Origin of the sequence: Lysinibacillus sp. FSL W7-1291 (assembly GCF_038593415.1) — a bacterium.
Lineage (GTDB): Bacteria > Bacillota > Bacilli > Bacillales_A > Planococcaceae > Lysinibacillus > Lysinibacillus fusiformis_D.
On sequence record NZ_CP151994.1, the window covers coordinates 57,672 to 115,342 of the forward strand.

Annotated in this window: 55 protein-coding genes, 3 tRNA genes and 2 rRNA genes (2 of these 60 cut by a window edge); 55 read left to right on the forward strand and 5 right to left on the reverse strand. The window is 38.9% G+C overall.

The window, feature by feature from the left end:
- The 10 genes from NST76_RS00270 to rsmI form a co-directional block, all read left to right on the forward strand.
- Nucleotides 1–447, forward strand: partial view of an aminotransferase class I/II-fold pyridoxal phosphate-dependent enzyme gene (locus NST76_RS00270; RefSeq protein ID WP_342535239.1) — the end only. The gene continues 987 nt to the left of window position 1, outside the view; only the last 447 of its 1,434 coding nucleotides appear in the window; its start codon lies off the left edge, out of view; its stop codon occupies nucleotides 445–447.
- A 17-nt stretch (nucleotides 448–464) separates the two neighbouring features.
- Nucleotides 465–1,094, forward strand: coding sequence for a dTMP kinase (gene tmk / locus NST76_RS00275; RefSeq protein ID WP_058844483.1), 630 nt, complete (start codon nucleotides 465–467; stop codon nucleotides 1,092–1,094).
- Nucleotides 1,095–1,321: 227 nt separating this feature from the next.
- Nucleotides 1,322–1,651, forward strand: coding sequence for a cyclic-di-AMP receptor (locus NST76_RS00280; RefSeq protein WP_004229230.1), 330 nt, complete (start codon nucleotides 1,322–1,324; stop codon nucleotides 1,649–1,651).
- A 108-nt stretch (nucleotides 1,652–1,759) separates the two neighbouring features.
- The gene (locus NST76_RS00285; protein ID WP_036122373.1) at nucleotides 1,760–2,200 is read left to right on the forward strand and encodes a YaaR family protein; all 441 of its coding nucleotides are present in this window, start codon (nucleotides 1,760–1,762) and stop codon (nucleotides 2,198–2,200) included.
- A 157-nt stretch (nucleotides 2,201–2,357) separates the two neighbouring features.
- A complete protein-coding gene (gene holB, locus NST76_RS00290; RefSeq protein WP_330494073.1) occupies nucleotides 2,358–3,362 on the forward strand; it encodes a DNA polymerase III subunit delta' in 1,005 nt (334 codons plus the stop codon).
- The gene (locus NST76_RS00295) at nucleotides 3,355–4,170 is read left to right on the forward strand and encodes a stage 0 sporulation family protein (RefSeq protein ID WP_141905706.1); all 816 of its coding nucleotides are present in this window, start codon (nucleotides 3,355–3,357) and stop codon (nucleotides 4,168–4,170) included. The genes holB and NST76_RS00295 overlap by 8 nt, the downstream gene beginning before the upstream one ends.
- A 27-nt stretch (nucleotides 4,171–4,197) precedes the next feature.
- Nucleotides 4,198–4,554: a DNA replication initiation control protein YabA gene (gene yabA, locus NST76_RS00300; RefSeq protein ID WP_004229222.1), complete on the forward strand. Its 357-nt coding sequence runs from the start codon at nucleotides 4,198–4,200 to the stop codon at nucleotides 4,552–4,554.
- Nucleotides 4,555–4,617: 63 nt separating this feature from the next.
- Entirely contained in the window at nucleotides 4,618–5,367 is a 750-nt protein-coding gene (locus NST76_RS00305) for a tRNA1(Val) (adenine(37)-N6)-methyltransferase (protein WP_036122296.1), read from the forward strand.
- Nucleotides 5,351–5,614, forward strand: coding sequence for a GIY-YIG nuclease family protein (locus NST76_RS00310; protein ID WP_036122300.1), 264 nt, complete (start codon nucleotides 5,351–5,353; stop codon nucleotides 5,612–5,614). Before NST76_RS00305 ends, NST76_RS00310 begins: the two co-directional genes overlap by 17 nt.
- Nucleotides 5,611–6,489, forward strand: a complete 879-nt coding sequence (gene rsmI / locus NST76_RS00315) for a 16S rRNA (cytidine(1402)-2'-O)-methyltransferase (protein ID WP_058844484.1) — start codon at nucleotides 5,611–5,613, stop codon at nucleotides 6,487–6,489. Before NST76_RS00310 ends, rsmI begins: the two co-directional genes overlap by 4 nt.
- 185 nt (nucleotides 6,490–6,674) lie before the next feature.
- On the opposite strand, the gene NST76_RS00320 is transcribed toward rsmI, so the two are convergent.
- Nucleotides 6,675–6,953, reverse strand: coding sequence for an AbrB/MazE/SpoVT family DNA-binding domain-containing protein (locus NST76_RS00320; RefSeq protein WP_004229214.1), 279 nt, complete (start codon nucleotides 6,951–6,953; stop codon nucleotides 6,675–6,677).
- Between the two features lie 349 nt (nucleotides 6,954–7,302).
- On the opposite strand from NST76_RS00320, the gene metG reads away from it, so the two are divergent.
- The 25 genes from metG (at nucleotide 7,303) to NST76_RS00445 (ending at nucleotide 31,486) form a co-directional block, all read left to right on the forward strand.
- A complete protein-coding gene (gene metG / locus NST76_RS00325) occupies nucleotides 7,303–9,279 on the forward strand; it encodes a methionine--tRNA ligase (RefSeq protein ID WP_170829913.1) in 1,977 nt (658 codons plus the stop codon).
- A 252-nt stretch (nucleotides 9,280–9,531) separates the two neighbouring features.
- Nucleotides 9,532–10,302: a TatD family hydrolase gene (locus NST76_RS00330; protein WP_271912007.1), complete on the forward strand. Its 771-nt coding sequence runs from the start codon at nucleotides 9,532–9,534 to the stop codon at nucleotides 10,300–10,302.
- Between the two features lie 135 nt (nucleotides 10,303–10,437).
- Nucleotides 10,438–11,649 carry a G5 and 3D domain-containing protein gene (locus NST76_RS00335; protein WP_036122310.1) on the forward strand — a complete coding sequence of 404 codons (1,212 nt, stop codon included), beginning with the start codon at nucleotides 10,438–10,440 and terminating at the stop codon, nucleotides 11,647–11,649.
- A 267-nt stretch (nucleotides 11,650–11,916) separates the two neighbouring features.
- Nucleotides 11,917–12,483 carry a ribonuclease M5 gene (rnmV, locus tag NST76_RS00340; protein ID WP_036122312.1) on the forward strand — a complete coding sequence of 189 codons (567 nt, stop codon included), beginning with the start codon at nucleotides 11,917–11,919 and terminating at the stop codon, nucleotides 12,481–12,483.
- On the forward strand, nucleotides 12,476–13,357 hold the full coding sequence (gene rsmA / locus NST76_RS00345) for a 16S rRNA (adenine(1518)-N(6)/adenine(1519)-N(6))-dimethyltransferase RsmA (protein ID WP_036122314.1): 882 nt from the start codon (nucleotides 12,476–12,478) through the stop codon (nucleotides 13,355–13,357). Before rnmV ends, rsmA begins: the two co-directional genes overlap by 8 nt.
- Before the next feature lie 156 nt (nucleotides 13,358–13,513).
- On the forward strand, nucleotides 13,514–13,774 hold the full coding sequence (locus NST76_RS00350; protein WP_004229199.1) for a Veg family protein: 261 nt from the start codon (nucleotides 13,514–13,516) through the stop codon (nucleotides 13,772–13,774).
- 114 nt (nucleotides 13,775–13,888) lie between these two features.
- Nucleotides 13,889–14,068, forward strand: a complete 180-nt coding sequence (locus NST76_RS00355) for a small, acid-soluble spore protein, alpha/beta type (RefSeq protein WP_036122317.1) — start codon at nucleotides 13,889–13,891, stop codon at nucleotides 14,066–14,068.
- A 221-nt stretch (nucleotides 14,069–14,289) separates the two neighbouring features.
- A complete protein-coding gene (ispE, locus tag NST76_RS00360) occupies nucleotides 14,290–15,156 on the forward strand; it encodes a 4-(cytidine 5'-diphospho)-2-C-methyl-D-erythritol kinase (protein ID WP_036122319.1) in 867 nt (288 codons plus the stop codon).
- 56 nt (nucleotides 15,157–15,212) lie between these two features.
- Nucleotides 15,213–16,046, forward strand: coding sequence for a pur operon repressor (gene purR / locus NST76_RS00365; protein WP_004229190.1), 834 nt, complete (start codon nucleotides 15,213–15,215; stop codon nucleotides 16,044–16,046).
- Nucleotides 16,043–16,417, forward strand: coding sequence for a RidA family protein (locus NST76_RS00370; protein WP_141905713.1), 375 nt, complete (start codon nucleotides 16,043–16,045; stop codon nucleotides 16,415–16,417). The genes purR and NST76_RS00370 overlap by 4 nt, the downstream gene beginning before the upstream one ends.
- Nucleotides 16,418–16,636: 219 nt before the next feature.
- Nucleotides 16,637–16,939, forward strand: a complete 303-nt coding sequence (gene spoVG / locus NST76_RS00375; RefSeq protein WP_036122325.1) for a septation regulator SpoVG — start codon at nucleotides 16,637–16,639, stop codon at nucleotides 16,937–16,939.
- Nucleotides 16,940–17,200: 261 nt separating this feature from the next.
- Entirely contained in the window at nucleotides 17,201–18,571 is a 1,371-nt protein-coding gene (gene glmU / locus NST76_RS00380; RefSeq protein WP_141905714.1) for a bifunctional UDP-N-acetylglucosamine diphosphorylase/glucosamine-1-phosphate N-acetyltransferase GlmU, read from the forward strand.
- A gap of 24 nt (nucleotides 18,572–18,595) precedes the next feature.
- Nucleotides 18,596–19,555: a ribose-phosphate diphosphokinase gene (locus NST76_RS00385; protein WP_036122331.1), complete on the forward strand. Its 960-nt coding sequence runs from the start codon at nucleotides 18,596–18,598 to the stop codon at nucleotides 19,553–19,555.
- Nucleotides 19,556–19,804: 249 nt separating this feature from the next.
- On the forward strand, nucleotides 19,805–20,395 hold the full coding sequence (locus NST76_RS00390; protein ID WP_036122334.1) for a 50S ribosomal protein L25/general stress protein Ctc: 591 nt from the start codon (nucleotides 19,805–19,807) through the stop codon (nucleotides 20,393–20,395).
- Between the two features lie 145 nt (nucleotides 20,396–20,540).
- Entirely contained in the window at nucleotides 20,541–21,107 is a 567-nt protein-coding gene (pth, locus tag NST76_RS00395; RefSeq protein ID WP_036122336.1) for an aminoacyl-tRNA hydrolase, read from the forward strand.
- 245 nt (nucleotides 21,108–21,352) lie between these two features.
- The gene (locus NST76_RS00400) at nucleotides 21,353–21,580 is read left to right on the forward strand and encodes an anti-sigma-F factor Fin (RefSeq protein ID WP_004229176.1); all 228 of its coding nucleotides are present in this window, start codon (nucleotides 21,353–21,355) and stop codon (nucleotides 21,578–21,580) included.
- Between the two features lie 142 nt (nucleotides 21,581–21,722).
- The gene (gene mfd, locus NST76_RS00405; protein WP_342544489.1) at nucleotides 21,723–25,229 is read left to right on the forward strand and encodes a transcription-repair coupling factor; all 3,507 of its coding nucleotides are present in this window, start codon (nucleotides 21,723–21,725) and stop codon (nucleotides 25,227–25,229) included.
- A gap of 254 nt (nucleotides 25,230–25,483) precedes the next feature.
- Complete coding sequence (gene spoVT / locus NST76_RS00410; RefSeq protein ID WP_036122344.1) at nucleotides 25,484–26,020, forward strand: stage V sporulation protein T; 537 nt, start codon at nucleotides 25,484–25,486, stop codon at nucleotides 26,018–26,020.
- Nucleotides 26,021–26,179: 159 nt separating this feature from the next.
- A complete protein-coding gene (locus NST76_RS00415) occupies nucleotides 26,180–27,802 on the forward strand; it encodes an oligosaccharide flippase family protein (RefSeq protein WP_342544491.1) in 1,623 nt (540 codons plus the stop codon).
- A 9-nt stretch (nucleotides 27,803–27,811) separates the two neighbouring features.
- Nucleotides 27,812–29,272 carry a nucleoside triphosphate pyrophosphohydrolase gene (mazG, locus tag NST76_RS00420; protein WP_342535242.1) on the forward strand — a complete coding sequence of 487 codons (1,461 nt, stop codon included), beginning with the start codon at nucleotides 27,812–27,814 and terminating at the stop codon, nucleotides 29,270–29,272.
- 4 nt (nucleotides 29,273–29,276) lie between these two features.
- Nucleotides 29,277–29,567, forward strand: a complete 291-nt coding sequence (locus tag NST76_RS00425; protein WP_036122359.1) for an RNA-binding S4 domain-containing protein — start codon at nucleotides 29,277–29,279, stop codon at nucleotides 29,565–29,567.
- 146 nt (nucleotides 29,568–29,713) lie between these two features.
- Entirely contained in the window at nucleotides 29,714–30,013 is a 300-nt protein-coding gene (gene yabP / locus NST76_RS00430; protein WP_004229167.1) for a sporulation protein YabP, read from the forward strand.
- Nucleotides 30,010–30,501 (forward strand): spore cortex biosynthesis protein YabQ, encoded by a 492-nt coding sequence (gene yabQ / locus NST76_RS00435; RefSeq protein WP_036122364.1) that lies wholly within the window; start codon nucleotides 30,010–30,012, stop codon nucleotides 30,499–30,501. The genes yabP and yabQ overlap by 4 nt, the downstream gene beginning before the upstream one ends.
- A 17-nt stretch (nucleotides 30,502–30,518) precedes the next feature.
- The gene (locus NST76_RS00440; protein ID WP_036122366.1) at nucleotides 30,519–30,923 is read left to right on the forward strand and encodes a septum formation initiator family protein; all 405 of its coding nucleotides are present in this window, start codon (nucleotides 30,519–30,521) and stop codon (nucleotides 30,921–30,923) included.
- A gap of 134 nt (nucleotides 30,924–31,057) precedes the next feature.
- A complete protein-coding gene (locus NST76_RS00445) occupies nucleotides 31,058–31,486 on the forward strand; it encodes a S1 domain-containing RNA-binding protein (protein ID WP_004229154.1) in 429 nt (142 codons plus the stop codon).
- A gap of 88 nt (nucleotides 31,487–31,574) precedes the next feature.
- Here the strand turns inward: NST76_RS00445 and NST76_RS00450 are convergent, their stop codons facing one another.
- The 4 genes from NST76_RS00450 to NST76_RS00465 all read right to left on the reverse strand — a co-directional run bounded on the left by NST76_RS00450 (nucleotide 31,575) and on the right by NST76_RS00465 (nucleotide 32,228).
- Nucleotides 31,575–31,826 carry a hypothetical protein gene (locus tag NST76_RS00450; RefSeq protein ID WP_036122369.1) on the reverse strand — a complete coding sequence of 84 codons (252 nt, stop codon included), beginning with the start codon at nucleotides 31,824–31,826 and terminating at the stop codon, nucleotides 31,575–31,577.
- Between the two features lie 163 nt (nucleotides 31,827–31,989).
- Nucleotides 31,990–32,061, reverse strand: a tRNA-Glu gene (locus tag NST76_RS00455).
- Between the two features lie 5 nt (nucleotides 32,062–32,066).
- Nucleotides 32,067–32,143 (reverse strand) — tRNA-Met (locus NST76_RS00460).
- 10 nt (nucleotides 32,144–32,153) lie between these two features.
- Nucleotides 32,154–32,228, reverse strand: a tRNA-Gly gene (locus tag NST76_RS00465).
- Nucleotides 32,229–32,640: 412 nt separating this feature from the next.
- On the opposite strand from NST76_RS00465, the gene NST76_RS00470 reads away from it, so the two are divergent.
- From NST76_RS00470 to NST76_RS00565, 20 genes are all read left to right on the forward strand, one after another.
- Nucleotides 32,641–35,034 carry a SpoIIE family protein phosphatase gene (locus tag NST76_RS00470; protein WP_271912023.1) on the forward strand — a complete coding sequence of 798 codons (2,394 nt, stop codon included), beginning with the start codon at nucleotides 32,641–32,643 and terminating at the stop codon, nucleotides 35,032–35,034.
- A 29-nt stretch (nucleotides 35,035–35,063) separates the two neighbouring features.
- Nucleotides 35,064–36,470, forward strand: coding sequence for a tRNA lysidine(34) synthetase TilS (gene tilS, locus NST76_RS00475; RefSeq protein ID WP_036120667.1), 1,407 nt, complete (start codon nucleotides 35,064–35,066; stop codon nucleotides 36,468–36,470).
- A 67-nt stretch (nucleotides 36,471–36,537) separates the two neighbouring features.
- On the forward strand, nucleotides 36,538–37,080 hold the full coding sequence (hpt, locus tag NST76_RS00480) for a hypoxanthine phosphoribosyltransferase (protein ID WP_036120670.1): 543 nt from the start codon (nucleotides 36,538–36,540) through the stop codon (nucleotides 37,078–37,080).
- Between the two features lie 278 nt (nucleotides 37,081–37,358).
- Complete coding sequence (gene ftsH, locus NST76_RS00485) at nucleotides 37,359–39,386, forward strand: ATP-dependent zinc metalloprotease FtsH (protein ID WP_036120673.1); 2,028 nt, start codon at nucleotides 37,359–37,361, stop codon at nucleotides 39,384–39,386.
- 195 nt (nucleotides 39,387–39,581) lie between these two features.
- The gene (locus NST76_RS00490; protein ID WP_271913508.1) at nucleotides 39,582–40,382 is read left to right on the forward strand and encodes an aldo/keto reductase; all 801 of its coding nucleotides are present in this window, start codon (nucleotides 39,582–39,584) and stop codon (nucleotides 40,380–40,382) included.
- 245 nt (nucleotides 40,383–40,627) lie between these two features.
- A complete protein-coding gene (locus NST76_RS00495) occupies nucleotides 40,628–41,395 on the forward strand; it encodes a type III pantothenate kinase (protein ID WP_058844489.1) in 768 nt (255 codons plus the stop codon).
- A gap of 21 nt (nucleotides 41,396–41,416) precedes the next feature.
- The gene (gene hslO, locus NST76_RS00500; protein WP_342544494.1) at nucleotides 41,417–42,298 is read left to right on the forward strand and encodes an Hsp33 family molecular chaperone HslO; all 882 of its coding nucleotides are present in this window, start codon (nucleotides 41,417–41,419) and stop codon (nucleotides 42,296–42,298) included.
- Nucleotides 42,282–43,253 carry a peptidyl-prolyl cis-trans isomerase gene (locus NST76_RS00505; protein ID WP_036120685.1) on the forward strand — a complete coding sequence of 324 codons (972 nt, stop codon included), beginning with the start codon at nucleotides 42,282–42,284 and terminating at the stop codon, nucleotides 43,251–43,253. The genes hslO and NST76_RS00505 overlap by 17 nt, the downstream gene beginning before the upstream one ends.
- A 249-nt stretch (nucleotides 43,254–43,502) precedes the next feature.
- Complete coding sequence (gene cysK, locus NST76_RS00510; RefSeq protein WP_036120688.1) at nucleotides 43,503–44,432, forward strand: cysteine synthase A; 930 nt, start codon at nucleotides 43,503–43,505, stop codon at nucleotides 44,430–44,432.
- 127 nt (nucleotides 44,433–44,559) lie between these two features.
- On the forward strand, nucleotides 44,560–45,990 hold the full coding sequence (locus tag NST76_RS00515) for an anthranilate synthase component I family protein (protein ID WP_271912030.1): 1,431 nt from the start codon (nucleotides 44,560–44,562) through the stop codon (nucleotides 45,988–45,990).
- Complete coding sequence (gene pabA, locus NST76_RS00520; RefSeq protein WP_036120693.1) at nucleotides 45,987–46,568, forward strand: aminodeoxychorismate/anthranilate synthase component II; 582 nt, start codon at nucleotides 45,987–45,989, stop codon at nucleotides 46,566–46,568. The genes NST76_RS00515 and pabA overlap by 4 nt, the downstream gene beginning before the upstream one ends.
- Nucleotides 46,569–47,408 carry an aminodeoxychorismate lyase gene (pabC, locus tag NST76_RS00525; protein ID WP_058844492.1) on the forward strand — a complete coding sequence of 280 codons (840 nt, stop codon included), beginning with the start codon at nucleotides 46,569–46,571 and terminating at the stop codon, nucleotides 47,406–47,408.
- Between the two features lie 13 nt (nucleotides 47,409–47,421).
- Entirely contained in the window at nucleotides 47,422–48,276 is an 855-nt protein-coding gene (gene folP / locus NST76_RS00530) for a dihydropteroate synthase (protein ID WP_036120700.1), read from the forward strand.
- Nucleotides 48,276–48,641 (forward strand): dihydroneopterin aldolase, encoded by a 366-nt coding sequence (gene folB / locus NST76_RS00535; RefSeq protein WP_036120703.1) that lies wholly within the window; start codon nucleotides 48,276–48,278, stop codon nucleotides 48,639–48,641. The genes folP and folB overlap by 1 nt, the downstream gene beginning before the upstream one ends.
- The gene (folK, locus tag NST76_RS00540; RefSeq protein ID WP_058844493.1) at nucleotides 48,641–49,153 is read left to right on the forward strand and encodes a 2-amino-4-hydroxy-6-hydroxymethyldihydropteridine diphosphokinase; all 513 of its coding nucleotides are present in this window, start codon (nucleotides 48,641–48,643) and stop codon (nucleotides 49,151–49,153) included. Before folB ends, folK begins: the two co-directional genes overlap by 1 nt.
- Nucleotides 49,154–49,241: 88 nt before the next feature.
- A complete protein-coding gene (dusB, locus tag NST76_RS00545) occupies nucleotides 49,242–50,282 on the forward strand; it encodes a tRNA dihydrouridine synthase DusB (RefSeq protein WP_036120709.1) in 1,041 nt (346 codons plus the stop codon).
- Nucleotides 50,283–50,463: 181 nt separating this feature from the next.
- A complete protein-coding gene (gene lysS / locus NST76_RS00550; RefSeq protein WP_082673746.1) occupies nucleotides 50,464–51,969 on the forward strand; it encodes a lysine--tRNA ligase in 1,506 nt (501 codons plus the stop codon).
- 209 nt (nucleotides 51,970–52,178) lie between these two features.
- Nucleotides 52,179–52,460, forward strand: a complete 282-nt coding sequence (locus tag NST76_RS00555; protein ID WP_036123109.1) for a hypothetical protein — start codon at nucleotides 52,179–52,181, stop codon at nucleotides 52,458–52,460.
- Nucleotides 52,461–53,334: 874 nt separating this feature from the next.
- A 16S ribosomal RNA gene (locus tag NST76_RS00560) occupies nucleotides 53,335–54,886 on the forward strand.
- 182 nt (nucleotides 54,887–55,068) lie between these two features.
- Nucleotides 55,069–57,671, forward strand: a 23S ribosomal RNA gene (locus NST76_RS00565); it runs 322 nt beyond the window's last position.
- Together the 16S and 23S rRNA genes form the textbook arrangement of a ribosomal RNA operon.

A 57,671-nucleotide genomic window follows, 5' to 3' on the forward strand; every position in this document is an offset into this window, starting at 1 on the left:
GTACTGGAGGCCAAGCATGTCTATGGAGAGCTAGCTGATGCGAATCAAGTATTATTTGTGTTACCTTTGCTGAAGCAAGGACATCCTTACCCATTTGCTGAAATAAGAGTCCGCATAAAAGAAGCTATAACAATGCTATTAAACACAACTAAAACGGATAGCATAGCTGCTTCTCAAACGGCCTATCATTTTGTACCTATTACTGAACCTATTTATACCTTTAATGAAATTGCATCATTAAGTAAAGAATGGTTACCATATATGCGTACAATGGGAAGGGTTTCAGCAAGTATGATTATTCCTTATCCGCCTGGTATTCCATTACTTGTTCCAGGAGAAAGAATAACCGTAGCAAAATTAAGTCAACTGGAAGAGCTATTAGCAGCAGGAGCGACATTCCAAGGAAATCATCGATTAGCAGAAAAAATGATTCAGGTCATTAGATAGTTGGAGGCAATAACAGCATGAAAAGCAATATATTTATTACATTCGAAGGCCCAGAGGGAGCAGGGAAAACAACAATCATTCAAATGATAGCTGAGCGACTAGCAGAAAAAAATATTGACGTTCTAGCAACAAGAGAACCAGGCGGCATCGAAATTGCAGAAAAGATAAGAACCATTATTTTAAATCCTGCACATACAGCTATGGACGAGCGAACAGAAGCATTGTTATATGCTGCAGCAAGAAGTCAGCATTATTTTGAAAAAGTACAACCAGCTTTAGATGCTGGTCAGTTGGTAATATGTGATCGTTTTATCGACTCATCTTTAGCTTATCAAGGTTATGCAAGAGGAATAGGTGTTGATGAGGTACTTTCTATTAACGAATTTGCTATCGGTAAGAAATTACCTGACGTAACTATATTATTTGATCTTCCACCAGAGGTTGGATTAGCACGTATTCATGCAACTGACAAGAGAGAAGTAAATCGTTTAGATGTTGAAAGTTTGCCGTTTCATCAGAAGGTACGTGAAGGATATTTACAACTAGTCGATCGGTACCCAGAACGTATACGTGTAGTGAATGCAGACCAACATATTGAGCATGTTGTTGAAGATGTATGGTTATTATTATTGGAAGCAATGCACTAAAAGCATGAAGTTGTCCACAACATTGTGATATAATGATACTATCCATTATTTTATCTAATTCAGCAGATACCTACTGAATTACGAGCAAGCTTGATAAAATATGGACGTAATTATGCCGAGGTGTAATTAATTTCACATGGATAATAGTCGAAGTATTAATGTTTATAAATGCTTAGGAATAGTATGAAAACCTATTTAGGTGAATTTTATAAAAGGGGTGAGTGCGAATGAAGTTAGTCGTAGCTGTAGTGCAAGATCAGGATAGCAGTCGCTTATCAAATGCTTTAACGAAAAATCAGTTTCGCGCAACTAAATTAGCGAGCACAGGAGGATTTTTACGTTCAGGAAATACGACATTTCTTATAGGAACTGAAGATTCTCTCATACCCAAACTTTTAGATATTATTCGGGATAATTGTCGAGCACGGGAGCAAATGGTTGCGCCAGTTTCTCCATTAGGAGGAAATGCCGATTCCTATATACCTTACCCTGTGGAGGTAGAGGTAGGAGGAGCTACTGTATTTGTTTTACCAATTGAACAATTCCATCATTTTTAATAAGTAGCCTCCATTCGTAAGAGGTCACTGATATTAGGCTTATCATATGAGCCTGATATTTATCCCAATGCAGGGAGAAATTGATAAAGATAGTGGGGCGAAACCAGCTTGAAGATTAATCAAGATATACGTGTCGGGTTAAATACAAATCGCAATGAGCCACTACAAAATAATAATCAAAATAACCGATTTGGAGATATGGTCGTTAAGCAAGGTAACAAGCTGCAAACAGAGCAACTAACACGTTTATTAGGAGATATTTCGAGTGCTGGTGATCGTGTTGCAAGATCACGTAATTTACGGGAACTTGCTAAGTTTAAAATGCTTGTAAAACGATTTCTACAAGAGACAGTAGAACATGGAATGGATTTAAAACAATCACATACATGGAATCGTTTTGGCGAAGGCAGACGATTAAAAATCATTGAAACTATTGATACACGTCTTGTCGAACTTGCCCAAGATCTCTTAGATGAGGAAAAAGAAGCGATAGACCTCCTTGATAAAATCGGTGAGATTAAAGGCTTACTAATTAATTTATATATGTAAAACCCGTGTCTCATTCTCATTTAGGCGCGGGCTTTTTTCAAATTTTGATTTGGCAGCTTGCCATTAAACTAGGAAGCACTGTAATGTTTCTTTTCAAAAAGTGAGAATTGGAGACAGTTACGCTTTTTGTTGTAGATACAGGAAGGAATTAAAATGTATGGCCAAGAATGTTGAAGAGCTATTCACGCTACAGCCAGTCGTAATGAAGCAACTTCAAACGATTTTTGACAAAAATAGATTAGCACATGCATATATTTTTGATGGCGAAAAAGGGACAGGCAAGGCAGATATTATGACCTTTTTTGTCAAATTAATGCTATGTGAGCAACCAAGTGGAAATGTTCCATGTGAAACATGTCGAAATTGCAGACGTGTGGATTCGGGAAATCACCCAAATATTCATCAAATTTATCCAGATGGTCAATTTATAAAAATTGATCAAATGCGAGAACTTATTGGCGAGATGAAAATGATGGGTGTAGAAGAAGGGCGTAAAATCTATGTGCTTCATCATGCAGACCGTCTGAATACAGCATCAGCCAATATGATACTTAAATTTTTAGAGGAGCCGGATGGAGAAGTAACTGCCATATTATTAACAGAGCAAATGCAGTCAATACTTCCAACAATCCGTTCTCGTTGCCAACATATCAAATTTCAAAAAATGCCACGTCATGTTTTGTTGAAGCACTTACAGGACAATAATATTTCGGATTCGATGGCTTCAACAGTAAGCATGATGACAAACGAGCTCGAAATGGCTATATTTTTGGCAAATGATGAGCAGTTTGCACTCGCTCGAAAAACAGTGTTAAAATTAGTGGAGGCCATTCGGCAAAATGTACACGAGGCAATGCTTATTGCACATGAAGAGTGGTTACCACATTTTAAAGAAAAAGGCGAGATGGAGCAAGCATTGGATTTACTACTATTTGCTTACCGTGATATAGTGTCAATAAAAGCTAATCCCGAGGCAGCTTGTACTTATCCAGACATGTTACCACTATTTAAAGAAGTTGCGTTACATTCCACTTATGAGCGACTATCAAGTCAGATGGAATCTATTTTACAAGCGCGCGCCTCTTTACAACGTAACATGAATAGGACGTTATTGATTGAGCAGTTAATGCTAAATCTGCAGGAGGGATATACATTTGTATAATGTAGTAGGAGTCCGCTTTAAAAAGGCGGGTAAAATATATTATTTTGATCCGGCATCATTTCTACTAGAAGATAGTCAATATGTTATTGTAGAGACAGCTCGCGGGGTAGAGTATGGAAAAGTAGTTGTCCCTCAAAAAGTAGTAGGTGATAATGATGTTGTATTACCACTAAAACAAGTACTTAGACCAGCAGATGATCGTGATCGTATACAAGTAGAGGAAAATGCAGCTGAGTCGAAACGTGCATTTGAACTCGCTAGTACTAAAATTATAGAGCATAATTTAGAAATGAAACTTGTAGATGTTGAATATACATTTGATCGTAATAAAATTATTTTTTATTTTACAGCTGAAGGACGTGTTGACTTCAGGGATCTTGTAAAAGATTTAGCTTCGGTTTTTAGAACACGTATCGAACTTCGCCAAATTGGTGTGCGTGATGAAGCAAAATTATTAGGTGGTATCGGCCCATGTGGAAGAATGCTTTGTTGCTCCACATTTTTAGGTGATTTTGAGCCAGTTTCTATTAAAATGGCTAAAGATCAAAACTTATCTTTAAATCCTTCAAAAATATCAGGTCTTTGCGGACGTTTAATGTGCTGCTTAAAGTATGAAAATGATGAATATGAAGAGGCAAAAGAGGGCATGCCAGATATAGGTGAGGTAGCGATGACACCAGATGGTCGCGGGAAAGTTGTAGGGTTAAATGTGCTGGAAAGACTTATTCAAGTATATTTACATGAGCAGGAACGCACAGTTGAGTATACACTAGAAGAACTGCTAGCATGCGAAAAAAATCTTATTTAAGATAGAGAATTTAACGAGGTGGCTTGGGTGAAGGACCGTAATTTCTTGGATACCGTTATGGAGTTCGAACAACAGCTCGAAGCAATGCAGGAGCAATTTGGTGCATTGAAACAATTTGTAGCGTTAATGATGGAAGAGCATAAGGCGCTTGAAACAGAAAATCATCATCTTCGTACACGTCTGGAAGAACTACTTTCTAATACAAACTCCGTACAAGCTGCTGAAGTAAAGAAAGAGAGTCCTCTAGATATAGGTGAAGGTTATGATAACCTAGCTCGCTTATACCAGGAAGGCTTCCACGTTTGTCATGTTCATTTTGGAAGTTCACGTAAAGGTGAAGATTGTCTGTTTTGTCTATCATTTTTAAATAAACAAAATGTGTAATAGAAGGCTGATTCCCACTACGGTGGTATCAGTCTTTTGTTTTGTAGCGTAGGAGGAATAAGCATGGAAAAATGGTTAAAGGATGATGAGCGATTAGACTATTTATTGGCGGAGAATTTGCGTATTATTCAAAGTCCCTCCGTCTTTTCGTTTTCGTTAGACGCAGTGTTGCTTTCAAAGTTTGTCAATATTCCCTATCATAAGGGAAAAATTGTTGATTTATGCTCAGGAAATGGCGTAATTCCTCTCTTTTTAAGTGCACGTACAAAAGGGGAAATTACGGGAGTTGAGATTCAGCCCCGTTTATTTGATATGGCAGAGAGAAGCATCCATTACAATCAACTGGAAAACCAAATTCAAATGATTCTTGGTGATGTAAAAGAAATACCAAAACACTTAGGCATAGAACAGTATGATGTTGTTACCTGCAATCCTCCCTATTTTTTAGCACATGAAGCAAGTGATAAAAATCTCAGTGAACATCATGCCATTGCACGACATGAATTATATTTAACATTAGAAGAAGCCATCCAATCTGCAAGTAAATTATTAAAGCAAGGTGGCAAGGCGGCATTTGTCCATCGTCCAGGTCGATTATTAGATATTGTTACAGCTATGCGAGCAAATCGCTTAGAGCCCAAACGGATGCAACTCATTTATCCGAAAGAAGGCAAAGAAGCCAATACATTATTAATAGAAGGAATAAAAGATGGAAAACCAGATTTAAAAATCTTGCCACCCTTGTATGTCTATGATGGCAATAACGAATATACAGCAGAAGTGAGAGACATTCTTTATGGAAAAGAGCAGTAATCACTACTTTTATGTGCTAGAGTGTGCGGATCAAACCCTTTATGCAGGGTATACAAATAATATAGAAAAGCGTGTTGCTGTACATAACGCTGGTAAAGGGGCAAAATATACAAGAGCTAGAGGCCCAGTGAAATGTATTTATAAAGAAATGTTTGAGACAAAGCAAGAAGCAATGCGTGCTGAATATGCTTTTAAGCAATTAACAAGAATGCAGAAAATAAACTATATAAGGAGGGGTGAATCGTGAAATCACAAAAAAGTACAATACACGATCTGACAGGTTGTTTATATCTGGTAGGAACGCCTATTGGAAATCTAGAGGATATGAGTGTACGTGCACTTCGCATTTTAAAAGAAGCCGATATTATTGCGGCAGAAGATACTAGAAATACAAAGAAGCTATGTAATTACTTTGATATCGAAACACCATTAATCAGTTACCATGAACATAATTTAGCAGTAGGTGGCGAAAAATTATTATCTATGCTTCACGAAGGGAAAACAATTGCATTAGTAAGTGATGCAGGTTTACCTTGTATTTCTGATCCAGGTGCGGACATAGTTGAAAAAGCAATTGCTCAAAACTTTCCAGTTGTACCAGTGCCAGGTCCCAATGCTGCGATTTCAGCATTAATTGCCTCTGGATTAACACCACAGCCATTTTTCTTTTATGGGTTTTTGAATCGTGGAAAAAAAGATCGACGCCAGCAGTTAGAGCAATTAAAAAGACGTCAAGAAACTATCTTATTATATGAGGCACCTCATCGCTTAAAAGATACATTAAAGGATATGGAAGCAATACTCGGAAACCGTCGCGTTGTCCTCGCGCGTGAGCTGACAAAGAAATTTGAAGAATTTTTACGCGGCACATTGGCTGAAGCTGTAGAATGGTCGCAAACCCAGGAGATTCGTGGAGAGTTTTGTATTGTTCTTGAAGGCAATAGCTCTGCCGAAGAGGAAGATGAACATGCAAAAGCCTATTGGGAGACAATGTCCATTATTGAACATGTTGATTTCATCATGGATCAATCGAATATAACATCAAAAGAAGCCATTAAGGAAGTAGCCAAGTTGAGACAAGTAGCTAAAAGAGATGTTTATAATGAATATCATAGTCAATAATAGTAAAGAGTTACCTTACTAAGGTAGCTCTTTATTTGATTTTAAATTGATAATAACTGTAAATAATAGTACCCTTAAATAGAAAGGTCTGACATGGACATTATAAGGGGTTTAGAAATTGGGTATAGTAAATTATATAAATAGAAACACCTAAATCATTGTATTTGATTTAGGTGAGCAATCAATTATTTTTTTAAATTAGATTGGATTTCTTTTACTAACATTTCAGCGCCTTCTGGACTTAAAATTAATTTGCCTCCAACTAGACGGAAGTTATCATCGGAAACTTCACCAGTAACAGCACATGTCATATTAGGCATATATTTTTTTAAGATGATTTTATCGTCATCCACATAGATTTCTAAAGCGTCCTTTTCAGCAATACCTAGCGTACGGCGTAACTCGATAGGAATTACTACACGACCTAACTCATCGACTTTACGAACAATCCCTGTTGATTTCATAATAGATTTCCTCCTAATTATTAAAAGTTATATTGGTATTTCGTCAAATTTCGACATAATTTCCTTGTCTGATAGTTATCATACCAAGTAATGCCATAAACGTCAATTAATTAATACACTAATATTATGCTTTCTAAAAAATTTTTTTGAGAAGAATGCAGTTATTTTATTCATTTTAAAAGGTTTTTAATAAATATTTTCAACAATAGTAAAAAAGATTCTTATTTAAGTCATTTAATGGATTCAATATATTATTCGACAATTTTCGCATATGATAAACTTTCATTGAAACGAATTTGGTACTTCGTTAGAATAGAAAGTATATTGTAAAACAATGGAGGCAGTTCTTGTGAGTGAAAAACAAAAAACATTCTATATAACAACACCCATTTACTATCCAAGTGGGAAATTTCATATTGGTACGGCATATACAACCGTTGCATCTGATACTATTGCACGCTATAAACGTTTACGTGGTTATGATGTTCGTTTTTTAACAGGAATGGACGAACATGGGCAAAAAATACAAGAAAAAGCAGCTGAAGCGGGGAAACACCCTCAAGATTATGTAAATGAAATTGCAGATGCTGCGAAAAAGCTTTGGTCTTTAATGGATATTTCTTATGATGATTTTATACAGACGACGCAAGAGCGACATACGAAAGCTGTCGAAAAGATTTTCCAAAAGTTTTTAGATAATGGTGATATTTATAAAGGCGAATATGAAGGCTGGTATTGTACACCATGTGAGTCATTCTTTACAGAAACTCAATTAGTTGATGGGAACTGTCCAGACTGTGGTCGACCAGTACACAAAGTAAAAGAAGAATCGTACTTCTTTAATATGAAGAAATACGCAGATCGTTTATTAACTTATTATGAAGAAAACCTAGAATTCATTGAGCCAGAATCACGAAAAAATGAAATGATTAATAACTTCATTAAACCAGGGCTAGAAGATTTATCAGTATCAAGAACGTCCTTCGATTGGGGGATTAAAGTACCTGGGGATCCAAAGCATGTCATTTATGTATGGGTGGATGCATTAACGAATTATATTACAGCTCTAGGGTACCTGTCTGACGATGAAACACTATTCAACAAGTACTGGCCAGCAGACGTACATGTAGTAGGGAAAGATATTGTGCGCTTCCATACAATTTATTGGCCAATTTTCTTAATGGCGTTAGATTTACCATTACCGAAAAAAGTATTTGCACATGGTTTTATTATGATGAAAGACGGTAAAATGTCTAAATCAAAAGGCAATGTCATTTATCCAGAAATGTTAATCGAACGTTATGGCCTAGATGCGACACGTTACTTCCTTTTACGTGAATTACCATTCGGCTCTGATGGTGTATTTTCGCCAGAATCATTTATTGAACGTACAAACTTTGATTTGGCGAACGATTTAGGAAATTTACTAAATCGAACTATTTCAATGATTAATAAATATTTTGATGGTATTATTCCTACAGAAAATCTTCAATCGACAGAATTTGATGCAGCATTAAAAGAGCAAGCTGAGTCGGTGCGTATTAAATATGAAGAAAGTATGGAAAAAATGCAATTTAGTGTTGTTCTTGCTGACTTATGGACACTGGTGTCGCGTACTAATAAATATATAGATGAGACACAGCCTTGGGTGTTAGCAAAAGAAGAGTCAGATAAGCCAAAATTAGGAGCCGTTATGCGAAATTTGGCAGAGAGCTTACACCAAATTGCTGTCATGTTACAACCATTTATGACAACAACACCGAAACGTATGATCGATCAGTTAGGTTTAGATGACAAATTCTTAGCATGGGATACAATTGAAACATTCGGCAATACTATTCCAACAAACATTAAAGTGGTAGAAAAAGGGATACCAATTTTCCCACGCTTGGAAAATGAAGTTGAAATTGCTTATATTCGTGAGGAAATGCGTGGCTCTGTGAAAACACCACAAGAAGAAGAGACTAAAAAGACTCCAGAGACTGACGAAAACCCAGAAATTCCTGAAATTACCATTGATGATTTTATGAAAATTGATTTGCGTGTGGCGACTGTTACGGCATGTGAAACTGTTCCAAAAGCAGATAAATTATTAAAGCTTCAAGTGGATCTTGGATATGAGCAACGCCAAGTAGTTTCAGGTATTGCAAAATTCTATACACCTGATGAATTAATCGGTCAAAAAGTGATTGTCGTAGCAAACTTGAAGCCAGTTAAACTACGTGGTGAATTATCACAAGGAATGATTCTAGCTGGTGAAAAAGATGGAATTTTAAAATTAGCATCAGTTGATCCAAAACTAGAAAATGGTGCAAAAGTAAAGTAACAATCTAAGAAAGGCCTGCTGAATACATATTATTCAGCAGGCTTTTCAAATCTGTTAGAGAAATTAGGTTATTGTTATTTTGAAATAATTTATATGGTGTGAAAAATGTGATTTTATGGGTATATAGAATTATTGCAAGTATTGTCGATTAAGTGGAATGTCACAATACCGAATGGTTTGTAACAAAATTGTAATGCTTACGAAAAATATGAAATAATAAATTTTAATAAAATCGATGTTAGGAGAATGAAGATGTTTATTGATACACATGTACATTTGAATGCAGATCAGTATGAGGAAGACCTTCAAGAGGTAATTGATAGAGCCCTTGAAGCTAGAGTAGAGAAAATGGTTGTTATTGGTTTTGACCGTAAAACCATTAATAGAACAATGCAATTAATAGAGCAATATGATTTTGTTTATGGTGTCATTGGCTGGCATCCAGTAGACGCTATTGATTGTACGCAACAAGATTTAGATTGGATTGAGGAATTAGCTGCACATCCAAAAATAGTTGGCATTGGTGAAACAGGTTTGGACTATTATTGGGATAAGTCACCAAAAGAAGTTCAACAAGCACTTTTCCGCAAACAAATTCAATTAGCGCAAAAGTTAGGTTTGCCAATCATTATTCATAACAGGGATGCAACAGGGGATGTTGTACAAATTTTGCGTGAAGAAAACGCAGCATCCGTAGGGGGTGTTATGCACTGCTTTAGTGGGAGTGTAGAAACAGCACGTGAATGTATAGCTATGAATTTTATGATTAGTCTTGGTGGACCAGTGACATTCAAAAATGCACGTCTGCCAAAGGAAGTGGCTACGGAAATACCTCTAGAGCACTTGATGATTGAAACAGATGCACCATATTTGGCGCCACATCCACATCGAGGTAAGCGTAATGAACCAAGCTTTGTGCCCTTAGTTGCGGAGGAAATTGCGCGATTGAAGGGGTTAACAATTGAGGAAATTGCACAAGCAACTACCGCCAATGCGAAAATTTTTTTTGGGATTGACAATTAACTAGCTTAGATGCCTCCAATACAGGGTTTGTGGTTGGCAAAAACATAGAAGTCAATTTTCAGAGAAATACTTTCGGGTTGACAGTGCCAAAACTAGTCCGTATAATCCAACCTTGTATTAAGGAGGCGTTTTTTCATGTCAAATAATTCCATGAAAAACTTGTTCTTAGGATCATTGAGGAGTAAGCAAGCAGTGATAAGAATTATTTCACTTGTCCTGTTTGTATCTGTAATCTCTTTCGTACTTTATCAAGGTACGAAAAAAGCCGTAACGCTTGAAGCAAACGGAGAAACAATCGAAGTTTCAACACATGCCAAAACTGTAGAACAATTATTACAAGATCGAAATATAGATGTAGCAGCGCATGATAAAATATCACCCTCTCTGAACACCAAAATTGTTAATGGATTAGCAATTCAATGGGAACAGGCAAAAGAAGTAACTATTTCAGTTGATGGAAATCAGTCAAAAGTTTGGACAACTGAAACACTAGTGAAAGACATTTTGAAGGAAGCAAATATTGAAGTATCTGAACACGACTCTTTAGCACAAGGTCTAGATACTGAACTAGGAGCAGAGAACAAAATCGATATTCAAAAAGCGTTTCAAGTAGCGCTTGTCGATGGCGTAAACAAAAGACAAGTATGGTCCACTTCGACTACGGTCGCTAACTTTTTAAAACAACAAGGAATTCAGTTAAATGAATTCGATCGTGTCGAAAATAACCTGGAGGACGTTATTACTCCACAGAGTAAAATCGCAGTAGTTCGCGTAGAAAAGGTTATCGATGTAGTGGAAGACTCTTTAGATTTCGCAGTTGAAAAGAAGCAGGATGCTTCATTGCAAAAGGGGAAACAAAAGGTAGTGGCAACGGGCGAGAAGGGCTCAATTTCTCGTACGTATGAAGTTGTCAAAGAAAATGGCAAGGTTGTAGCTAAAAACCTACAAGCAGAGGCAGTTTTAAAAGAGCCAAAAAAACAAGTCGTTGCAGTTGGCACAAAAACAGTCGTTGCAAGTGCAGCAACTGTGTCACGTGGTTCAGCAGAGCCAGCTAGTGGTAAAGAATTCTATGTAACGGCAACAGCTTATACACCATATTGCAACGGTTGTACTGGTACATCAGCAACTGGTATAAACTTGCGTTCAAATTCTGGTATGAAGGTAATCGCAGTTGACCCTTCTGTTATTAAATTAGGCTCAAAAGTATGGGTTGAAGGCTATGGTACAGCTATCGCTGGAGATACTGGTGGCTCAATTAAGGGTAATAAGATCGATATACTTGTACAAACAGATGCTCAGGCACGTAACTGGGGACGTAAGAAAGTGCGTATTAAAGTATTAAATTAAAAAAATTGTAAAATTAATCAAAATGTTATTTCACTAATGGAGCTTTCCTGTTTTGACTGGCAGGGAGGCTTTTTTTTGTTTTAACAACTGTTTAAACAGTAAGTACAACAAACGCCCCTTGAAAGAAGGCGTTGGAATGCTAATTATTAGCAATGTTTGACGGTACGTTCGCTAGAAGGCTCGTTCAAACCCTGTATTTCTGTACAAACGGTATCTTGCAGTTGTAAAATGGTCAGAAGATAAGGTAGATAGAAAAGAGGAGTCTTTTTGCAAATAAAAGAAATCATTGTCGTTGAAGGAAAAGATGATACGACAGCTATTAAGCGTGCCGTACAAGCAGATACTATAGAAACAAATGGATCTGCTATCTCTGAAGAAACATTGAAGCGAATCCAACATGCTCAAGAAAAGCGTGGTGTTATTGTATTTACGGATCCTGACTACCCAGGACGTCGAATACGTGCCATTATTGAAGAGCGTGTTCAAGGAGTGAAACATGCCTTTTTACCAAAAGCCAAAACAATTGCGAAGAATGGTAAAGGCTTGGGGATTGAGCATGCAGCTGACGATGATATACGTGAAGCATTACGACATGTCTATACCCCTAAACAAGATGTGCCAAACGAAGATGATATTACACTGGAAGATTTAATGACAGCGCGTTTGATTGGCTATCCACAATCAAAACAGCGACGTGATCGACTGGGAGAAATTTTAAATATCGGTGCTACAAACGGTAAACAGCTTCATAAAAGGTTAAAAATGTTTCAGATTACAGAACAGCAATTTGGTGCGGCGGTCGCACAGTTAGATCAGGAGGAAAATGATGCATAAGGATATTGCAACACCAATTCGTACACAGGAAATTTTAAAAAAGTATGGATTTTCATTTAAAAAAAGCTTAGGACAAAACTTTTTAATTGATCCTAATATTTTACGAAATATTGTAAGTCACGCAAATTTAACAGAAAATAGTGGCGCAATTGAAGTTGGTCCTGGTATTGGTGCCCTAACAGAGCATTTGGCGAGAAGTGCCAAAAAGGTTGTTTCCTTTGAAATTGATCAACGTTTATTACCTGTGCTAGAAGACACACTTAGTCCATATAATAATGTGTCTATTATCCACTCTGACATTCTTAAGGCAGATGTTGCAAAGATTATTGCGGAGGAAATGCCAGGTATTGAAGATATTATGGTCGTTGCCAATCTACCGTATTATGTTACTACCCCAATCTTAATGAAATTGCTAAATGACCGATTACCAATCCGAGGTTTTGTTGTCATGATGCAAAAAGAGGTGGCTGATCGTATAACGGCTAAGCCTGGAACGAAGGAATATGGTTCATTATCTATTGCGATTCAGTATTATGTTAAGGCTGATATTGCTATGACTGTACCAAAAACAGTGTTTATGCCACAACCAAATGTCGATTCAGCGGTTATTCGGCTCATCAAGCATGACGAGCCACCAGTAAAAGTAATAGATGAGGATTTTTTATTTGTTGTGACTCGAGCATCTTTTGTTCAAAGAAGAAAAACAATCTACAATAATCTGCAAGCTGGTTTACCAAATGGGAAGGCACAAAAGGAACAAATTTTACAGGCATTAGAGGCAGCTACAATTGAGCCAACTCGTCGAGGAGAAACACTTACTATTCAAGAGTTTGGAAAATTAGCCGATGCACTATATCCTGTGTTTGCAAAGTAAGAATTTTTGTTAACATTTTTTCGTGGATGTAAAAAAATATATGCTTTTTATAAAAAATAAGTTGACAAGATTTATAACGGGCTGATAAAATATTATATTTTGTTGACATTTTTGGGCGATTCGCTTATACTAGTTAGTAGTGAGGTGTAAGCGAAAATGCCAAAAACTTTAGCGGACATTAAAAAGTCGTTGGATTGTCATTTGGGTAAACGTTTGCAATTAAAAGCAAATGGTGGTCGCAAGAAAACGGTTGAGTGTGCAGGGATATTACGTGAGACATATCGCGCTATCTTTGTAGTAGAGCTCGATCAAGAAGACAATACGTGCAAGCGCGTATCGTATAGCTACACAGATATTTTAACTGAAGCAGTAGAGATTACATTTTTAGACGAAGCAAAAGCTGCTGTCGCAAAATAGTTTCTAGTACTTATTTCTATATTTTAGAAACACTCATGTATGTTAAAAACTACATGAGTGTTTTGCGTTTTCACGGGCATACTAAATTCGTCAGTTGTTAAAGGAGGAGTTTATATGCCTAGAAAAGGTATCATGTCACCTCGATTAAAAGAAGAGATCGCAAAAGAGCTTGGATTTTATGATGTTGTGCAAAAGGAAGGCTGGGGCGGCATAAAAGCTCGAGATGCTGGTAATATGGTCAAACGTGCCATAGAAATGGCTGAACGGGCAAGTAATGAGCAAGAGCATAAGTAGGCTATTTTTATTAAAGTAGTCATCTTATAAAGTTTCATTCAGCAAGGATGAAAATCCTTACTGACACAACAAATACAACTGACGAGAGAGAGCCGTTACTCCGAACAGGGTAAACGGTTCTTTTTTTCCATTTTCGCATTCTCATTATGGTAAAATAAAATGAATAATCTTGCGCGAAAAAAAGAACTGTTTATACGTGTAGCTATAAGGGAGGAAGAAAGATGCTTTATGTAAAGGCGCCTGCAAAAATCAATTTAACATTAGATGTACTTTATAAAAGGCCAGATAATTTTCACGAAGTAGAGATGGTTATGACAACTGTCGATTTAGCTGATCGTATCAGTCTTGAATCTCGAGAAGACGGTGTTATTCAAATTATTTCAACAGATAATTTTGTACCAAATGATCATCGTAATTTTGCGTATCAGGCAGCGCGTCTCATTAAAGATACATACGGCATTAGGCAAGGTGTATCCATTACTATTGAAAAGGAAATACCCATTGCGGCTGGACTTGCAGGTGGCAGTAGTGATGCAGCAGCTACATTAAAGGGACTAAATGAGCTTTGGGATTTAGGGTTATCGATAGATGAATTAGCGGAGCTGGGTGCTAAAATTGGCTCGGATGTTTCGTTTTGTGTCTATGGTGGCACAGCACTCGCTACAGGCCGTGGAGAAAAAATAGCTGAATTACCAGCCCCTCCAAACTGTTGGGTTGTATTAGCAAAGCCTAAAATTGGCGTGTCAACGGCTGAGGTATATGGGGGTCTTAAGGTTGAAGGGTTGAAACATCCAAATACCAAGCAAATGATACAAGCGATAGAAACAAAAGATTATGAGCTATTATGTTCTTCATTAGGAAATGTTTTGGAAACTGTAACATTTAACTTACATCCAGAAGTTGTGATGTTAAAAGAACAAATGAAACGCTTTGGTGCAGATGCTACGTTAATGAGTGGAAGCGGCCCGACTGTGTTTGGACTAGTTGATAGTGAAGCTCGTGTTAGTCGCATTTATAATGGTTTACGTGGTTTTTGTGAGGAAGTTTATGCAGTGCGAATTTTAGGTGAGCGGAATACGCTTGCTTAGAAACGCAAATTTGTGTTAATTTTACCTATAAATATTCGTGTTTAGGAGAGGGTCGCATGAAATGGAAGCGTAGTGAACGACTAGTTGATATGACGTACTACTTACTAGAACATCCACATCAGCTGATCCCGCTAACTTATTTTTCAGAACTATATCAATCTGCGAAGTCATCCATTAGTGAGGATTTAACGATTGTAAAGGAAACATTCGAAGAAAAAGGAATCGGGTTATTGATGACAGTGCCAGGTGCTGCTGGAGGAGTAAAGTATATTCCGAAGATGTCCGAGGCAGAAGTACGTTTAGTCATTCAGGATTTAAAGGCAGAGCTTGAACATTCAGATCGATTGTTACCAGGCGGTTACTTATTTATGACAGATTTGCTAGGAAACCCAGATTTAATAAATCGTGTAGGGAAGGTCTTTGCTTCTGCCTTTGCAGATCAACAAATTGATGTCATAATGACTGTAGCAACTAAGGGGATATCCATTGCCCATGCCATTGCAAGACATTTAAATGTACCAGTAGTAGTTGTGAGAAGAGACAGTAAAGTAACTGAGGGCTCTACAGTTAGCATTAACTATGTGTCTGGTTCTTCCAGAAGAATTCAGACAATGGTATTATCAAAAAGAAGCATGAAGAGTGGACAACGTGTGTTAATTACTGACGACTTTATGAAGGTCGGTGGTACTATGAACGGCATGAAAAATCTATTAGAGGAATTTGACTGTCAGCTAGCAGGCATCGCGGTGCTTGTGGAGGCTGAGCATGCCGACGAAACTTTAGTAGATGATTATTATTCACTTGTAAAGCTTCATGAAGTGAACGAAAAAGATCGTACAATTGCATTAAGTGAAGGTAACTATTTTTCTAAAAGGGGACATGACAAATGAAAGTAGTAGCAACAACAAATGCGCCAGCAGCCATCGGACCATATTCACAGGGGATTATTGTTAACGGTATGTTTTATAGCTCTGGTCAAATTCCATTAACAGCTACAGGTGAATTAGTGGAAGGCGATATTACTGCTCAAACAAATCAAGTGTTCGCTAATTTAAAAGCAGTTTTAGCGGAAGCTGGAACTTCTTTAGATCATGTTGTAAAAACAACGGTCTTTATGAAGGATATGAACGACTTTGTCGCAATGAATGAGGTTTATGCAGGCCATTTTGGTGACCATAAACCAGCACGTTCAGCTGTAGAGGTAGCTCGTCTTCCGAAAGATGTAAAAGTAGAAATCGAAGTTATCGCAATCGTAAAATAAAATAATTCGTTAAGTTCCCTAAAGAGAAACGCTCTTCTTTTTAGGGAATTTTTTTAAGCTGACAAACAATTGTCAAAAATTCCGTATATAAGAAAAAATATTATTCTAATAAGTATTCAAATTTTTTAGAAAATTTGATAGACTATTAAAAGGAAAATATTCGGTAATTGAGGATATGATATTTTCATGAAGGCATCTAAGAAGAGAGGTGGTGAGAAAATGGAAGTTACTGATGTGAGATTACGTCGAGTACAGACGGATGGTCGCATGCGTGCGATTGCTTCCATTACACTTGACAATGAGTTTGTTGTTCATGATATTCGTGTAATTGATGGAAATACTGGTTTATTCGTAGCTATGCCAAGTAAACGAACACCGGATGGGGAGTTTAGAGATATTGCCCATCCAATTAATTCTGACACTCGAAATAAAATTCAAGAGATCATTTTAAACGCCTATCATAACTCTAGCGAAATAGAGGAAACGGGCAAAGAGGAAGAATTAGAGGGTATTGGTGTGTAATAAAAAGGGAATAAATACCTATTAAAGGATTTGCTACAAATTAATGTGTAGAAAATGAGGAAGAACTCTTCTAGTAGGAAGGGTTCTTTTTATTTTGATAAAAAGAGAATATGAGTAATTTTAGGATATACTTCATGACAATCGAGCATAAGGTGCAATGGATTTTGTAATTCATCTTTTTGTCAACTCTACATGCCTTGAAAATAGATGAATTTTGCTATATAGTCATAAGAGAAAATGAGCGTATTGGAGGACTTACAGATGAGCAATATTTTTGCTGTCATTTTGGCTGCAGGTCAAGGTACACGTATGAAGTCCAAATTATATAAAGTGCTCCATCCAGTATGTGGGAAACCAATGGTGCAACATGTGGTGGATCATATTCAAACGTTAGATGTAAATCGCATTGTAACGGTTGTTGGACATGGTGCAGAGAAAGTGCAACAACAGCTTGGAGATAAAAGCGAGTATGTTCTGCAGGCCGAACAGCTAGGTACAGCTCATGCTGTTCAACAAGCTGAGGCTATTTTAGGTAACGAAGAAGGAACTACATTAGTTGTATGTGGGGATACACCACTAATTCGTCCTGAAACAATGCAGGCTTTATTCGAACATCACCAAGCAAAGAATGCTAAAGCAACTATTTTAACAGCGATTGCGGAAAATCCAACTGGCTATGGTCGTATTTTACGTGGCGATAACGGACAGGTTGAGCAAATTGTTGAGCAAAAGGACGCTTCAGCAGAACAGCAATTAGTAAAAGAAATAAACACGGGCACATACTGCTTTGATAACAAATTGTTATTTGAAACATTGAAGCTTGTGAAAAATGACAATGCACAAGGTGAATATTATTTACCGGATGTCATTGAAATTTTACAAAAGCAAGGTGATATTGTTGAAGCTTATGTCACTGATGATTTTGAAGAAACATTAGGTGTCAATGATCGTGTAGCTTTGTCACAAGCTGAGACATTAATGCGTACGAGAATCAATGAAAAACATATGCGTAATGGTGTCACAATTATACATCCTGAAACAACGCATATTAGCGCAGACGCAGTTATTGGGCGCGATACGGTTATTCAACCAGGCTCAATGATTGAAGGTGCCACTGTTATCGGTGAAGATTGCATAATTGGACCAAATACTCAAATTGTAGATAGTCGTATTGGTGACCGCACAACTGTACATTCTTCTGTTGTACGTGAAAGCGCTATTGCGGATGATACAGCTATTGGGCCATTTGCTCATATTCGACCACTTTCAGACATCGGTAGCCATGTGAAAATTGGTAACTTTGTAGAAGTGAAGAAAAGCAAGCTAGATAATGACACGAAAGTATCACATTTAAGCTATATTGGTGATGCAGAAATAGGCAGTAACGTCAATATTGGCTGTGGTTCCATTACAGTAAATTATGATGGAAAAAACAAGTTCAAAACAATTATTGAAGATGATGTATTTGTAGGATGTAATACTAACTTAGTAGCACCAGTGAAAGTTGGAAAAGGTTCATTTATTGCAGCAGGTTCTACAATTACTAAAGAAGTTCCTGAAGACGCACTAGCAATAGCTCGTGCACGACAAGAAAACAAACCGAATTATGTAAGCAAATTAAATTCAAAATAATTATCAACTAAACAGGAGGCCATCATGCCGTATCATTATGCAAACTCACAATTAAAAATATTTTCACTTAATTCCAATAATCCATTAGCTCAAGAAATTGCGCAGGAAATGGGCGTTGAATTAGGTAAATCTTCTGTTAAGCACTTCAGCGATGGAGAAGTTCAAATTAGCATTGAAGAAAGTATTCGTGGTTGTGATGTGTTTATCGTGCAGTCTACTTCTGCACCAGTAAACGAACATTTAATGGAGCTTTTAATTATGGTAGATGCAGTTAAACGTGCGTCTGCTCGTACAGTAAACGTTGTAATGCCTTATTATGGTTATGCACGCCAAGACCGTAAAGCAAAGGCGCGTGAGCCAATTACAGCTAAATTAGTGGCTAACCTACTTGAGACTGCTGGTGCAACACGTGTTATCGTATTAGATTTACACGCACCTCAAATCCAAGGTTTCTTCGATATCTTAATTGACCACTTAATGGCGGTACCATTACTATCTGATTACTTCAAATCTAAAGGTATTCCAGATGATGAAATCGTGATTGTTTCACCAGACCATGGTGGGGTAACACGTGCTCGTAAAATGGCTGAACGATTAAAAGCACCGATTGCAATTATTGACAAACGTCGTCCGAAACCAAATGTTGCGGAAGTTATGAACATTGTTGGTAATGTTGATGGTAAAGTGGCAATCTTGATTGATGATATTATTGATACAGCAGGTACAATTACAATTGGTGCCGATGCTTTACGTGCTGCTGGCGCTAAAGAAGTTTATGCTTGCTGCTCACACCCTGTATTATCTGGCCCAGCGATTGAACGTATTGAAAACTCTTCTATTAAAGAATTAGTTGTGACAAATACAATTCAGTTGCCAGCAGAGAAAAAATCGCCTAAAATTACGGAGCTTTCTGTAGCTAAATTAATGGCTGATGCTATTTCTCGTGTTTATGAAAACAAATCTGTAAGTACTCTATTTGATTAATAAATATGGCGAGTTAAAGACAAATCTACCTTTTTGGGTGGATTTGTCTTTTTTATATTCATTTTTGTGAAGATGACGTAATAGATGAGTGCTTTTGGTGTGAATCATCTCACAAAGGGGTATAATAGATAATGTGTCTTAATAATATTTACTCTAAGTTAAAAAATAGAGCTAAATATTATCATAGCCTTCAACAAATACATTGTTGATAAGGCGTAAATAATTTTCTTGGAAGGGGAATAAAGAGGTATGAGTACAGTATTAAGTGTTACAAGGCGCGAAACTGGGCATCGTTCGACATTAACCCAACTTAGAAAAGGGGGAGCCATTCCTGCAGTTATTTACGGCTATAAGTTAGATTCAACCCCAATTTCTATTGCTGCAAAAGATTTTAAAAAATCCATTCAAAAAAATGGGCAAAATAGTGTGTTTTCACTAGAGTTAGAGGGGAAAAAAGTGAATGCTGTTGTGTCAGAGGTACAGCAATGTTCATTGAAAGATGAAGTAAATCATGTCGACTTTTTAGCTATTAATATGGCTGAAGAGTTAGAAGCTGATGTTCCGATTAAATTACTTGGTCAGTCAGTTGGAGTAAGTGAGGGCGGTATTTTAATGCAGCCTAACTTAGAATTGAAAGTGAAAGTAAAACCTGCGGCGTTACCTGAATCAATTGATGTTGATATTTCAGCATTGAAAATCGGGGAAACCCTAACGGTAGCAGATATTCGTGAAAAAATACCTGTTGAAATCATCAGTGAAGATGACTATATATTAGTAACCGTTGTGGCGCCTCCTTCTGTAGGGGAAGAGACTACAGAAAGTGTGGAAGAGCAAGTATAAAAGTAAATAATAGGTAAGGCTAATAAGGAGGCTACGGCTTTCTTATTAGCCTTTTTTTATGTCAGTAGGATTGTACAAAATGCTTTCTAGGTGTGCTATATGGTAAAATAATGACTATTAGATTGGAAAGAAGAGAGAGGTACTTATGAAAATTATCGTTGGATTAGGAAATCCAGGTAAACCTTATGAACATACAAGACATAATATTGGCTTTGATGTTATTGATGCATTAGCAGAAAAATGGGGGACACCTTTAACAAACTCGAAATTTAATGGGATGTATACAACTGTACATCGACCTGAGGGAAAGGTTCTACTTGTTAAACCTTTAACATATATGAATTTATCAGGGGAATGTGTCGGTCCCCTTATGGATTATTTTGATATTGATGTAGAAGATTTGATTGTTATTTATGATGACTTAGATTTAGAAACAGGTAAATTACGTCTGCGACAAAAAGGAAGTGCAGGTGGTCATAACGGCATTAAATCCTTAATTCAGCATCTTGGTACTCAGGAATTTAATCGTATCCGAGTAGGGATTAGCCGCCCACCAGCTGGTATGAAGGTAGCAGACTATGTATTAGCAAGATTTTCAAAGGACGATCAAGGTCTTATTGAAGAAGCCATTGAAAATTCTGTAAATGCTGTTGAAGCATCCCTTTCAAAGCCATTTCTTGATGTGATGAATCACTTTAACGCTAGCAAATAGATGGAATGCCACTAATAAATTTCCGTTAAAGTCTTTGGATAATTGGACTGGTTTAAGGTGAATGACTACAGACCTTTTACTATCATGACAGCTGATGTTTGTAGTGATTAGTCTTCACTACAAGCAAAAATCAATTCTCTAATTTTCAAGTTATTGCAATGCGGATGACATTGGAAAGTGCATAATCCGTTTTATAAATGTCTATACTTTAAGTAGAAAGCTGCTTAAAGGAGGATGATTTGGAGATGTCAGTTCGCTACCGATGTCGGCATTGTGAAGTAGAAATAGGGACACTACCATTTGATGCAGATGATACAATTCGAAAATTGCATATTTTTGAATTGGGAGAAGCAGATGATTATGTTGAGAAAGATCAACATGGACAAACGACTGTGCACTGTATTTGTGAGCAATGTGAGGATTCGCTGAAACAATATCCAGATTATCACGCACTCAATAAATGGATTCAATAATTGGAAGGATGCTTTGACGCACTTCATGTGTGTTCAAGGCTTTTTCCATTTTATAAAATAGCTGATAAGAAAGATAAATAAAATAGTACTAGAATAATAGCATTGAAAATTTAGAATTTTATGCTGAAAGGAGCTTTTGACTGTGGAGGTTTTACGACAGCTTGTGTCGCAGGATAAACATATTACATCATTTTTACAGGAGATTCAGAGCGGTCAAACTGCATCACAGCTTATTACTGGTTTAACAGGAAGCGCACGCCCCGTAATGGTCGATGCGTTATTTGAGCATGTGAAGAAGCCAATCTACATTGTTTCTCCTAATCTACTGCAGGCACAAAAGATGGTTGATGAGCTTGCTGGATTATTAGGTGAAGAGCATGTTCATTATTATCCAGCGGATGAATTCATTGCAGCAGACCTTTCTGTTGCTTCACCAGAACTACGTGCGGAGCGAATTGCAACACTCGATTGCTTAGCTAGAGGTGAGAAGGCTGTCTACGTCATACCAGTGGCAGGTTTACGGAAAATAATGCAGCCTAAGGAACATTGGCTACAATATTTTTTACAAACAGCTGTAGGCGATGAGATTGAAATAGATACTTGGTTACAAACATTAGTTGAAATGGGCTATGTGCGTAATTCAATGGTAACGACACCTGGAGAATTTGCGTTGCGTGGAGGCATACTAGATATTTATCCACCTTATTTGGAAGCACCTATTCGAATTGAATTATTTGATACTGAGGTTGATTCCATACGAACATTTTCAGCAGATGATCAACGTTCGATTGATAAATTACAAAAGATTCGTATTCTTCCTGCTTCAGAGGTCATTCTAACTAAGTTAGAAAGGCAGGCATTAGCAGGCCGTTTAGAAGCGGCATTGGCTGCAAGCCTAAAGAAGGTAAAAAAGCAGGAGACAAAAGAACTTCTGTATCAATATATTCAATATGATATTGAATTGTTACAGCAAGGGAATTTACCCGACTACGTAAATAAATACGGCTCATTATTATACGATAAAACAGCTTATTTAGGAGATTATTTTGCACAAGATGGTATTGTGCTCTTTGACGAGCTTGGACGCATTCAGGAAGTGATGGATGCATGGGAACGTGAAGAGGATGAATGGTTTTTATCTTTAATTGAAGAAGGAAAAATGGTTCATGATGTCAAACCTGCCTTTACATTAAAAGAAATACAAGCAATGTTGTCACAACAGAAGCTATCATTTTCATTATTTTCAAGAACATTTGCTGGAATAACGTTTAATAAGACAACTAATTTCTCTTGTAAGCCAATGCAGCAATTTCACGGACAAATGTCATTGCTTCAAACTGAAGTCGAACGCTGGTTACTTGGTAAATTTACCGTACTGATTGTTGCAAGAGATAAAGAACGTGTTAAACGAGTTCAGCACATGCTTGGAGAATACGATATTCATACGGCTATTGGTGAACCAACAGAACCTGGTATTTATATAGTAGATGGTGGCTTGTCGAGTGGCTTTGAATTGCCACTGCAACGTCTAGCAATTGTGACAGAAGACGAGCTTTTTAAACAGCAGGCAAAGAAAAAAGCACGTACACAAAAAATGACTAATGCTGAACGTATTAAAAGCTATACGGAAATTAAACCAGGTGATTATGTTGTACATGTTCATCATGGGATTGGTAAATATATTGGTGTAGAAACATTAGAGGTCAATGGTACACATAAGGATTATTTGCATATTCGCTATCGTGCAGACGATAAACTATACGTACCTGTAGAACAAATAGACTTAATCCAAAAATATGTGGCGTCAGAGGATCGTGAACCGAAGCTACATAAATTAGGTGGCGCTGAATGGAAAAAGGCTAAAGCGAAGGTATCTTCTGCTGTACAGGATATTGCCGACGATTTAATTAAGCTATATGCGAAGCGTGAAGCTGAGAAGGGGCATGCTTTTACACCTGATAATGATGACCAGCGTAATTTCGAGTCATTGTTCCCTTATGAGGAAACAGAGGATCAGCTACGTTCTATTGTAGAAGTGAAACGAGATATGGAGCGAGAACGCCCTATGGACCGTTTAGTGTGCGGTGATGTAGGCTATGGTAAAACCGAGGTAGCCATTCGTGCAGCATTTAAAGCTATTCAAGATGGTAAACAGGTTGCATTCCTCGTTCCTACAACGATTTTAGCCCAGCAGCATTATGAAACCATCCGTGAGCGCTTTCAGGATTTTGCCATTAATGTTGGCCTGTTATCTCGTTTCCGAACGAAAAAGGAGCAGTCTGCCACATTAAAAGGCTTAAAAGAGGGGCGCGTTGATATAGTTATAGGAACACATCGAATTTTATCTAAAGATTTAATTTTCCAAGATCTTGGTTTGTTAATTGTTGACGAAGAACAACGCTTTGGTGTGACACATAAGGAAAAAATTAAACAGCTAAAGACAAATGTTGATGTTTTAACTTTAACGGCAACTCCAATCCCGAGGACACTTCACATGTCAATGGTAGGAGTCCGAGATTTATCTGTTATTGAAACGCCTCCTGCTAACCGATTCCCGGTTCAAACGTATGTGATGGAGCACAGTGGCGCATTAGTGCGAGAAGCTATTGAGCGGGAAATGGCGCGTGGCGGACAAGTGTTTTATTTATATAACCGAGTAGAAGATATGGCTCGAAAGGTTGAGGAGATTCAAGTGCTTGTCCCTGAAGCACGTATAGGCTTTGCGCATGGAAAAATGACAGAGTCAGAGCTGGAATCTGTGATTTTATCCTTTTTAGAGGGTGACTATGATGTGCTTGTTACAACAACCATTATTGAGACAGGCGTCGATATACCAAATGTGAATACATTAATTGTTCATGATGCTGATCGCATGGGCTTAGCGCAGCTCTATCAATTACGTGGACGTGTTGGTCGCTCTAACAGGGTAGCCTATGCGTACTTTATGTACCAACGTGACAAAGTATTGACAGATGTAGCAGAACAACGATTGCAGGCAATTAAAGAATTCACTGAGCTAGGCTCCGGCTTTAAAATTGCTATGCGTGATTTATCTATTCGGGGAGCAGGTAACTTACTTGGTGCGCAGCAGCATGGCTTTATCGATTCAGTCGGCTTTGATTTATACTCACAAATGCTTCAGGATGCCATTGCTGAACGTCAAACAGGTGTGAAAAAAGAAGAAAAGCCAGATATAGAAATATTGCTAAGTGTTGATGCTTATATCCCTGATGCCTATATTCCAGATGGGTATCAAAAAATCCAAATGTATAAACGTATTAAGGCAATGGATCAGGTGGAGGAGTACGAAGAAATCATGGAGGAATTGGAGGATCGATTTGGCGATCTTCCAATAGAAACAGAGCGTCTACTACGAATAGCAAGAATGAAGGTTTGGGGCTTAGGTGCTGGAGTAGTATCTGTAAAGGAAAAGCAAAAAATTATTACTATCCTATTATCCGAACAGGGGACAGCCAATGTCGATGGCAGTAAGATTATTGAAGCGTCAATGAAGTTTGAGCGTGCTGTTGGCTTTGGTATGGATGGCATGCAGTTGAAATTAACAATCGATGAGCGTAAGAGCGGAAAATATCAACCCTTTGATATTTTGGAAGAGCTAATGCAAATTATCGATAAGGCAAAAAAATAGCAAAAGGCTAATCTTATCTTTTTATGGAAGAGATAAGATAGCCTTTTTATTTTTCCAGTTTTTTTATGAATTGATTATAGAAATTTGTTCCTTGGGTAATCTAATAAGGAGTTGATTGATGTAAGTAATACAGTTTTTTGAAAAAATTTGATGGTTGTGAAATCCTTTTTCTTCAGTTTTTGCATAGATTGTTTAAAAAAAAACCATACTATAGTTGAATAAAAATTTCATTGTAGCGAAAGCGAGGCATTAGAATGAAGGCAACAGGAATTGTTCGTCGTATTGATGATTTAGGGCGTGTGGTTATTCCGAAAGAAATTCGTAGGACGCTACGTATTCGTGAAGGCGACCCGCTTGAAATTTATACGGACCGTGAAGGTGAAGTCATATTAAAAAAATATTCGCCCATCAATGATTTGGGTGAATTTGCAAGAGAATATGTTGAAACACTTTATGAAACATTAGGAACACCAGCATTTGTCACTGACCGCGATGAGGTAATCGCAGTTGCAGGGATTGGTAAAAAGGAATATATTAACCGTCGCATTACATCCTTTGCGGAGAGCTTCATGGAAGAGCGCTCAACAAAAATAGAAAAAATGGAGACAACGATTGAAATTGTCCCTGGGCAATATGAGCAAGTGAAATCGTATTGTGCGACACCTATTATGGTGAACGGTGATCCGATAGGTTGCATTATTGCCTTATCTAAAGTGCATTTTGTCGGTGAAGTAGAGGTAAAAGTAGTGGAAACAGCTGCAAACTTCTTAGCTAAACAAATGAATAGTTGATGCATGGAAAAGTTATTGCGATGACCTTTAAGGCTGAACAATAACTTTTTTTGCGTACATAAAGATTGGTCAATATAGGAACAGTATAGCTCCTTAGCGCGTCAAACTTTTGAGATATGCTATACTATTGGCATTGTTAAGAAGGAAAGAGGGCAATTTATGTCGCAACGTTTTGGCATGAAAAGCTACATGAAGGGTGCCGCCTTATTGACAATAGCGGCTCTTATTGTAAAGGTTCTTAGTGCAATTTATCGTGTACCTTTTCAAAATCTAGTTGGAGATGAAGGCTTTTATATCTATCAACAGGTATATCCAGTTATATCGATTTTCGTTGTTTGGACATCTAGTGGCTTTGCTATAGCCATTTCTAAAATGCTTGCAGATAATGATTGCATTGTTGATACAATAGAACGTAATGAAAGACGAAGCACTATTATGCGTGTGGTTTTCCGGTATTTGACGGTGTTATCGCTACTGTTTTTTGCTGTTTTATTTGGAGGAGCTGAAAAAATTGCCCAATTGATGGGAGATGCTCAATTAGCACCATTGATTCGCTCAGGCTCATTTGTAGTATTGGTTATGCCAGCATTGGCTATTTTAAAAGGTGGCTTCCAATCTAGAGGCATTATGGAGCCGATTGCTTATGCCCAAGTCCTCGAACAAGCGGTAAGAGTTACTGTTATTTTAGCAGGAACATTTATCATTATGACGACTACTAAATCCCTTTATGGTGCAGGTGAAATGGCTGTTATTGGTACTGTAATTGGTGAAATTACGGCCTTGTTATTACTTGCCTATATCTCATATAAACGTTTTGGGCTAAAGCTAACTAAACTACAACTACATCCTATTTCAAGTTTGCACATTGTTAAAGAGGTGACATGGCTAAGCTTAAGTGTCAGTATGAGCGGTCTTCTACTACTTGGATATCAGCTTGTCGATTCGTTTACGATATATTCAGCATTAATTGATAATGGCATGAATCCTACAATGGCGAAGGAAACAAAAGGTATTTATGATCGTGGACAACCTTTAGTTCAACTAGGTGTTGTCATTGCATCCTCATTGTCGCTTGCTATTGTTCCGCTTGTTGCTCATTTATCTAAAAAACAAGAGGGGCGCAGTGCAGTTCCATTTATACAATTAACGTACAAAGCGTCCATACTATTCGGCTGGTCTGCAGCCTTGGGTTTAATGCTAGTTATGCCGTATTTAAATGAAATGCTTTTCAAAACGAATACTTTATCCGAAGTATTAATCATCTATGTATTCCAAATTGTACCATTATCGATTATTCTTACATTTACAGCGATCTTACAAGGCTATGGAAAATTAAAAAAGCCAGCTCTATTTTTAATGCTAGGTTTTCTGCTAAAAATGATACTGAATGTACGATTAATCGGTTGGTTAGGTGTATTAGGAGCGGCTATCGTAAATGATATAGGATTATTATTAACAGCGATTTTACTAATTATTTATTTAAAAACATTGACTGGCATTCAGCTAGCATCTGTCGATTTTTATAAAAAAGTTGGGACAGCATCTTTCAGTATGGCAGTCGTTGTACTTGTCTGGTTACAGTTTGTATCGGCAATCTTAAGCCATTCACTGTCTTCACGTATGGTAGCTATGGTGACGGGTTTAACAGCTGTATCCATAGGGGCATTTGTTATGCTGACTGTCATTGCGAAGAAACGAGTATTAATGGAGAAAGAGTGGTATTTATTGCCGTTTGGACGTAGAATGGCTGTTTACCAACTTTGGCTCAATTCAAAGAAGTAGGTGTGAATATTGAAAACTTTAACAATTATTGGCTTAGGTGCAGGGGATTTTAATCAGCTGCAAATGGGTGTTTATAGAAAATTAAAGGCTGCTAAAAAATTATATGTACGTACGATAGATCACCCAGTATTAGAGGAATTAGCAGCAGAGGGTGTGAAATTCGAAAGCTTTGATAAAGTATATGAAAAACATGATGCATTCCAGCCTGTCTATGCGGAAATAGCAAATGCACTTATTGAAGCTGCTGCTGTTGAGGATATTATGTATGCTGTGCCAGGCCATCCATTAGTTGCAGAACAGACAGTGCAACTGCTTATTGCAGCAGCGGATGAAGGCAAAATTAAGTTAGTTATTGAGGGTGGTCAGAGTTTCTTAGATCCTATTTTTGGTGCATTAAAAATTGATCCAATAGAAGGTTTTCAATTGCTTGATGGTACCAGTTTTTCAATGCATGACATCAACATGCGTCAACATATTTTGATCGCGCAAGTATACGATACATTTAGTGCCTCGGAAGTAAAGCTAACGTTGATGGAGAAATATGATGACGAGTACCCTGTGACGGTTGTGACGGCTGCAGGGTCTGCACAAGAACAGATTGTTACGGTACCTCTCTATGAACTCGATCAAAGTGTAGAAGTTAATAATTTAACAACAGTCTATGTACCACCTGTCAAATCGCAAGAAGAGGCATTAAAAGATTGGACAACATTCCGTCAGATTATTGCAACGCTAAGAGGTCCGAATGGCTGTCCTTGGGATCAAAAACAAACACATGAGTCGTTAAAAAAATACTTACTTGAAGAAGCACATGAATATTTGGCTGCTATAGATGCTGAGGACGATTTTGCAATGATCGAGGAACTTGGTGATGTGCTATTACAAGTATTTTTACATGCACAAATTGGAGAAGATGAAGGTTACTTTACGCTTGAAGATGTGTTAGCTTCCATTAGTGAAAAAATGATTCGCCGCCACCCACATGTTTTTGGTGATGTTGCAGTGGAAGATGCGGACGATGTTGTGGCCAATTGGGAGGCTATTAAGGCTGAAGAAAAGGGTACTAGCGATAAACCACTATTAGACGAGGAGTATAGAGCCTCTTCTGCATTACAAACAGCATATAATTACCAAAAAAGAGCTGCAAAAGTGGGCTTTGACTGGCCAGATGTGGATGGGGCATGGGATAAATTTGTTGAGGAGTGGCAGGAATTTCGCCAGGAAGTAACGAAAGGCTCTAATGCATCCCGTTTGGATGAATTTGGTGACGTGTTGTTTACACTAGTAAATTTAGCGCGTTTCTACAAACTGTCACCAGAAGAGGCTATGCTACATGCAAATGAAAAATTTGCACGACGTTTCGGTTATGTAGAGGAACAGGTAAAGATCAGTGGAAAGTCTTTTTCCGATTTTACATTAGAGCAATTAGATGCATTTTGGAATGAAGCAAAGCGACTAGAAAAGGAGTAAAAAGATGAGACTAGATAAATTTTTAAAAGTATCCCGTTTAATAAAACGCCGCACTTTAGCGAAAGAGGTGGCAGATCAAGGTCGTATCACAATCAATGATAAGGTAGCGAAAGCTAGTAGTACAGTAAAAGCAGGAGATGAGCTAGCTATTCGTTTTGGTCAAAAAATAGTGACTGCACGTGTAGAAGAATTACGTGATACGGTGAAAAAAGAAGATGCCGCAAAAATGTTTACCATTTTGAAGGAAGAAAGACTAGAAAAGGTTGAACCTGAATTTATTGATGATGAGGATTAAAGTTAAATTTATTTTTTAAACCTCCTAATGTTGTCCCACCTTTCTTTTGTGGATGAAAGTATTACACAACTTAAATAAAGTTGTCATGCTTTGAAGGTTGTCCGCATAAAGTGAACAGAAGCTAGGACGACTAAAGGAGGAAAAAAATGACGCTACATCAAGAAAGTAATCGTTACACAATTCCATCTGGAGAGCATATTTTAACGATTCGTAATCGTAAAAGAATGGACATGACTTCTGTAAAATCAATTGAACGCTTTGATCAGGAAGAGTTTTTCATTAAGACGTCCCAAGGGCACTTGTTAATTCGCGGAGAAGAACTGCATATCGTTCATTTAGATGTTGATAAAGGATTATTGACGCTTGAAGGAACTGTAAAAACCTTACAGTACGACGAGGAGGAAAGTGGCTTCTCGAAAGGTTTCCTTCATAAGTTATTTGGATGATTGTTAGTGAACAATTATATCAATTAATTGTCATGGTTTTGAGCGGTATAGCAGTTGGTTTCATTATTGATAGTGTAAGGCTCGTAGTTTTTTCAACTCCAAAAAGGTCAAGCCTTCGAAAGTGGATGATGATTGTTGAATTAATAACATGGATTCTACTTGGGGGAGCGACATACTATTTATTATTTTGGCTAAAAGACGGCGCTTGGCGGGCTTATGACCCGCTAGCGCAAATAGCCGGAATTTTTTTGTATCAATCGTTATTTCAAAATTTTTTACGTTTCATTGCTAGAATTGTGGTGAATATAACTTGGAGACCCTTCTGGTTCATTGTACGCTTCATAGTCGCTGTTATTCGACAAATTTTGCAGCTATTCATAAATATAGTAATGTTTGTTATAAGACCTTTTGTCAAAATTTATTCCTATTTGTCCTACACTTTTTTTAAAAAATTACGATATTTGAAGTATAATAGAAAGCAACAATAATTTTCGGAGGTGCGGGCATGACTAGACGTCATTCATCAGATGATGAACAACAAAATTTCACGAAGCTTGATAATGACTATGTCCGTAACACGGATAGAGCTATAAATCGCAAACAGCAGGCTCGTAAACGTAAATTGCGTCGTATTGTCTTTTTTGCGATTGTACCAGTCATTATTATCGCTCTTCTCTTAAATGTGCTATCACATCAAAATGAAACTTTAGCAGCAAAAGAGAAATTAAAGAAAGAAGCGAATCAGCATCTCACTGAATTGAAAGAAGAACAAGATACATTAAATCTTAAAATCAAACAATTACAGGATGATGAATATATCGCAAAGCTATTAAGAAAAGAGTATTACTTATCTGATGAAGGTGAGATTATTTTTATCATTCCAGATAAGGAAGATAAAAAAGACGACTGAAAAGCTGTGTATTGTTGACACTCTTTTATTGTTATATATAATGAAAAGAGAAGCTTAATGCAATAAAAGGTTTGATTAAATTGATTACATGGCTCAAATGAGTCGCTTAATTTTTAAGGAGGAGCATTTTTTTTATGTCAATTGAAGTAGGCAGCAAGGTACAAGGTAAAGTAACAGGAATCACAAATTTTGGAGCATTCGTTGAGCTGCCAGATGGCAAAACAGGCTTAGTTCACATTAGTGAAGTTGCTGACAATTATGTAAAAGATATCAATGAGCATCTAAAAGTTGGAGATGAAGTTGAAGTAAAAGTGATGAATGTTGAAGCGGACGGGAAGATCGGTCTTTCAATCCGTAAAGCAAAGCCTCAAGCTGAGAGACCAGAACGTCCAGCACGTCCACGTCGTGATAATCGTTCTAATGATCGTAACGAACGCCACCAGCCAAAAGAAAATTTTGAGCAAAAAATGGCACGCTTCTTAAAAGATAGTGATGAACGTCTAGCAACACTTAAACGTGCTACAGAATCAAAACGCGGAGGTCGCGGAGCTAGAAGAGGGTAGTTTGCTGACTGTTTTAATCGTAGAAAAAGTGTATGAAATAGAGTTGGGATTAGCTTTTTAATAAAGCTAATCCCTTTTTTTCATTTACCTACAAAGTAGAAGAAGGTCTCTTTTTCTTTTTTGTGGGGTTTATTGTTTTTTCATCGGCAGAAGCTATGGATGTTTTCTCCACTGGATGAGTAACCATTTTGACAAGTAAGAAAACACCATATACACTCACGGCAAGTCCACAAAGTAATAGGATTATTTGAACAAAAAAAGGTAAATTAATAAGAATTGAAATAAGAATAATCATCGAGCCACTTCCGCAAATTAACGCGGCTTTTGTTAATGCACTCAAGGGAATTTAACCTCCTAAAAAACACTCTTTTCTTTAGTATGCCATATTTTTATACGCAGTCACATAGCTATAAATGAACAGACGGATAGATGGGAATAGTGACAAAATAGATTACAATAAAAATAGGCGCCTCAGAATTTAGTTCTGAGGCGCCTATTTGAAATGACCCGTACGGGATTCGAACCCGTGTTACCGCCGTGAAAGGGCGGTGTCTTAACCACTTGACCAACGGGCCTACTATGGTGGCGGCCGAGGGGATTGAACCCCCGACCTTACGGGTATGAACCGTACGCTCTAGCCAGCTGAGCTAGGCCGCCAATTACTATATGGAGCGGAAGACGAGGTTCGAACTCGCGACCCCCACCTTGGCAAGGTGGTGTTCTACCACTGAACTACTTCCGCACAGTCGTTTAAGCAACAAGTTAAATAATACAAGCCAAACGTGCTAGTGTCAAGTAGGTTTTTTAAAAAAATATATTTCGTAAAAACTAGCATAGAAGAGTATTTTAGCGGATTTTTTGTTCTTACGTAGAAATGTATCGTGGTAACAGTTGAATAAAGTGATTGATAGCTCATAGAATGCCCTCGCACTAAGCTTTAAGATGAATAGCAAGTCATTACAATTTTGTTTTTATAAGTGGATTTTTCAACGTTTTTCATGAATGTTAGGCTGTTGCGAAAGAAATTGTTGCCAATTCTCGTATTTATGAATAGCTATTAGTCGAAATATTTATATTTTTTTCTGTCAACGTCAGACAATCTTTCCGCACATAATTTTTTATAATAACCAAAAGTGCGGAAAGGGGATAATTAAATGACAAGTATTGAATGGTATAATACAACGAATGTAGATGACCAAAAGATCGGTATGAAAAAGAAGCAGATCCTAATAGGTTCTCTCTTTTTTTTAACCGCCTTTTTCTTAGCTCAATCTGTTGTATTTGAAGCAGCTGTACCGTTCTCAGTTCCTTTTTGGGCCATTATTCGAACAAAGTATAGGGAGTATGCCAAATTCGTTTTATTCGGTAGTTTAGCAGGTTGTTTTTTCCTTGGTTTTGGACAAGTCTTCATTCTAGCGTTACAAATTGTTATGTATGAATGTATCATGCGTTTCCGTTACTGGCAGTTGCCCCAAAGTATTGCGGTGTCTTTAGCTGTATTACTGGTACAAATAATGTGGCAAGGGGTGATGTATCAAGGCTTACCACCAGTGCTTGTACAATTTTATGTAGGCTGTGAGGCAGCTCTAGCTCTTATTATGACGCTGTTTATGCAAGTGCTATTTGTTAACTCGTATGAATGGTTTACGAGTCATTGGACATATGAGAAGCTAGGCTCTGGATTAGTCGTGTTTGCTGCCATGCTTACTGGGATGCAAGCAGTTGTGATTAGCTATTTCTCACTCCCCATTTTTTTATTGCAGCTTTTTATCTGTTTTGGTGCATTGGTTGGCAGTGTCCCATTAGCAACAGTAATCGGAGCAGTGCTGGGAACTCTTATCGGTATTGCTAAGCTTTCATTTACCGGGATGCTTTCAGTTGCGACCTTAACGGGGCTGTGTGCAGGAATGGGAGCTAAAGGTGGTAGATTTGGTGTTGCGATCGGTAGTATTTTGCCAAGTGTCTTTTTTTTATTTTATGACGCCACACTGCCTTTAGATAGCGTGTATTTTACCTCCATTGCCATCGGGAGCATTCTTTTTCTAACGATCCCAAAGAAATATTCAGATAGGGTGAGGGACAAGCTTTTCCCACAACGTGAGGAGATTTTACTGGCACGACAGAATTGGTTAACCGAACATGTAACGTATAAATTAGAGCATTTTCAGCATTTTGTACAATTCATGAAGGAGCTTGTATTTGATCGCTTTATGACGGCTCCAGTTGAAGCTGCGAAGGAAGTATCTCCAATGAACACTTGTTTAAGCTGTTTCCGCTATGAACATTGCTGGGGTGCTAAAAATAACGGTATGGACAAGCTTGTGACAGACTGGTTTCATATGAAAGGAGTAGGCAAGGAATCAGCTATTCATCGTGTAGAAGAACAAATACGGTATAAATGCGTAAAATCGACGAAGATTTTCGAGGAATTAGATACAGAGCTTTATAGGGAACGCATTAATGGGCAGTACTTTCATGGTAAAAAAATGATTGCCCTGCAACTTCGTGATATGAGTAACCATTTAAACCAGTTAATCGCTGAGATGAAGGAGGATACAATTTCGTTTGTTAGTGTAGAAAAGGAAATTGCTGAACGCTTAAAGGATGCCAATATTGAATGTTTTCAACTAGATGTGCTTAGCAATAAGCCAGGTGCAAGAAAGATTGTTTGTGCTTTAGCACCAGCACGTGTCAACTGGGAGGAAGATACAACATTAGCTGAACGCATGATTCTGCCAATTCTTTATGAGATTTTCGATGAACCTTTTGAAATAGAAAAAGTAATAGCCTGTGAAATACCGTTTCGTCATGTTCAAATATGCTTTAGATCAGCTATTAGCTTTGAAGTAGAGTATGATATATATAGCATGTCGAAAGATGCAACACTATATTCTGGAGACTCTCATGCCCTCTTCCAATTGCATCCAGGACTATTTGCCATTTTGCTGTCTGATGGTATGGGGCAAAATAAAGAAGCACAACATGAAAGTAGAAAATTGATCCACTTGATGCGAGAGTGTCTTAATTACAATATGAATCCGGAAACGGCGATGCATACATTGCATTATGTTATGTCATTAAAGCAACAGGATGATATGTATGCAACACTTGATTTTGCACTTGTTGATTTACAGCATGGTGATTTGTGGTCGTGGAAGGCTGGAGGTATGTCGACCTATATTTTACGTGGAAAAGAGGTGCTGAAAGTTGAAAGTAATGCAGCACCTGTAGGATTTTTATCTATTTCAACAGTAGAAGCTGAAAAAAGAAAACTGAAGGCAGGAGACGTTATTTTAATGCACTCAGATGGCCTGTTTTCAAGTGTAGATGATTGGGATGAGCAAGAGGAAACATTTTTAGCTTTTGCACAGCAGGTTGCCAGTACAAATAAAACCATTCAAGAAAAGCTAACAACGATCATGCAATCATTCCAAGGGTATTTCGAAATAGAAGATGACTGTACAGTATTAATGTTAGAGGTGACGCATGTTGTACCGACATGGGCTGTCTTTAGACCAGCTCAGTATTCTATGAGTAATTCATCTTAAAATAACAACGAAAAGGGGAGGAGAAGCGTTTGTCATTTGAATTAAAGGTCAAAACATTTATTGAAGAAGAGCAATTATTACAGCAAGGCGATCATCTTCTCATCGCCGTTTCGGGTGGGGTAGACTCTATGGCGTTACTCCATTACTTTATCCAAACACAGGCGCAGTGGAACATTCAGGTGGAAGCAGTACATGTCGATCATATGTTGAGAGGGCAAAACTCTGCTGCAGATAGAGCATTTGTCCAAAAGTATTGTGACGACAATGGTGTTTACTTACATGCTACAGATATTCCAATACCTGCAATTATGGCACAGGAAAATGGTAATACACAGTTAATTTGTCGTAGGGAGAGGTATCGATATTTCAAAGAAATCTTGAGAAAAACAAATGCCAATAAGCTTGTAACTGCACATCATGCGGATGACCAACTGGAGTCAGTATTAATGGCCCTTACAAAAAATGCAACAATGAACAGTATGCAAGGCATACGTCCTCAACGATGTTTTGAAGGCAAATCATTAATTCGTCCGTTTTTAACGGTTACAAAGTCTGAAATAAGGGAATATTTACTTAGAAAAGGTTTGGATTATCGAGAAGATGCTAGCAATTCCAAAGACACCTATGTACGCAATCGCTTTAGACATCATGTGGTGCCTTTACTGGAGGCAGAAAATCCGAGAGTGACTGAGCAGGTGGCCCATTTCACAAAGCAATTGCAAGAAGACGATACCTTTTTAATGACATTAGCCCAAGATGTATTTTCTCAAACCATCATAAGAAGTAACGAAAATACATATAGCATGGAAATTGAGGCTTTTCAATTGGTACCACTTGCTTTACAAAGGAGGCTCATTTTAATACTATTAAACTATCTTTACAAAGATTCAAATACGATACAAAGTTATGCTTTATTGACTTCAATTTTAAAGCTTTGTGATACAACAGCAGGGTATGCTGAAATTCACTTGCCTGAAGATTTTCTAGCAGTTCGCCTTTACGGGAAATTAACGATTCAGAAGAATAAGCCATTAGAAGGCCAAACATCTCCTGAGAAACAAATGATTACGGCTGCTGATGGATGGACAACACTGACAAATGGTGAACGCTTATGCGTAGTCAATTTGCATGATTTATCGTCTGAATTGCTGACGGATACTGCACAGCTTTTTTATTTTAACGCTAGCAAACTCCAACTACCGCTCTATATTCGAGCACGCAAGGACGGAGACAGAATGCTGTTAAAAGGAATGGATCAGCCAAAACGCTTATCTCGCCTTTTTATAGATGAAAAGATTCCTTTAAATGAGCGAAATAGCTGGCCGTTACTGATTTCTCAATCTGATGAGGTGGTAGCGGTAATTGGTGTGCGTATGGGAATATTTTTTTCAACCACTCCGCAACCAAACGATGATACAGTGCTCATCGTAGACTAAGGTCTTTGTAAAATATTTCACCGTAATTGGTTGAAAATTTTTTGATACATCACGAGGAGGAATCGATATGTTACAAAACGACATCGAAAAAATTATGATTACAGAAGAACAACTGCAAGAAAGAATTGCACATTTAGGTGCACAATTAACAGAGGAATACAAAGATGCATTCCCATTAGCTGTTGGTGTGCTTAAAGGAGCAATGCCATTTATGACAGACCTAATGAAACGCTTCGATTCTTTCATCGAATTGGATTTTATGGATGTTTCTAGTTATGGTAATGCTACTGTGTCATCGGGTGAAGTGAAAATTTTAAAAGATTTAAACACAAGCGTTGAGGGACGTGACGTATTAATTATCGAGGATATTATCGATAGTGGTTTAACGTTAAGCTATTTAGTAGATTTATTTAAATACCGCAAAGCAAAGTCCATCAAAATTGTTACATTATTAGATAAACCATCAGGCCGTAAAGTGGACTTATCTGCTGACTATGTTGGTTTTGAAGTGCCGGATGGCTTTGTTGTAGGGTATGGCTTAGATTACGCAGAAAAATATCGTAATTTACCTTATATTGGTATACTGAAGCCTGAAGTTTATTCTTTCTAAGTTACAAAAACCAGCTATAAATGCAAAGGCCTCCAGCGCAAGTCATGTATTTTTCGTTATGTTTAACATAATTCAAAATCTTGACACAATGTTCAGCTATATCGAGTCCAAGGAACAGGTACAATTACGCTGGGACATATAAAGATGGCCTAAAACTGTTTTGATAACGGCAAAAGTGAACGAAACATTTTTTAAGTAGGGCTTTTCGTTGTATGATGAAATCATGATATGTTAAGATTTTACTTATAATTTTTCTGTTTGTAATGAGGAGGCTGGAGATGAATCGAATATTTCGATATACCATATTTTATTTACTGATTTTCCTAGTGATTATCGGTATTTTTGGTACTTTCAATAGTGGAAATTCACCAACGAAAGAGTTATCTTATCATGAGTTTCAACAAGCTCTAGATAAGAAAGAAATAACAAGTGCTACAATTCAACCTGATAAATCAGTTTACATCGTTGAAGGTACACTGAAAGGTTATGAGAAGGGTCAAAGCTTTACAGTGAATATCCCTCGTGAAAACCAATCTTTAATGGACCGTATCGATGAGGCTGCTAAGGATAAAGATAGTAATATTAGTTTTTTAGCAGCACCAGAAACAAGTGGATGGATTCAATTCTTTACAGGAATTATTCCTTTCATCATCATCATTTTCTTATTCTTCTTCCTAATGAGCCAATCTCAGGGTGGCGGTAATAAAGTGATGAGCTTTGGTAAAAGTAAAGCTAAACTTTATGATGACCAAAAGAAAAAAGTTCGTTTTACAGATGTAGCAGGTGCTGATGAAGAGAAAGCAGAGCTTGTAGAGGTTGTAGATTTTTTAAAAGACCATCGCAAGTTCACTGAAATCGGTGCACGCATTCCAAAAGGTATCTTACTTGTCGGTCCTCCAGGTACAGGTAAAACATTACTTGCACGTGCAGTGGCAGGCGAAGCAGGCGTTCCTTTCTTCTCAATTTCAGGTTCTGACTTCGTAGAAATGTTTGTCGGCGTCGGTGCATCACGTGTTCGAGATTTATTTGAAAACGCGAAGAAAAACGCACCATGTATCATCTTTATCGATGAGATTGATGCGGTTGGTCGTCAACGTGGCGCTGGTCTTGGCGGTGGTCATGACGAACGTGAACAAACACTGAACCAATTATTGGTTGAAATGGATGGTTTCGGAGCAAATGAAGGTATTATTATCATTGCTGCAACAAACCGCCCAGATATTTTAGATAAAGCGTTATTACGTCCAGGTCGATTTGACCGCCAAATTACTGTAGGTCATCCTGATGTAAAAGGGCGCGAAGCAATTCTTAAAGTACATGCACGTAATAAACCTTTAGCAGATACAGTTGATTTAGCTGCAGTTGCTCAACGTACTCCAGGTTTCTCCGGTGCAGATTTAGAAAACTTACTAAACGAAGCAGCACTTGTAGCAGCTCGTAAAAGTAAACGTACGATTAGTATGGCGGATATCGATGAAGCCTCTGACCGAGTAATTGCGGGTCCAGCTAAAGCAAGTCGAGTATACTCAGCCAAAGAGAAAAAACTGGTATCCTTCCATGAGGCTGGTCACGTAGTAGTAGGTCTTGAGCTTGATGAAGCGGATACAGTGCACAAAGTAACAATTGTTCCTCGTGGTCAAGCGGGTGGATATGCGATTATGTTACCGAAGGAAGAACGTTTCTTTACAACAAAGCAAGAGCTCTTAGATCGTATTGCAGGCCTTCTTGGTGGTCGTGTAGCTGAAGAAATTGTTCTTGGTGAAGTTTCTACTGGGGCACATAACGATTTCCAAAAAGTTACAAGCATTGCTCGTGCTATGGTTACCGAATACGGAATGAGTGAAAACCTTGGTGCTATGCAATTTGGTTCAAGTCAGGGTGGCAATGTATTCCTTGGTCGCGACTTTAATTCAGATCAAAATTATTCTGACTCAGTAGCCTATGAAATTGATAAAGAAATGCAAAAAATTATTGATACACAATATGAGCGTACAAAACGCATCCTAACGGAGAAACGTGATTTGCTTGATTTAATTGCCAATACTTTAATGGAGAAAGAAACATTAAATGCACAGGAAATCGAACATTTACGTGATCATGGTATTTTACCAGAGCCAGAGGTCGTAGAAAGTATTGAGGAGAGCACTCCGAAAATTGAAGCGAAGCCAACATTAGATACTATTGGTGAACCAACTGTTGAAAAAGAGCTACTTAGCAAAGAGCCTAACCCAACAACTTTAAATCTGGCAAAAGAAAGTAAAGAACCAAATGATGCTCCTAAAGGTATCGATGAGAAACGTGATTAAAGTAGAAAAGACTGTTTACTAAAATTAGGTAAACAGTCTTTTTCTTTGCCTTTTCTTGCTAATAAGCATTAGGATATATTTATGTAAGACAGTTACATATAACTCTGCTCTTAGGGTGGAGAGAAGATGTAATGTTAGTGAAAACAGATTGGAGTGTTTAACGTGGGAAATGTAACATTGAATAATGGACTTAAGATGCCTTTGGTTGGTTATGGTGTTTTTCGAGTACCTGAAGGAGATGACCTAGCAGAAGCCGTAAAAACAGCTATTGCTAAAGGTTATCGTAGCATTGATACAGCACAAGTATATCGCAATGAAGAAAGTGTTGGTCGTGGAATACAAGCCGCAATTGAAGAAGGTTTAGTAACTCGTGAAGAACTATTTATCACATCCAAAGTTTGGAACGATGGTCTTTCCTATGAAAAAACACTTGCCGCATATGATAGCAGTTTAGAGAAAATGGGATTAGACTATTTAGATTTGTATTTAGTGCACTGGCCAGGAATTGATCAAAATTATATTGAGGTTTACAAAGCACTAGAAAAAATTTATCAAGATGGTCGAGTACGCTCAATTGGTGTTAGTAATTTCCATGTGCATCATTTAGAAAGCCTTTTGAAGGAAACGACTGTTATTCCTGTTATTAATCAAATTGAATTTCACCCACATTTAACACAAGAGGAAGTACGTGCCTATTGTGAGGATAAGGGTATACAGGTGGAGGCGTGGTCTCCATTGATGAATGGCTCTCTACTTGAAGAAGCGTTGATTCAAGAATTAGCCTCTAAATACAGCAAGACACCTGCACAGATTGTGTTACGCTATGATGTACAGCATCATGTTGTCACAATTCCAAAGACGATGACACCGGCACGTATGTCTGAAAACCTTGATGTTTTTGACTTTGCGTTATCTGAGCAAGAAATGACACAGTTGGATGCATTGAATGATGGTCTACGTTGTGGTCCAGATCCAGAAAAATTTAATTTTAAATGATTTTCAAAGGGGCTGCCTAGTTTAGGGAGCTCCTTTTTAAAGAAGCTTTCATCGTTATAGATGAACATCCACTGAAAAAATAAAGTAAGCATTCCGCTCACGCCTTTAGAGGAAGGAGATGAATGCTGAATCAAGGTAAAAAGTATGGTATCATTTTCTAAAGTATTTTATCTTCATTTCAATTAGATTGTAGCTGTCATGTTAGGTTTATGAAAGGTGCAATGATGATAGGGGAGGTGTCAGCCTTGATTTTAGTTTTAGATGCAGGGAATTCTAATATTGTATTAGGTGTCTATGATGACAACGAACAATTAGCTTTCCATTGGCGTATGGTGACGGACCTTCATAAAACAGAGGATGAATATGCTATGCAAGTTCTTTCATTTTTTAATCATGCAGGCATTTCATTTGAACAAATTACAGGTATTATTATATCCTCAGTTGTGCCACCAATTATGTTTTCATTAGACGCGATGTGTCAGAAATATTTTCGAAGAAAGCCTTTGGTAGTTGGCCCGGGTGTGAAAACGGGTTTAAATATTAAATACGAAAATCCGCGTGAGGTTGGGTCAGATCGCATTGTGAATGCCATAGCAGCTCTAGATTTATATAAAGCCCCTTGTATCATAGTTGATTTTGGTACAGCGACAACCTATTGTTATTTGAATGAGAAGGGCGATTACATGGGTGGTGCTATCGCGCCGGGTATAACGATTTCTACAGAGGCTCTTTATACACAGGCTGCAAGATTGCCGCGTATTGAAATAGTACGGCCTTCACATATTGTCGGGAAAACGACCGTTTCTGCCATGCAGGCAGGTATTTTTTATGGCTTTGTAGGACAAGTAGAGGGCATTGTTAACCGGATGAAAGCACAAAGTAAAGAGGAGCCATTAGTTATTGCTACAGGTGGGCTAGCAAATTTAATCGCAGGGGAGACACAAATCATTGATGTTGTGGATCCGTTTTTAACTTTGAAGGGTTTATATAAGCTATATAAACGTAACCAATAGGAAATGAGGGACATTCCATTTATGAATGATTATTTAGTAAGAGGGTTAGGATTTAATGGGCAAGTTCGTGTGTTTGCAGCTCGTACAACTGCTACAGTAGGTGAAGCGCAACGTCGTCATGATACTTGGCCAGTTGTGTCAGCAGCTTTAGGTCGTTCAATGACAGCAGCTGTCATGATGGGAGCTATGTTAAAAGGTGAAGAGAAAATCACGATTAAAATTGAGGGTGACGGTCCAATTGGCCCTATGGTAATTGATAGTAATGCACATGGGGAAGTACGCGGATTTGTTACAAACCCCCATGTTCACTTTGATTTAAATGAGCAAGGGAAGTTAGATGTTCGAGCAGGCGTTGGTACAGAAGGATTTCTTACAATTGTTAAAGATCTTGGATTGAGAGATATGTTCTCTGGACAAACACCAATTGTTTCGGGTGAAATCGCTGAAGACTTTACTTATTATTTCGCAACATCTGAGCAAGTACCATCATCAGTTGGATTAGGTGTATTAGTCAATCCAGACAACACTATTCTTGCAGCAGGCGGATTTATTCTTCAATTAATGCCGGGCTGTGAGGAAGAAACAATCAATGAAATTGAACAACATCTTGCTACAATAGAGCCTGTTTCAAAAATGATTGAAAAAGGCTTTACACCAGAGCAAATTTTAGAAGCTGTTTTAGGAAATGGACATCTACAAATTTTAGATTCCATGCCAGTTGAATTTAAATGTCAATGTACAAAAGAGCGGTTTGGTGCAGCAATTTTAGGTTTAGGAGCAGCGGAAATTAGAGAAATGATTGAAGAGGATGGCGGAGCGGAAGCAGAGTGTCACTTCTGCCTAGAGACATACAGTTTTTCTAAGGATGATCTAGAAGGGTTTATTGATGAGCTCAACGCGTAATCGACGACCTTCAACCACTGTAACACCAAACCAAACGCCTTTACTGCAACGTCGTTTAAAGACAAAGCCTGCTTTAGCTGTCATAGCGATTCTGTTATTAGGAAATATTTTATGGTTCATCAGCTGGTTAATCCCAAACAAAGGTCAGGAAATTGGTAGCGACGAACAAGTCGCTGCCATTGATGGGGATGTGATCACGCGCCAAGAGTGGATGATTGCCATGGAAGAACGATATGGTAAAGAAACACTACAAAATTTAGTAAATGAATCGGTAATGGAAAAGGCAGCAAAAACATATAAAATTAAAGTTACCGATAAAGAAATAGATCTTGAACTTGCGTTAATGCGTTCTGCTCAAGATAAGTTTGATACAGCCATGCAAAATCTATCAGTAGAGCAACTACGCCAAAAAATTCGTTCACAGCTTATATTGGATAAAGTACTCACGAAGGACGTAGTGATAGAGGAAGAAAGTGTTGAAAAGTATTATGAGGAAAATCAGGGGTTATATAATACAAAAACAAGCTATCGTACGAATTTTATTGAAGTCGATTCAAAAAAAGCTGCTGATGAGGCACTAGGTGAATTGAAAAATGGTTCTGATTTTACAGTGCTGGCACGAGAAATATCTGTTGATAGTGCTTCAGCCAGTCTAGGAGGAGATATTGGTTTCCTCACAGAGAATCAGGAGAATGTGGACCCTACCATTATTAATACTGTGAAATCTCTTAAGGCAAATGAGGTAAGTAAAGCCTTTAAGTTAGATAATGGTCATTATGGAATTGTTCAAGTGCAAGAGGTATTAGAAGGACAATCCTTTACATATGACGATGTGAAAGAACATATTGAGCGTGAATTGGCTTTAGAGCAATTGACGCAATCTGTTACACCGGAAGCATTTTGGTCTGAATTTAATGCTACTTGGTATTATGGAGAGTCTAAAAAAGAAAAATAATACATGAAAAGAGTCTGCAGGTTTTGCGGGGTAAAATGAGTCTGATCAAACTTGCAGGCATTCGTAGTGACATACCCAATGGATGCAGATTCTTTTTTTGTAGACAGATGATAAGGCTTTTCCGTTTTAAGTAATGATAAATATTCTGAAAATATAAGTTTTATTTATTGACAATCGAATGGAAAAATTGATAAAATACAAAATAAGTAAAACCTATAAAAATAGTAGGGATTGGGAGTGGATTAGTAAATGAGTAGATTAGCGAATTCAGTGGCTGAATTAGTTGGTAAAACACCAATTGTAAAATTAAATCATGCAACAAATGAAAATGAAGGCACTGTGTATGTAAAATTAGAATATTTTAATCCAGGAAGCTCAGTAAAAGACCGTCTAGCTCTAGCAATGATTGAAGCTGCAGAAAAAGACGGGACATTAAAGCCGGGTGGTACAATCATTGAGCCGACTTCTGGTAATACAGGTATCGGTCTTGCGATGATTGCTGCTGCTAAAGGATACAAAGCGATTTTAGTTATGCCAGAAACAATGAGTTTAGAGCGTCGTAACTTATTACGAGCTTATGGTGCAGAGCTTGTGTTAACACCTGGTCCAGCAGGCATGAAGGGTGCAATTGCTAAAGCAGAAGAACTATCTGCTGAGCATGGCTACTTCCTCCCACAACAATTTACAAATCCAGCGAACGCTGTTATTCACCGTCTGACAACAGGTCCTGAAATTGTAGAAGCATTTGATGGCCTAACACTTGATGCATTTGTAGCTGGCGTTGGTACAGGTGGTACCATTACAGGTGCAGGTGCTGTATTAAAAGAAAAGTATCCAAACATTGAAATCATTGCTGTTGAACCAAAAGATTCACCGGTTCTTTCTGGTGGTCAACCAGGGCCACATAAAATTCAAGGTATTGGAGCTGGATTTGTACCAGAAGTACTAGATACAGATGTTTATTCTGCTGTATTCCCTGTTGAAAATGAGGTTGCTTTTGAAGTAGCACGTAAAGTAGCACGTGAAGAAGGTATCCTATGTGGTATTTCATCTGGTGCTGCCATCTATGCTGCGATTGAAGCGGCAAAACGTTTAGGTAAAGGTTCGAATGTTCTTGCCATTGTACCTTCTAACGGAGAGCGTTACCTTTCAACACCTTTATACCAATTTGAAGACTAAATAAAGATTTTTATGTAAGGGCTCCTTTTTAAAAGGAGTCCTTTTTAGTGCATAAAAACGGACACTATTAAAATTATAAAAATATTCGCTTCTATGTAATATTCAAGTTAAGATGGAATCACACCACATGTTTAAAGGGGAAAATAACTTGAAAACAATACTTACAAAAACATTAACAATGGATGCAGATTCATTTTTTTATAGCTATAAGAAGCAAACAGAGACACAGCAAGCGCATGTGTTTTTAGAGAGTGGACGCGGAGGGCATTTTACGATAGCTGCTTGGAATCCGTTAGCTACTGCACAATCAGTAGAGGAGGGGCTTTTAGTAAACTGGAGAAATGATAGACAAGAAATTTTACAAGGTGAATCTCTAGCTTTACTGGAAGAGCTTGTAGCGGAATATCGAATTTCTTATAATGTGGACCTTCCTGTTTTTCAAGGAGGGGCTATTGGATTTGTTGCATATGATTATGCACGTAAAATTGAAGTACTTCCTAATATGGCAAAGGATGACTTGCAAATACCAGATATCTATTTTTATATTTTTGATAGTTGGGCAGTACATGATGTGAAAACGAATACAGTTACTCTTATGAAGCTAGAAGATAGTGACGTTAACTTGGAAGAATGGGCTAACAACTGGCAGGTTGCAGCACAGTCTGGTTTAGAGGCGCGTAAATTTGAAAAAACAAATGCTGTAGAAGTTGCTAATGATGAGCATGAATTGCTTGTCTCATTTGCAGGAACTGATTTTGAAGCAGCTGTAAAGAAAATTCAAACCTATATAGCACAGGGTGATGTGTTTCAGGTAAACTTATCTGTTCGTCAGTCCAAGAACTTAAATGCGACTGCGATGGATGTCTACGAGGCTTTACGAGCGTTTAATCCGTCGCCATACATGGCTTATATTGAGGCACCTGATTTTGCTGTAGTTTCTGGGTCACCCGAGTTATTAGTAAAACGTCATGGCAATGAATTATCGACAAGACCCATTGCAGGTACTCGACCAAGAGGGAAATCCGAAGCGGAAGATTTAGCATTGGCACAAGAGTTGATTGATAATGAGAAAGAACGTGCTGAGCATGTGATGTTAGTGGATTTAGAGCGCAATGATTTAGGACGAGTATCAGCCTATGGAACAGTGGAAGTGGACGAATTTATGGTCATTGAGCGCTATTCACATGTCATGCACATTGTTTCAAATGTACGAGGAGAAATAGCGGAAGATAAAACGAATGCAGATGTTATCCGTGCAATGTTCCCAGGTGGGACGATTACAGGTGCGCCAAAGATCCGCACCATGGAAATTATTGAAGAACTGGAGCCTGTACGACGAGGTTTATACACTGGTTCTATCGGTTGGCTCGGCTATACAGGTGATATGGAGTTTAATATTGTGATCCGTACAGCATTTATAAAAGATGGGGTTGCACATATTCAAGCTGGAGCAGGTATTGTCATTGACTCTGTGCCAGAAAGGGAGTATCAGGAATCCTTAAATAAGGCGAAGGCAATGTGGCAGGCAAAGGCAATGGCAGAGGAGCGAGCAAAATGATTTTAATGATTGATAATTATGATTCATTTATCTACAACATCGTACAATATTTAGGTGAATTTGGTCATGAGATAGTAGTGAAACGAAATGATGATATAACAGTAAAGGAGATTGAGCAACTTGCACCTGATATGATTGTTATTTCTCCAGGACCATGTAGTCCAAATGAGGCAGGTGAAAGCCTGAACATTATTAAATATTTCGCGGGAAATATTCCGATTTTAGGGGTCTGCCTGGGTCATCAGGCACTTGCACAGGTGTTTGGTGGCAATGTCATACGAGCTGAGCATCTTATGCATGGTAAGACATCACCTGTGCTACATGCTGAAGTGGGTTTGCATAAAGGTATGCCAAATCCCTTCCAGGCCACACGTTACCACTCTCTTATTGTAGAAAAAGAGACGTTACCAGCATGTCTAGAAGTAACCGCTTGGACAGAAGAGGGAGAAATTATGGGGCTTCGTCACACGGAATATTCGATAGAGGGTGTACAATATCATCCAGAATCTATTATGACAGAGCAAGGCAAAAAACTATTGCGTCAATTTATAGAGAAGTATGTAGAAGGAGTGGAATAGATGCAGTGCTGGATGAATGGAAACTATATGGCCGCACAGGATTTGCGGATTTCTCCATTTGATCATGGCTTTTTATATGGATTGGGCTTTTTTGAAACATTCCGCACATATAGAGGTCAGGTATTTCGCTGGGAAGAGCATATGGATAGATTACAGCTTGCTTTATCTCAGTATCACATTCATTTAACCTATCCTGAAAAATTTTTACTTGAAGTTGTGCAACAGTTAAACAAGCTGGCTGGCGGTCAGGATGGCTACTTCCGTTTAAATGTATCAGCTGGAGAACATCATATTGGATTACAGCCAACAGAATATAAACAACCCAATGTCATTATCTTTCGAAAAGAACTTCAGAATACAAAACGTGGGACGGAGAAAATTGCGCAATGGCTTTCAACGCCACGCAATACACCTGAACAAGGATTGCGAGTTAAATCACATCATTATGGTAACAACGTGCTTGGCCGCTTTGAAATGCTATCACTGGCACAACAAGAAGGGTTCTTTTTAACAGAACAGGGCTATGTGGCTGAAGGTGTGACATCAAACGTTTTTTGGGTAAATAATGATATACTATATACGCCTTCCTTAGAGACAGGTATTTTACCGGGTATTATTCGAGCGTGGGTTATAGAGAAGGCCTCTGCACTCGATTTAGAAGTTAAAGAAGGTTTTTATACAAAAGAAGACTTACTACAAAGTACGGAATGCTTCATTACCAATTCAGTACAAGAGCTTGTGCCGATTAGTAGCTTAGAGAATGTGCAATTTTTAGGTAATAATGGGCCGATTTATTCGTGTTTACATGAGGCATTTGTTCAAGAAGTGGAGCAAGGATAGAGGGAGCGTTTACATGCTAGAAAAATATAAGAAACCATTAACGCTTAATGGTATTACATTAGACTATACAAAAGAAACATTTGTTATGGGGATTCTCAATGTTACACCAGATTCCTTCTCAGATGGTGGAAAATACAACAATGTAGAAGCTGCTGTTGCTCAAGCGAAAAAAATGGTGGCTGAAGGGGCTAAAATAATTGATGTAGGTGGGGAATCTACACGCCCTGGGTATGAACGAATTTCAGATGAAGATGAAATTGCCCGCATTGTGCCCGTTATTCAAGCATTAGCGAAAGAAGTAAGGGCCGTTATTTCCGTTGATACGTATAAAGCAAATGTAGCCCGTGCTGCTATTGAAGCAGGGGCACATATGATTAATGATATTTGGGGTGCGAAGGCTGAGCCAGAAATTGCTCAGGTTGCTGCGGATTTACATGTGCCTATTATTTTAATGCATAATCGCGAAAATATGGATTATGGTGTTGATTTTTGGGCGACAGCAAAAATGGACTTAGAGAAAAGTATTGCCATCGCTCAGCAAGCGGGGGTTCCTGAACATCATATCATCTTAGATCCAGGTATCGGCTTTGCTAAAAATACTGGCCAAAATATAGTTATGATGCAACACTTAAAGGATTTAGTAGCTATGGGTTACCCTGTATTATTAGCAACGTCACGTAAATCAATGATTGGCAATGTCTTAAAACTACCTGTTGAAGAGCGTCTTGAAGGGACAAGTGCGACAGTGGTTTATGGAATTGAAAAGGGCTGTCATATGATACGTGTTCATGATGTAAAGGAAATGACGCGTGCTACGTATATGGCTGATGTCTTAGTGGGAAAACGTTTGTTTAAGGAGGAAGCGTGATGGATTACATTCATTTAAAGGACATGCAGTTTTATGGCTACCATGGTGTATTAGCAGCAGAAACAACTCTAGGTCAACGCTTTCGAGCAAATGTTTCCCTTGCTGTAGATATGACCAAGGCTGGAGAAACAGATGATCTCTCTTATACAGTGAACTATGCAGAGGTCTATGCATTATGCCGTGATATTGTGGAGGGGGAACCGTTTAAGCTAATTGAGGCTCTGGTCGTGAGAGTAGCGGATGCAATATTAACAACCTACCCTGATAAAGTAAAAGGAGTTCGTGTAGAACTAATTAAACCAGACCCACCAATTCATGGCTATTACAAAGAGGTGTCTGTTGAGGTAACGAGAGGTGATTTCTGATGAAGGATGTCTATTTATCTATCGGAACGAATATGGGAGAGAGATATGAAAATCTTCAGCATGCAGTTGCCCTTTTAAAGGAAACGGAAGGTATTAAACTTGTTCGTGTATCGTCCGTTTATGAAACTGCTGCAGTGGGTTATACAGATCAGGCAGATTTTTTAAATATTGCTGTTCATCTAAAAACAGATGTTTCTTCTGCTGATATGTTGAAGATCTGCCAATCCATAGAACAGGAATTAGGGCGTGTTCGAGAATTTCGCTGGGGCCCACGAATCATTGACCTTGACATTTTACTTTACAATCAAGAGAATATTGAAACGGAGAGTTTAACAGTTCCCCATCCAAGAATGTACGAAAGAGCATTCGTCTTAGTACCATTAGTAGAGATTGCAGCATCACCCTTTGATGTACAGCTACAACAAGCGCACGATCTGTTGCAGCAAATGGATTGCGAAAATGAAGGTATCACCCTATGGAGTCCGTTTGAAGAGTTTTCAACGGTGCATTAAGTAATAGTATGTGGATGAAAGATTAATGCATAGCATTAACAATAGATAGCAAATAATAGGTAAAAGCTTTTAGAGGAGGAAGACAACGTTGAGTCTTACAACAGAGAAGCCGTTTCAAATTGGCGATATCGTCATGGACAATCGAGTGGTTTTAGCGCCAATGGCTGGGATCTGTAACTCTGCTTTCCGATTAACGGTTAAAGAGTTCGGAGCAGGTCTCGTGTATGCTGAAATGATTAGTGATAAGGGTATTGTCCAAAAAAACGAAAAAACATTAGGGATGCTTTATATCGATGAACGTGAAAATCCTCTGTCATTGCAAATTTTTGGTGGAGATAAAGCAACTTTAGTGGAAGCGGCGAAATATGTGGATGAAAATACAACTGCTGATATTATTGATATCAACATGGGGTGCCCTGTTAATAAAATCATTAAATGTGAAGCAGGAGCCCGCTTGTTACTTGATCCAAATAAAGTATATGAAATGGTAGCGGCTGTTGTGGATGCTGTCAAAAAACCAGTCAGCGTAAAAATGCGTATTGGCTGGGATGACGAGCATATTTTTGCAGTGGAAAATGCACAAGCTGTTGAGCGTGCAGGTGCAGCAGCGGTGGCGGTTCATGGTCGTACACGTGTACAAATGTATGAAGGTAAAGCGAATTGGGATTTCATTCGTCAAGTGAAGGAGAATGTAAACATTCCTGTGCTTGGTAATGGTGACGTGGAAACACCACAAGATGCTAAACGTATGCTTGAAACTACAGGAGTAGATGCAGTCATGATTGGACGTGCTGCATTAGGTAATCCATGGATGATTTACCGCACGGTTCAATACCTAGAAACAGGTGAGTTAAAGGAAGAACCAAGTGTTCGAGAAAAAATGGATGTATGTCTCCTACACTTTGAACGTCTTCTCCAATTAAAAGGAGAAGGAATTGCGGTGCGTGAAATGCGTAAACATGCGTCATGGTATTTAAAAGGAATTCGTGGTAATGGGAAAGCACGTAATGCTATTAACCAAACAGAAACGGCGGCAGACCTTCGTGCGCTATTAAATGGCCTTGTGCAGGAATATGAAGAGAGCGAATTTAATTTAGTCGGTCCAGAAGCTAAGGAATTAATTGTATAGTGATATGTATAGGGCGTCTCGGTATTTTTAAAAGAGGCGCCTTTGTGTTGCTAACTTTAATTTTTAGAATTATTAATCATCTTTTGTTGGATTGAAAATAAATTGAAACAGATGATTACAGCACTAAAATTGTGTACAATAGAAATATTATGGACGTAAACACGGACAATTTACTTAAGGAGTGAAACAAGTGTCAAATAATATAGAAGAATTAAATGATCAACTTTTGGTGAGACGCCAAAAAATGACGACAATACTAGAAAACGGACAAGACCCTTTCGGAAGTCGTTTTGAGCGTACACATTTATCAACAGAAGTGCGTGAGCAATTTGCAGACCAAACAAAAGAGCAGCTAGAAGAAAACCTTCAAGAGGTTGTTATTGCGGGTCGTATTATGACGAAACGTGGTAAAGGAAAAGCTGGCTTTGCCCATATTCAAGATTTAGGTGGCCAAATTCAAATTTATGTTCGTCAAGATCATGTAGGCGAGGAAGCATATGAATTATTTAAGCAAGCAGACTTAGGAGATATTGTTGGAGTGCGTGGAAACGTATTCCGTACACAAGTTGGAGAGCTTTCAGTAAAAGCGGAGGGCTTCACGTTCCTTACAAAAGCACTTCGTCCTATGCCAGAGAAATTCCACGGCCTACAGGATGTTGAGCAACGTTATCGCCAACGTTACTTAGATTTAATGACAAATGAAGATAGTAAAAAAACATTTATAACTCGTTCTAAAATCATCCGTGCAATCCGTAATTATCTAGATAACTCTGGATATTTAGAAGTAGAAACACCAATGCTTCATACGATTGCTGGTGGTGCAGCTGCTCGTCCATTTATTACGCACCACAATGCACTAGATATGGAACTATATATGCGAATCGCAATCGAATTGCATTTAAAACGTTTAATAGTTGGTGGTTTAGAGAAAGTTTATGAAATCGGTCGTGTATTCCGTAACGAAGGAATCTCTACACGTCATAACCCTGAATTTACAATGATTGAGCTATATGAAGCATATGCTGATTATCAAGATATCATGTCACTAACTGAAAACCTTATTGCACATGTTGCGCAAGAAGTTCTTGGTACAACGACAGTTCAATATGGAGAAGATGAAATCAACCTTGCAGTAGGTTGGAAACGAGTACACATGGTAGACGCTGTAAAAGAGGCAACAGGTGTAGACTTCTGGCAGCCAATGACAAAAGAACAAGCGCAAGCACTTGCAAAAGAGCACGGAGTAGAAGTGAAAGATGTTCATGAAGTGGGTCATATCATTAATGAATTCTTTGAACAAAAAGTAGAAGAGACTCTTGTACAGCCAACATTTGTATATGGTCATCCAGTAGAAATTTCACCTCTTGCGAAGAAGAATCCAGAGGACGAGCGTTTCACAGATCGTTTTGAGCTATTTATTGTTCGTCGTGAGCATGCAAATGCCTTCACAGAATTAAATGATCCAATCGACCAACGCCAACGCTTTGAAGCGCAATTAGCAGAAAAAGCAGCTGGTAACGATGAAGCACATGAAATGGACAACGATTTCATTGAAGCGTTGGAATACGGTATGCCTCCAACAGGTGGACTAGGTATTGGTATTGACCGTTTAATCATGCTTCTTACAAATTCACCATCAATTCGTGATGTATTATTATTCCCAACAATGCGTCATATTACAAAATAGTTAAATTGTAATGAAGTCTTTTCGTGAAGCAATAAAAGAATAGTAATGAATGAAGAGGAGAATTCACAATATAGGTGAGTTCTCCTCTTTTTAAGCTATAAAAAAATTAAGTTGTTTAAACGAGGATTAAATTTAGGTTATACTTTTATAGTTCTATGTTTTTCAAATTCAAAAAGTATAAAAAGAAGTATTTTTATTGGGGGCTTATAATGAATTACAAAATTATTAACAAACAAGTATTTGAACAGGCACAACTACGTTCGGTTTCTGATGTGCCATTTACTGAAGAAGAACTTGAGAATGGTATGAAATTAGTGGTTGCTAAAAAAGATGAGAACCTTACTTTATATTTAGTAGAAATAGATGGCCACAAGAAATTCGACGTTCGTTGGGATGATTCTTCTGAAGTTTTCAGTGGCTGGTATTCTGCGTGGGACAATTTCTTATGGTGCTTAAATATTGTGGATCCTCAAGCGGATGACCTTAAATAGGGACATAAATAGCAGTAAGCAGGCGCTAAAGTGCAGTAGAAGCACTTTAGCGCCTGCTTATTTGTTAGGAAATGAAAAACTAAATAGAGCTTTATAGTGACTTATATAGGAAACGTTGTTATGGCGGTTATAAAATTAAAAGTAGGTTTGTGCGAAAGGTTGCTTAGATTCAAACTATCCAGAAGGCAACGGGATTTATTCATAGTAGCGTTATAGCATGAAATTATATTGCTATGTTGATTACAATTTACAAGACTTTGATTTATAAATCTGAAGGAGTAATGTTTACAAACAAATACCACTGAGATTTCCTTTCCTAAACAAATGGTATCTTGAGAATAAATAAGTATTTTTATTTTAAAACATTGAGATTTAAAAGAAAGAGATGTATAGTAAAACAAATAATTAAGTAAGCAAAGAGAATATCTCAATTTGGTATTCTCGTAAATGCACAAAAATGCTTATAAATTTGTGTTTTTTTAATTCAATAGATTTTATTTAAAAAACACTTGCCAAGTCTATCATAACGTGATAAATTATTACTTGTCGTTAAGACGACGTAAGAACTAACATCAAACTTCAAAAACAATTTGAATAAAAAGATGTTGACTTGGTAAAGTGGTTATGATAAGATTTAAAAGTTGTCTCTTCTGGGAATGAAAGTTTTCTTGAAAAAAGATGTTGACAAAGAGAAATGATGTTGTTATAATATAAAAGTTGCTGTCGAAAGATGGTTGACGAAATGAACCTTGAAAACTGAACAAGCAAAACGTAATCAATAAAGTTTTCAGTAACTAACTTCGGTTAGTGAACAAAACAAAATTTTGGACATCAAAATGATGCCAGCAAAACAATTTGAGCTATTCAAATTTCTTTTATGGAGAGTTTGATCCTGGCTCAGGACGAACGCTGGCGGCGTGCCTAATACATGCAAGTCGAGCGAACAGAGAAGGAGCTTGCTCCTTCGACGTTAGCGGCGGACGGGTGAGTAACACGTGGGCAACCTACCTTATAGTTTGGGATAACTCGGGAAAGCCGGGGCTAATACCGAATAATCTGTTTCACCTCATGGTGAAACACTGAAAGACGGTTTCGGCTGTCGCTATAGGATGGGCCCGCGGCGCATTAGCTAGTTGGTGAGGTAACGGCTCACCAAGGCGACGATGCGTAGCCGACCTGAGAGGGTGATCGGCCACACTGGGACTGAGACACGGCCCAGACTCCTACGGGAGGCAGCAGTAGGGAATCTTCCACAATGGGCGAAAGCCTGATGGAGCAACGCCGCGTGAGTGAAGAAGGATTTCGGTTCGTAAAACTCTGTTGTAAGGGAAGAACAAGTACAGTAGTAACTGGCTGTACCTTGACGGTACCTTATTAGAAAGCCACGGCTAACTACGTGCCAGCAGCCGCGGTAATACGTAGGTGGCAAGCGTTGTCCGGAATTATTGGGCGTAAAGCGCGCGCAGGTGGTTTCTTAAGTCTGATGTGAAAGCCCACGGCTCAACCGTGGAGGGTCATTGGAAACTGGGAGACTTGAGTGCAGAAGAGGATAGTGGAATTCCAAGTGTAGCGGTGAAATGCGTAGAGATTTGGAGGAACACCAGTGGCGAAGGCGACTATCTGGTCTGTAACTGACACTGAGGCGCGAAAGCGTGGGGAGCAAACAGGATTAGATACCCTGGTAGTCCACGCCGTAAACGATGAGTGCTAAGTGTTAGGGGGTTTCCGCCCCTTAGTGCTGCAGCTAACGCATTAAGCACTCCGCCTGGGGAGTACGGTCGCAAGACTGAAACTCAAAGGAATTGACGGGGGCCCGCACAAGCGGTGGAGCATGTGGTTTAATTCGAAGCAACGCGAAGAACCTTACCAGGTCTTGACATCCCGTTGACCACTGTAGAGATATAGTTTCCCCTTCGGGGGCAACGGTGACAGGTGGTGCATGGTTGTCGTCAGCTCGTGTCGTGAGATGTTGGGTTAAGTCCCGCAACGAGCGCAACCCTTGATCTTAGTTGCCATCATTTAGTTGGGCACTCTAAGGTGACTGCTTAGGTGACAAACCGGAGGAAGGTGGGGATGACGTCAAATCATCATGCCCCTTATGACCTGGGCTACACACGTGCTACAATGGACGATACAAACGGTTGCCAACTCGCGAGAGGGAGCTAATCCGATAAAGTCGTTCTCAGTTCGGATTGTAGGCTGCAACTCGCCTACATGAAGCGGAATCGCTAGTAATCGCGGATCAGCATGCCGCGGTGAATACGTTCCGGGCCTTGTACACACCGCCCGTCACACCACGAGAGTTTGTAACACCCGAAGTCGGTGAGGTAACCTTTTGGAGCCAGCCGCCGAAGGTGGGATAGATGATTGGGGTGAAGTCGTAACAAGGTAGCCGTATCGGAAGGTGCGGCTGGATCACCTCCTTTCTAAGGATTATTTCGGAATACAAACCTAGGGTTTGTAAGATTACGTTTTGCGTTCAGTTTTGAAGGTTCATTCTTCTTGAATGAAAAGCTTCAAAACTTGTTCTTTGAAAACTGGATAAAACGACATTGAAATTGTAACAAACACATTTATTTTTTAAGTTTTTTTATAGGCTTAATAACTTGGTTAAGTTATTAAGGGCGCACGGCGAATGCCTTGGCACTAGGAGCCGAAGAAGGACGGCACTAACACCGATATGCTTCGGGGAGCTGTAAGTGAGCTTTGATCCGGAGATTTCCGAATGGGGGAACCCACTACGTTTAATGGCGTAGTATCTTGACGTGAATACATAGCGTCTTGAAGGCAGACCCAGGGAACTGAAACATCTAAGTACCTGGAGGAAGAGAAAGAAAAATCGATTCCCTGAGTAGCGGCGAGCGAAACGGGAAGAGCCCAAACCAAGAGGCTTGCCTCTTGGGGTTGTAGGACACTCAATACGGAGTTACAAAAGAGCGAGTTAGATGAAGCGACTTGGAAAGGTCCGCCAGAGCAGGTAAAAGCCCTGTAGTCGAAAGTTCGTTCTCTCCTGAGTGGATCCTGAGTACGGCGGAACACGTGAAATTCCGTCGGAATCTGGGAGGACCATCTCCCAAGGCTAAATACTACCTAGTGACCGATAGTGAACCAGTACCGTGAGGGAAAGGTGAAAAGCACCCGGAAGGGGAGTGAAAGAGATCCTGAAACCGTGTGCCTACAAGTAGTTAGAGCCCGTTAATGGGTGATAGCGTGCCTTTTGTAGAATGAACCTACGAGTTACGATTACGTGCGAGGTTAAGCTTTAGAAGGCGGAGCCGCAGCGAAAGCGAGTCTGAATAGGGCGAAATAGTACGTGGTCGTAGACCCGAAACCAGGTGATCTACCCATGTCCAGGGTGAAGGTAAGGTAACACTTACTGGAGGCCCGAACCCACGCACGTTGAAAAGTGCGGGGATGAGGTGTGGGTAGCGGAGAAATTCCAATCGAACTTGGAGATAGCTGGTTCTCTCCGAAATAGCTTTAGGGCTAGCCTCGTGATGAGAATACTGGAGGTAGAGCACTGTTTGGACTAGGGGGCCATCGGTTTACCGAATTCAGACAAACTCCGAATGCCAGATATTTATACACGGGAGTCAGACTGCGAGTGATAAGATCCGTAGTCAAAAGGGAAACAGCCCAGACCACCAGCTAAGGTCCCAAAGTAATCGTTAAGTGGAAAAGGATGTGGCGTTGCACAGACAACCAGGATGTTGGCTTAGAAGCAGCCATCATTTAAAGAGTGCGTAATAGCTCACTGGTCGAGTGACGCTGCGCCGAAAATGTATCGGGGCTAAACGATTCACCGAAGCTGTGGATTGACATCTACGATGTCAGTGGTAGGAGAGCGTTCTAAGTGCGTTGAAGTCAGACCGGAAGGACTGGTGGAGCGCTTAGAAGTGAGAATGCCGGTATGAGTAGCGAAAGACGGGTGAGAATCCCGTCCACCGTATGACTAAGGTTTCCTGAGGAAGGCTCGTCCGCTCAGGGTTAGTCGGGACCTAAGCCGAGGCCGATAGGCGTAGGCGATGGACAACAGGTTGATATTCCTGTACCACCTCCTCACCGTTTGAGAAATGGGGGGACGCAGTAGGATAGGGTAAGCGCGCTGTTGGTTATGCGCGTCCAAGCAGTAAGGCGTGTGTGTAGGCAAATCCGCACACTGTAACGTTGAGCTGTGATGGCGAGTCCGTATGGACGAAGTTCCTGATTTCACACTGCCAAGAAAAGCCTCTATCGAGGTGAGAGGTGCCCGTACCGCAAACCGACACAGGTAGTCGAGGAGAGAATCCTAAGGTGTGCGAGAGAACTCTCGTTAAGGAACTCGGCAAAATGACCCCGTAACTTCGGGAGAAGGGGTGCTCTTGAGCGTGCAAGCGCATGAGAGCCGCAGTGAATAGGCCCAGGCGACTGTTTAGCAAAAACACAGGTCTCTGCAAAACCGTAAGGTGACGTATAGGGGCTGACGCCTGCCCGTGCTGGAAGGTTAAGAGGAGTGGTTAGCGCAAGCGAAGCTGCGAATTGAAGCCCCAGTAAACGGCGGCCGTAACTATAACGGTCCTAAGGTAGCGAAATTCCTTGTCGGGTAAGTTCCGACCCGCACGAAAGGCGTAACGATCTGGGCACTGTCTCAACGAGAGACTCGGTGAAATTATAGTACCTGTGAAGATGCAGGTTACCCGCGACAGGACGGAAAGACCCCGTGGAGCTTTACTGTAGCCTGATATTGAATTTTGGTACAACTTGTACAGGATAGGTAGGAGCCAGAGATCTCGGAGCGCCAGCTTCGAAGGAGGCGTCGGTGGGATACTACCCTGGTTGTATTGAAATTCTAACCCATGCCCCTTAGCGGGGCAGGAGACAGTGTCAGGCGGACAGTTTGACTGGGGCGGTCGCCTCCTAAAAGGTAACGGAGGCGCCCAAAGGTTCCCTCAGAATGGTTGGAAATCATTCGTAGAGTGTAAAGGCACAAGGGAGCTTGACTGCGAGACCTACAAGTCGAGCAGGGTCGAAAGACGGGCTTAGTGATCCGGTGGTTCCGCATGGAAGGGCCATCGCTCAACGGATAAAAGCTACCCGGGGATAACAGGCTTATCTCCCCCAAGAGTCCACATCGACGGGGAGGTTTGGCACCTCGATGTCGGCTCATCGCATCCTGGGGCTGTAGTCGGTCCCAAGGGTTGGGCTGTTCGCCCATTAAAGCGGTACGCGAGC

Bases quoted from the DNA above. Each gene is read 5' to 3' on its own strand.
- tmk (WP_058844483.1), top strand. From the start codon at position 465: ATGAAAAGCAATATATTTATTACATTCGAAGGCCCAGAGGGAGCAGGG.
- NST76_RS00280 (WP_004229230.1), top strand. From the start codon at position 1,322: ATGAAGTTAGTCGTAGCTGTAGTGCAAGATCAGGATAGCAGTCGCTTA.
- holB (WP_330494073.1), top strand. From the start codon at position 2,358: ATGGCCAAGAATGTTGAAGAGCTATTCACGCTACAGCCAGTCGTAATG.
- NST76_RS00305 (WP_036122296.1), top strand. From the start codon at position 4,618: ATGGAAAAATGGTTAAAGGATGATGAGCGATTAGACTATTTATTGGCG.
- NST76_RS00310 (WP_036122300.1), top strand. From the start codon at position 5,351: ATGGAAAAGAGCAGTAATCACTACTTTTATGTGCTAGAGTGTGCGGAT.
- NST76_RS00320 (WP_004229214.1), bottom strand. From the start codon at position 6,953: ATGAAATCAACAGGGATTGTTCGTAAAGTCGATGAGTTAGGTCGTGTA.
- NST76_RS00330 (WP_271912007.1), top strand. From the start codon at position 9,532: ATGTTTATTGATACACATGTACATTTGAATGCAGATCAGTATGAGGAA.
- NST76_RS00335 (WP_036122310.1), top strand. From the start codon at position 10,438: ATGTCAAATAATTCCATGAAAAACTTGTTCTTAGGATCATTGAGGAGT.
- rsmA (WP_036122314.1), top strand. From the start codon at position 12,476: ATGCATAAGGATATTGCAACACCAATTCGTACACAGGAAATTTTAAAA.
- NST76_RS00350 (WP_004229199.1), top strand. From the start codon at position 13,514: ATGCCAAAAACTTTAGCGGACATTAAAAAGTCGTTGGATTGTCATTTG.
- NST76_RS00355 (WP_036122317.1), top strand. From the start codon at position 13,889: ATGCCTAGAAAAGGTATCATGTCACCTCGATTAAAAGAAGAGATCGCA.
- ispE (WP_036122319.1), top strand. From the start codon at position 14,290: ATGCTTTATGTAAAGGCGCCTGCAAAAATCAATTTAACATTAGATGTA.
- purR (WP_004229190.1), top strand. From the start codon at position 15,213: ATGAAATGGAAGCGTAGTGAACGACTAGTTGATATGACGTACTACTTA.
- NST76_RS00370 (WP_141905713.1), top strand. From the start codon at position 16,043: ATGAAAGTAGTAGCAACAACAAATGCGCCAGCAGCCATCGGACCATAT.
- spoVG (WP_036122325.1), top strand. From the start codon at position 16,637: ATGGAAGTTACTGATGTGAGATTACGTCGAGTACAGACGGATGGTCGC.
- glmU (WP_141905714.1), top strand. From the start codon at position 17,201: ATGAGCAATATTTTTGCTGTCATTTTGGCTGCAGGTCAAGGTACACGT.
- NST76_RS00385 (WP_036122331.1), top strand. From the start codon at position 18,596: ATGCCGTATCATTATGCAAACTCACAATTAAAAATATTTTCACTTAAT.
- NST76_RS00390 (WP_036122334.1), top strand. From the start codon at position 19,805: ATGAGTACAGTATTAAGTGTTACAAGGCGCGAAACTGGGCATCGTTCG.
- pth (WP_036122336.1), top strand. From the start codon at position 20,541: ATGAAAATTATCGTTGGATTAGGAAATCCAGGTAAACCTTATGAACAT.
- NST76_RS00400 (WP_004229176.1), top strand. From the start codon at position 21,353: ATGTCAGTTCGCTACCGATGTCGGCATTGTGAAGTAGAAATAGGGACA.
- spoVT (WP_036122344.1), top strand. From the start codon at position 25,484: ATGAAGGCAACAGGAATTGTTCGTCGTATTGATGATTTAGGGCGTGTG.
- NST76_RS00415 (WP_342544491.1), top strand. From the start codon at position 26,180: ATGTCGCAACGTTTTGGCATGAAAAGCTACATGAAGGGTGCCGCCTTA.
- NST76_RS00425 (WP_036122359.1), top strand. From the start codon at position 29,277: ATGAGACTAGATAAATTTTTAAAAGTATCCCGTTTAATAAAACGCCGC.
- yabP (WP_004229167.1), top strand. From the start codon at position 29,714: ATGACGCTACATCAAGAAAGTAATCGTTACACAATTCCATCTGGAGAG.
- yabQ (WP_036122364.1), top strand. From the start codon at position 30,010: ATGATTGTTAGTGAACAATTATATCAATTAATTGTCATGGTTTTGAGC.
- NST76_RS00440 (WP_036122366.1), top strand. From the start codon at position 30,519: ATGACTAGACGTCATTCATCAGATGATGAACAACAAAATTTCACGAAG.
- NST76_RS00445 (WP_004229154.1), top strand. From the start codon at position 31,058: ATGTCAATTGAAGTAGGCAGCAAGGTACAAGGTAAAGTAACAGGAATC.
- NST76_RS00470 (WP_271912023.1), top strand. From the start codon at position 32,641: ATGACAAGTATTGAATGGTATAATACAACGAATGTAGATGACCAAAAG.
- hpt (WP_036120670.1), top strand. From the start codon at position 36,538: ATGTTACAAAACGACATCGAAAAAATTATGATTACAGAAGAACAACTG.
- ftsH (WP_036120673.1), top strand. From the start codon at position 37,359: ATGAATCGAATATTTCGATATACCATATTTTATTTACTGATTTTCCTA.
- NST76_RS00490 (WP_271913508.1), top strand. From the start codon at position 39,582: ATGCCTTTGGTTGGTTATGGTGTTTTTCGAGTACCTGAAGGAGATGAC.
- hslO (WP_342544494.1), top strand. From the start codon at position 41,417: ATGAATGATTATTTAGTAAGAGGGTTAGGATTTAATGGGCAAGTTCGT.
- NST76_RS00505 (WP_036120685.1), top strand. From the start codon at position 42,282: ATGAGCTCAACGCGTAATCGACGACCTTCAACCACTGTAACACCAAAC.
- cysK (WP_036120688.1), top strand. From the start codon at position 43,503: ATGAGTAGATTAGCGAATTCAGTGGCTGAATTAGTTGGTAAAACACCA.
- NST76_RS00515 (WP_271912030.1), top strand. From the start codon at position 44,560: ATGTTTAAAGGGGAAAATAACTTGAAAACAATACTTACAAAAACATTA.
- pabA (WP_036120693.1), top strand. From the start codon at position 45,987: ATGATTTTAATGATTGATAATTATGATTCATTTATCTACAACATCGTA.
- pabC (WP_058844492.1), top strand. From the start codon at position 46,569: ATGCAGTGCTGGATGAATGGAAACTATATGGCCGCACAGGATTTGCGG.
- folP (WP_036120700.1), top strand. From the start codon at position 47,422: ATGCTAGAAAAATATAAGAAACCATTAACGCTTAATGGTATTACATTA.
- folB (WP_036120703.1), top strand. From the start codon at position 48,276: ATGGATTACATTCATTTAAAGGACATGCAGTTTTATGGCTACCATGGT.
- folK (WP_058844493.1), top strand. From the start codon at position 48,641: ATGAAGGATGTCTATTTATCTATCGGAACGAATATGGGAGAGAGATAT.
- NST76_RS00555 (WP_036123109.1), top strand. From the start codon at position 52,179: ATGAATTACAAAATTATTAACAAACAAGTATTTGAACAGGCACAACTA.